Origin of the sequence: Lysinibacillus sp. NPDC092081, from assembly GCF_044755845.1 — a bacterium.
Classification (GTDB): Bacteria; Bacillota; Bacilli; order Bacillales_A; family Planococcaceae; genus Lysinibacillus.
Genome location: NZ_JBIVRU010000004.1, coordinates 115,343 through 173,013, shown reverse-complemented (window position 1 = coordinate 173,013; position 57,671 = coordinate 115,343). Strand labels below are relative to the sequence as shown.

Genomic DNA, 57,671 nt, shown 5'->3' with positions numbered 1-57,671 from the left:
CCTGGAAATTTCTCAGCACAATTTGCTTCATTACAAACACCTTCTCCTGAAAATCCAAAGATGCTCATTTATATAAATCAAGGAGCAAATACAACAGTATCAACAATGCTAACATCTGCTTTAGATAACATTGTCAAACAACTGAATTCAGTAATGAGTACACAACTGCTTCAAAATATGGAGCAAGCAAAAGTACCAATTCAAGCAAGTCAAGTCACTACATTAGTTACGCCAATACAAGCTGAAACGATTTATGTAAACGCCGTAGGGGATTTAGGGTCGGCTCCAACAGCATTCTTCCAACCACTTTGGTTTGCAAGTATTATTGGAGCAGTTTTATTTTATTTTGCTAGTACAAAGACCATTTTTACTTCAAAGCAACAAAAACTAAAATTCCATGTATTGCAATCTCTTATTGCGATTATCTATGCGTTCTTTGCTGGATATTTTGTAACGTGGGCAACGACATGGATACTAGGTTTCTCATTTGAAAGTTTTAATACGGTTGCTTTATTTAGTTCACTTGCATGTATAGGTTTTATATTTTTAATACTTGCAACAATTACTTGGCTAAGTTTGCCTAGCTTAGTTGTCTTTGTTTTACTTATGTTCTTTGGTTTACCTTTAATTCAATTGGCACCAGAAATGTTACCAGCTTTTTATCAAGATTACATTTTGCCATGGTTACCGATGAAGTTTTTAATTAATGGTTTAAAAGATATTTTATACTTCGGGCAAGGAGTATTTAATGGAAATGGCGTGGTATTAATTTGGATTGCAGCAATTTCGTTTATTTTACTATGGGTGAAGCAACTTATTGAAAAGCCAAGACAAACAGAAGAAACAGATACGGAAGTTTTAGAATAACATACGATCCTAACAGGCTACTGCTGTATTAAATGCAGTGGCCTGTTTTTTGTTTACTTAATTAGAAGGGAGTATATCAAAAGCTTCTAACAGGTCCTTTAAAAATAATATCAGATATTCTTTGAGCTAATTGTTCGGGAGTTTGTTTCATATTTGATTGAAGCCAATATTGAATCACGCTAATAATTCAACGGGGTATAAAAAATGATGTTCAGTCACTTTAGATAGTGTGTTAAAAACCGTTGATACTCCGTTTATAGAAGGTGGTTAGTTGAAGAAGCATATGCATACAAAAAGGACAGTAGTTCGATACTGTCCTCTTCCTCCTAGTTACTTTTTTAAACCTGCAGCAAAGAAAGGACCATTTATAGTCATCGTGGATAAAATACGAGCCATTTCTTGCGGTGATTTCTCTCCATCACTGTTACTTCCAATTGTTAGACGATCATCTAACCTATTGGAGGTGTTTTTATTTTCAGTATCGACTCCATAAAATCGAAGTAATAGTATCAACTTATTAACTCTACTACAGGAAAGAAATCTGTTCGAAAATTTGCTATAGACCAAAGCATAAACTAGTTACAATGAAAGTATTCCTTTACAGAAATAAATTACTATTTAATAATAATTGCTTAACATAGATTTAACACACACCTATTTAAAATAATAAAAATGAGGTGATTACGATATGAGAATTCTTGTTGTTGACGATGAGTTAGATTTACAGGAAGCTATCGCTGTTATATATCGATTATATGATAAGACGCTAAATGATTCGCTAAAATTTCCCTTTATTTGATTTTAAGTGTACGTAGACATGAATCTACGGACACCCGAAAAGTCATTAAATAAGCAATTCTTTAGAATATGTTTGGACAAACTTGTCCATATTCAGAGACAAGAAAGTCCAGACAAACATGTTTTTTCAGATAAACCAAAAAGAAATAGTTGTTGATGGATAAGATCAATCTCAGTTGGAGAAAATATTTGTGAACTTAAAATCATGTTCAAATTTCAAGGATTGGGAGGACTTAATATGTCATCTGAAATGGGAGATATACATCGTACTGGTCAAGACATAAACGACGTAATAGTACATTTTGGTGGGCAAGCTGAGAGTGTTTTTAGTTCATTAGCTGAACAAGGTCGAGTTTCAATACAAAAGAAAGCAGACGAATTAGCTGCACAGTATCTTGAAAGTAATCCTAATCCAGACTATTATGATTGTGTTAACATTGTAGCAGAGGGAGTTTTTACAGCAGGGAGCGAAATAAAGGATAGCAGTGGTTCTTGGGGAGAATCAGTAGATGCAGCACTTGATGCTGGTGTTGGAATTCCAGCAGCAAAAATAGCTTGTAAAAGAATAACGATGCATTAATTTTTGAAAAAGCATAGGCGTAAATAGCTTATGCTTTTTGATATTTATTAATTTTTTTATCCTCTCCACAATAGTAATTTTACTTACATAATATAATTACCTTAGTCACAACTTTCTAATTATCGGATGGTACCTATAATTTATCGTTCATAAGGGGGTTATTCGTTTAAATAATGCTAATTATCGTTTAATGTAGATTTGTCCAATATTCATAAAAATTATTCATAAAAGTGAACAAACTTAGCTGGTTGTTACTATATCTTAACAAAGGATAAAAAGTCGATATGAAGTATTTCTCCTTATCAACTTTTTTATTAACATGAAATGATTTTGTGGATATTTTAATCAAATTAGTTGGTAACAACATCAAATAAATATGGAAATTAAAAAAACTCACTCAGGAATAATTAGCTGAAAAATGCTGACTGCAAACTTCGTATTTGACTGGGGTTGATAGAAGGGATAGGAAGATTACCTTTCAGACCTTAGAAAAGATTACTGAAGGCTTGGAAGAAGCACAAAGTCATATCTTTAAATTTGACACTCTATATTTCGATAATAAGTATTTTGAAAAAAAAAGTTGGTTATGATCTTGCAAAATCTAATAGAAGACTAAAGTGAAACCGAAATACGCTTAGTATTAAATATTGCTAATACGATATTTAATACATACAAATATTGAAGAAGTAAGGAAAAGCTGAAGTCTATAGTTGTAGAATTCCAAGGAGGCGTTCTACCTAAATTATGGCAAATCAGGAAACACGGAATGCTTTTATTGTGCGCTGTGAGAGCGATCGAGATGGGCTATGGTACGTGTTACTGAATTTCGATCGCTCTCACAGCGTTATTTTCATTGTGAAAATTAGTGAATTAAAAACATGGTGAGAATCATCAGCTATAAAGTAAGATTAACAATTTTAATTGAGGTCATTCTATTCCACAATCGGGATAGATTGTGGAAAAAAAGAGAAAAGGTATTCTACAGGTTAGCATGAGTAAGAGATTTTATTTATAATATTATTGAACATCTTATAAAAAGTTGGTGAATTGAGGAATGCGAGTTTTAATTGTTGATGATGAAGTAAAGATTACAAATGTATTGTCATCTTATTTTGAAAAAAACGGAGATTATACATATATCACGCATACTGGAGAATCCGCAATACAAATAGTAGACCAAGTACCTCTTGATATGATTATTTTAGATTTAATGTTACCAGATATGGCAGGGGAAGATATTTGCCAATATGTAAAATCAAATTATGATATTCCCGTGATTATGCTTACGGCAAAAATTTCTATTGATGATAAAATAAAAGGATTTGAAATGGGTGCAGACGATTATGTAGTTAAACCATTCCACCCTAAAGAAATATTAGTGAGAGCAGAAAGGCTATTACCAGATTCACACAAAAAGCAAATTATTACTTTAGAGCGATTAGAAATTTATAAAGATGAAAGAAAAGTATTAATAAATCATCAAAGCACTCAATTTACACCACACGAATTTAGCATTTTACTATTATTAGCTGAAAACCCTAAAAAGGTATTCAGTAGAGATGATATTATTCAAAAAATATTTGGATTTGATTCAGATATAAATCCACGTATTGTGGATCAACATATTAAAAATATTCGTAAAAAAATGAAGGAGGATTATATCCAAACTGTATTTGGATTGGGATACAAAATAAATGAGAAGGTTAAACAGGAATGAAGTTTAATACAAAAATCACCTTAATTATTGCCGTCTTTTCATCATGTATGCTCCTTTTTATAACAGCGATATTACTTTATAAAAGTCATGAGCATTTAATGATGCTTCATATTACAGACTCCAAGGAAGTCATTCACCATTATGACATGGCATTAAGAGAAACAGCATTGTGGTCATTAGGTTTATTACTTATTGTCTTATTGATCTCTAGTTTTTTTATTGCAAGAACAATAAGTAGACCAATTCAAGAATTAAACCACTTTGCGTTAAGACTTGTGCGTGGTGACCGCCACTTAAATATGAGCTATTCCATTAATGATCAAATTGGTCAATTAGGCCAGTCGTTGATAAGACTGGATGAAACATTAAGCGCCTATGAATTGCGGCGTAAAGAAATGACACAAGACCTCGCACATGAAATTCGTAATCCACTAGCCTCAATAAAAAGCTATTTAAGTGCATTTGAAGATGGCGTTTGGGCAGCAACCCCAGACCGTTTGCAATCATGTGTTGAAGAAATTGATCGGCTTATAATCCTTGTTGGCGAATTAGATACCTTAAATGATATTAATAACCCTACATTTAAGGTCATCATGAAAGAACAACCGATTGCTAATCTAATCGAGAAATCTGTTATTGGGCTTGCAAGTGAATTGCTTGAAAAAGAAATACAGGTAGACTTGGATTTAGACAAAGAAATCCATGCCAAGGTAGACGCCCTAAGATTGAATCAAATTCTACACAATATTATCAAAAATGCTATGTACCATGTTCAAAAAGAAGGTGCTATATTCATTAAATTATTAAAAAATAATAGCCACTTAATAATTATTGTACATGATAATGGAATAGGTATGGATGAAGAGACGAGTAAAAGAGTCTTTGAACGAAATTATCGGGAGAAAAATCAATATACTGGCAATGGAATCGGTATGACAATTACTAAAAAGCTAGTGGAGGCGCATGGAGGTAAAATTTCCGTCAATAGCGAAAAAAATATAGGGACAACATTTCGTATACAAATACCTCTTTCTACATAATTTCTACACAACTATTCTGTATGCTGTGGGTGAAAGGAATGGTTGATATTATGAAGAAAATCGCACTAGCAAGTATTATTGTGGGTCTAGGCATAATTGGAGCTTGTAGCCAAGAAAAAAGCAACGATATGAAAGGCATGGATCATGACAAGATGAAGGGACATGAGAGTCATGGCAATGTGGTAAGATTAAACGATTCTATAGGGGAAAATGAATTGAAAATTCCTGCTGTACTCGAACGTGATAATGAGAAGGGTATCGTATATACTGTTAAAGCGCAAAAAGGGAAAACGGAAATTTTCGATGGTATCGAAACAAAAACTTATGGATATAATGGATCGTTTTTAGGACCAATGCTTCGTTTTGAAAAAGGTGACAAAGTTAAAATTAGAACGATAAATGAACTGGATGAACCAACAACTTTTCACTGGCATGGGCTAGAAGTATCTTCGGACGTAGATGGGGGACCGTATGACATACTTAAACCTGGGGAAGAAAAAGTGATTGAATTTGAAGTGACACAAGAAGCGTCTACATTATGGTTCCATCCCCATCCTCATGGGATAACGTCAGAACAGGTATATAACGGGCTTGCAGGCTTAATTTATATCGAAGATAATCATTCAAAAGGTCTTGGATTGCCAAATGATTATGGGAAGAACGATTTCCCATTGGTATTTCAAGATAAAACCTTTGATGACAAGAAACAATTGAATTATAACGCTGTAAAGAATGAAGACGGAACAATCGGCAATACATTATTGATCAATGGAACACTTAATCCCAAATTGACTGTAAACAAAGAGAAAGTGCGTCTTCGTTTATTAAATGGATCTAATGCGAGGAATTACACCTTTAAATTGAATTCAGGGGATTCTTTTCTTCAAATTGCAACGGATGGTGGCTTTTTGAATGAACCAGTGACTTTGAAAGAAATTACTCTGACACCTTCCGAGAGAGCAGAAATCGTTGTTAATTTTTCGCAGATTAAAAAAGTCAATAACTTAGCGTTAATAAATGAGGATGGAACTGTTCTATTGCCATTTGAGGTTACTGATCAAAGTGGGGTGAACAGTAAGGTTCCGGAAAAATTAAATGATTTTTCATTGGCGGATAAAGAACTGAATTTGCCTGTCACAAAGAAAGTAGAACTCTTTGGGATGATGAACATGGTGACGATAAACGGAAAGAAATTTGATCCAGAACGAATTGATTTTACTCAAAAACAAGGAGTTACCGAGGTATGGGAAATTTATAATAAACCGGATATGATGGGCGGCATGATTCATCCGTTCCACATTCACGGAGCGCAATTTAAAATAATATCCCGAGATGGGAAAGAGCCCCCTGAAAATGAACAAGGATGGAAGGACAGTATCTCCATAAAACCAGATGAGAAAGTAAGAATAGTTGTACAATTTAAACATAAAGGTGTCTATATGATCCATTGTCATATATTAGAACATGAAGATAATGGAATGATGGCGCAAATTAAGGTTGATTAATGTATGATTGTGGATTGAAATGAAAATTTGATTAAAATCCTGTGGTATGTCAACATCCAGACAGAAGAGGGAGTGTTACGGTTAATATAAAAAAGCCCTTAATTATCCTACTCATTTCTCTCCACCTTAAATATCAATACATGTTTTTAGTTTGGCAAAAATGAAGAGAATTATTAATAAAAGGGTCTTCTTTAATATAAAGTTCATCAATAGATGGTGAACTTTATATTATGTGTTTTATAGGATAAGTGATTTTCTATATAGAAAAAACCGATTACCTGTATAGTATGGAAATCGGTTTTTTTGATTCAAATTATAAAACATAACTAAAATAGGTAAGCGAATTTTATTCGAGGATAGAAATCTCATGTGATAGCAAGCTGTATCATATCTAAGCTAGTTTCATATAACCAAATACGGTAACGTATTGGGCTATTTCCCACTATGTTTTTTCAAGAAGGCAAGTGTTTTCCCAAGTGTTTGTTCAGCGTGTGTAGTAGTAAAATCAAATTGATACTCATGAGCTAGGTCAGTATTTGTTCCGTCAAATAAAACACTTTCTACTTCTACACCATTCATTTTGAGAACATCTATAAGCTCTGTTGATTGTGGAGCTAGCGGATCAGCATCTCCAACTGTCAAAAAGGTAGGTGGGTAATTAGGTGTTATATGTTTAACTGTAGACATCTCATCTAGTCTAGAGAAGGACTTGAAATCTTTTTTTCCTGTATATGCCCAAAATACTGATTGGATACCTTTTTTTATTATTGGAGATGATTGAGCACCTACTTTATCCATGTTATAAACTCCACAGAATAAAAGAGCACCTTTTAACTGTTTTTTAACAACAGAAGGTTGAATATCCATTGATTTTGCTAGAGCTTCATTAGTTATTATCGCAATAGTTTGACTGGCGATTTGAGCCCCTGCTGAGTCGCCTCCAATAAATAATTGATTCATATCACCACCATATTTCGAGACATTTTCCTGTAAATATTTAAGAGCTTGGTTAGTTTGTATGATTGGTCCCGGATATTTTTGTCCCGGTGCAATAGCATAGTTTATATTTACTACAATATATCCTTCATTTGCTAATGCCATTCCATATTCTTGCGTTTGTTCTTTACTACCTGATACAAATGCACCACCATGTATCCACATGATAACAGGGAGTTCTTTTTTAATATTTTTCGGATAATAAATATCTAAAAGGCTATTCTCAATTCCATGTTTATCGTAAACAATATCTTTTTCAACATGGACTTGTCTTTTTATTTCTTTAATGTTCTTAGGGGATGCAAAAGAATCAGCTTCGAAAAGCTGCTTAATTATAAAGGTATTAACTACAGGTGTAAACTGTCCAATTAAAAATATAAGCAAAACAGGAATGACTATAATATAGACAGGAATCCTCCACCGTTTTTTCTGATAAAACTTTTTATTTGTTTTCAAATTGATTAACCTTACCTCATTATTTATTTATATAAAATTCGCTTGGGTATGCATCTTAAACTCCGGCAAAAGAAAGACAAGAGTGATTTTCTAACCTCTTCTTATTTTTTACCTCCTACCATAAGTTTTATCCAACCAGATCTATACAGTTAGAATAATTTAGACATTATCGAACCTCATATAAACCGTATTATATCAGAATTCGATCCTAAACAGCAGAGGAGAATATTGTATATGGTGGGACAGTAATGTTGTAAAAAACAATAGGCAACAATCTTTAGACGATTTCAAATCAATCGTTACACGCTAATAGAAAGAATTGAAAGGCTAATATTGAGAAATAGGGCTTTTTAAAGCGTTTTTCTTGAAATTATTATTCAGGTAAATAAAGAAGGGACTTTGAGATTTTTATGGAATAGGCAATATATTAAGGAAACAGGCACTTTTGTTTAACATAACTCATACTTTATTGGAGTGGAGGATGAAAATGAGATTATTACAGAAATCAAAAGATATGGCAGAAGTCTATATGCAAAACCCGAAAATTGAAGCTATAATCCTGGCTGGATCGGTTTCAAGAAACTTACAGGATGAAAATTCAGACATTGAATTGCATATTTTGTGGTCATCACCACCTGAAGATGAAGATCGAAAGACCCCCATTAAAAAGGTAGGTGGAACCATTTTAACGTATCATCCTTATGAAGGGGAAGAATGGTCTGAGTCCTATCTAACGGAAGATAAGATTAAATTTGAAATAAGCAACTTTTTATTTGTATCAGTTAAACGCTTTATTTCTAATGTGGTGGATAATTACGAAACTGACTATGATCAACAATGTATTGTTGCCTCAATTAATGATGGAGTGGATTTATATGGAAAGGGGAAAATAAGAACATTAAAAAATAGAGTTGTTGAATATCCCTTAGAACTTTCTAAACAGATGATTTCCGAAAATCTTTGGTTAGGAAACCGATGGAATAACCGAAAAGCTCTATTAAAACGAAAAGATTGGCTTATGCTTTATGATGTGATTTGTGAAGTACAAAAGAAGTTACTTGGTGTTTTGTTTGGTATGAACAAAATGTATGTGCATCATCCTGCATTTAAGTGGATGCAGTATAATATTGAACAAATGAGAATCAAACCTAAAAATCTCTATGATCGAATGACCAATATTTTGTTAAAAAATCCAGAACACAGTGTTTTTGAATTGGAAGTAGTAATTGAAGAGGTACTAATTCTTGTTGAGAAATACTTCCCAGAATTGAATATAAGTGAACAAAAGAAGCAAATTGGATTTGTAAAGTAAAGGGGCAGTATAAATAGAGGTGTTCAATTGAGCTAGAGTGACCCAAAGTCAATAAATTTTACAAGGTGTAAGCTAAGCTAAATTGCTTATCACTACAGAACTCTGTTGTAATAACAGGTTTTGATAGTGGATGACCTAGGAAATCGAATTTAAGGAACTATAACGAGGTGAGGTTCGTACAGTTTTATGGTAGTGTGTGAGAAAAATTTTCTGAACAATATGAAGATGTTAAAGGAATAGCACGTGCGATAACAGTTTGGGGCAATGCAAGATGTTGCTATCCCGAAATAAATATATGTAATTTGAATTGAAAACATTACAACGAAATAAAAGAGGTTCCTAAATAGGAAGTGACTAATAAAAGCCATATAAAAATTTATGTTTGTGCGATACACTCAATATTAATTTGTGCAAATTAAGATTACTTATACAAAAGAAGCAATAGCATCCGTTCGCTGGTCCTCATACGCTACAGTTCAGAATTGATTACTCTTTCATGGTTTGTTAGTAAAAGCAAAAGGGTCACTTGGGATAAAAGTGACCCTAAGCACCAAAGTGATATGCTCCCTATTAGGTGAGTACCTGAGCTTTTTGTGTTTATTCATCATACGGTATATATTTTTTATGAAACTCCTTAGCTGCTTCATCGATAGGATTCTTCTCAGAAACTTCTTCAGTATAAGCATTTACAGTTTTTTCTTTAACTTCTTTCTGCTCACTAGCTGGAGCTTGTTCTTTAGATGCAGCTTCCTCCTCACTACATGCAGTTAGTATTAATATCGACAATACCCCTATATAAAATATTTTCTTCATTGTACAACCTCACTTTAGTATTATCATGTGAATGTATAATATAGATAAAAAACAGACAAATGTAATTAGTTATCTGTTTTGCTATCCGTACTGGGTTGTTTATCTGTTTTAATTACTTCCTCAAAAGCTGCTTTAATTTCCTCAATTGTAAAGTAGAGGACAACTTTTAAAGAGTCCCGTACAGATTTATTACTCTTGTTGGAATAATTAGAGTAAATTAACCGCTATATATGCTCGGAATTATGTGAATCTAGTTTAGTCAATGAGCAATATATAGCGGTTGAAGAATCTTACAGTTTAAGTATGTTTATATCAAATTTAATTATACGTAAGGAGAAATATAATTGACTCATTTTGAATATATGGAGTAACTATTCTTTATGTAGTGATAATGTTCTAGTGCCATTCTACATTTGTTTAGAGTATCGAAATACACAAAAATACCCAAAAAATGTTCAGTATATTATTATGTCGATTTCCAATACTAAACCTGCATTAAAATAATATTTAATTAAGAAAGGAGGCTTTTATTAGTGAGATTTCTAACATGGGGTGTAATTGGAGCTGTTATTTTGGGAGTAGCTAGAGGATTTCAAAATGGTACTCTTCAACAGTTCACAAAAAATATTTCGAATAAATTAAATCTACAGAATGCTCAACAAATGATGCAGCCAATACAGCAAATGGCACAACCATTGCAGCAAATGTCTCAGCCTTTACAACAGATGAACCAAACTTCACAACAATCGAAGCAACCTCAACAAGAAACAAATCAATCTTCACAACAAATGAATCAGTCATTACAAAATACAGCCATTAATCGAACAACTGGTAGTTCATCAAAATAATAATGTATACAAATGAACAATTGCTATGAAATGAGAGGAGTCTGATGAAAAAAGTTTATTAATCATTCATAGCAATTGATTCTACATATTTTAGTATTCACTCAGGAGTTAATTTAGACAATAAGTATTTTAACTAGGAGAGGAGTGTGGACTGTGTAAGGTTGAAGTTACCCTGCAATGAAATAAACCCTGCATGAAATCTTGTATATACAATAACTGGTTATTTCGTAAAAAAGGCAGTAGCGACAAGTTTTTTTTTTTGTTACTACTGCCTTTTTCTAATGTTATGCCAACTCGAATTGTATAATTTATTGCATAGCAAAAGAAAAGTTAATTTCTTTCTAATGTTACCTAGTTAATCGACAGATATGCTAATTTACCTTTCTATTCAGTAGTGCTGTGAAATTTATCGGCAGATCTGTATATATACGCTCGGTAAAAGTTTCTTCAAAAGTTCTGTACGTAAATCCAGTTCGATCTACGTCTTGCTTTGCAACACCCTGGGCAACTATATCGTTTGAACATTGGCAACTACAAATGCAACAAGTATTAGGACTCTCAAGATCACTTATTTCAATCTGTAAGCCAGCTGGTATTAATAGGGTTACATTAAGATCTGGTTTAAATTTCACAGTGTAAAATCCTGGGAATCTAGGGTTTTTAATAACATCAAAGGCAAACGTCCCGTCTGGTAATGTTGTTCCTTGTAGGATCTCTCCGTCAGCCATAATAGTACCTGAAACAATGTCTGCAACAATATCGTCAGGATTTAATGATGATAAAAGACCTGGATTAGGTATTACCTCTACATTAGGTCTTTCATCCGGCATAATCATAGAGAAAGAGGGTTTAAATGTAACTTGATATGATCCTGTGGCAGATGAATGAGAAACATCAAAGTTTTCTCCCCCTGAAAAGATTGAGCCGTCACTTCGGATAACTCCTGCTATAGTTCGAGGTCTAGCAAATGGAGGGGTTGCTATCAATTCTAACCCAGTTACACTGATAGAAACCGCACGTTCCAGTACTTCACCGTCTCGAGAAATTACATAACTAAATCCTGATTCGTTAAACCCAAATATACGTACTTGAACAACACCACTACCTACACAGTAGTTGTTATTGCATTGGCACTGATGACATGAGGCACATTTGCTACGACTACATTGGCATTGCATATTATTATTCTGTTGACGACAGTTGTGTTTATTATTGTTATTCGGTGCCTGCATTTTCTTCACTCCTTATTTTAAGTTTTAACTCTAGTACCTATAAGTACTAGAGTTAATATATTTTATGCAAACAGAAAAGAAAGGTTTGAACAAATGACTTGATATAAATGTGGAATTTTATATATTGAGTTGCGATAGAGCGCTTTAAAATGAACCCATCAATATAGACCATTTTAAGTGGATGAAAATATATCTATTAGGAAAGTTTCGTTTTCTGTAATTATAAACAAGTTAATAAATAGGGCCACTTGGGATAAAGTGACCCTAGCACCAAAAATAGAAGAAAGGCTAGAAAGTTTCACACTTTTATGATTTGTTTGTTAATCATTAAGTTTGTGTAACTAATTCTACAGCTTCTACGACCAATGGAGTTCCTGCTGTGATTGTGCCAGTAACACCGTTAAACGTTAACTCTGTTGCAGAAACAGTATACGAATCGCCTGCCTGTAGTACACCATTTATATAAAAATTATAGTAACCATTTGTTACTACCGGAAAAGCAGTAGCAGCATTCCCGCTATCATCTAGAAAGGCAGTTGCAGGGACTGTAGTACCGTCAGCAACTGTTAAATTTGCTGCTAACACATCAAAAAATCTTGTGGAAGTACCATTAACGTTTACATGAATATTAATAATGGAAAGTGCCATTTTCTCACCTCCTTTCAAGGTAAAAGTTTAGAAGATTTTTATTTCACATTTGTTGGAAACCCAATGATTCTATAATGATTGGAGTTCCAGCAAAAACTGTTCCAGTAAATGGGTTAAGGATTAACGAATCTGGGGTTACTTTATATGCACCGCTCTCTTGCATCACAGCATTGATGTAAAGATTGACATATCCATTGGGATTAAAAAGTTTGAATTCTGTTACTGGATCGCCATTATCATCTGTAAATAAATTAGCTGGAATGGTTGTTCCGTTTGTTAAATCAATATCTTCTGTAACGATATAGAAATATCTATTTATCGTTGGAATAATTGTTCCGCCAGGAATTACGACTGAAGGAGGTTGAATAGAACAAATGTCAACAGCTTTTATACGGGGCCAAAGAACTCGGTTTTTTTCACAACAACTATCACAAATTAATTTTTGTGGGTCCATTTTTTTGTCACCTCCATTCCGTCATATGTTAGTAACCCCGAAAGTTATAGGCGCTTGTTTCTTATTTTAAGAAATCTGTTCATTCACTAATATTCTATGAATTAATGTTGGTAGGTTATTGGTAATATGTCTATTAAAAAGAAATAAATAATATTTTTTAATGAAGTTTAAATAGCTGATGTGAAATTAGATTTTAGTACCATCTTTATTGTTGTTCGCTTTATCAAATAAAGACAAATTAAGTATTGAGAAAGAACTTAAGGAAGGGGGGTTACAAGAATTAGAGATAGAAGTTTAGTAGTGGTAATAGAAAATAAAATGGTTGCACTTATTTGAAGGGATAGAGACGGTATGATTAATTATGTTTTACCTGGTGGTCTATCTTATAGGGTACATTTTAAATTTGGGCTTACCTTTTATTTTGAATTTAAAAATAATAGGTTAGAGTTTTTTTGTGACATTCGTGTAACAAACCAATATTACTCTAGTTATGGAGGTGTGTTACATGAAAAAAATTCTATCAATCATGTTAATTGCTGCAATATTGACAAGCGTTCTTACGGGATGTACGGAAGAAAAAACTAATAAAGGTAGAGAGGTTACGCCACAAATAAATAATTTAGACTTTAACTTTAGTGTGGATCCTGAGACACTTGCGCTTGAGGTCGAGTCCAATGGGATTACTGAGAAAGTATCGGAACCATTGGGGAAAATGAAAGTTTCAAATTTAAAAGACAGTGGAGATAACATTAGCTGGAACTATGCAGAACAGGGAATTAAGGTTGATATCGAAAAAAAAGATAAGTATGTTGATGTAACCATAAAATCCAGCAAGGATGAAGACAACATGTTTGCATGGCCAAAAGTGAAAGGTGATGGATATATGCTCCCATTAAATCAAGGGAAGTATATTCCAAGCAATGATTCAATTTGGAAAAATTACTTAAGTGAAGAAAAAATGAAGGTAATTGAGGCTTTATCTATGCAATTTTTTGCAGTTGATAAAAGTGGATATTCACTAGTATATATAATTAAAAACCCTTATAATAGTGAAATTGTTTATAATACAGAAAACGATATTGAGTTTACTTTTAATCATGAGTTTCCAACTATTAATAAAGAGAAGGAATATGGTTTCAGAATATATTTAACGAAGAAAAATCCAGTAGATGTTGCAAAGACCTATAAAAATTATTTGATTGAACAGGGGAACTTCAAAAGCTTGGCGGATAAGGCTAAAGAAAATAGTAATATTGAAAAGCTTTATGGAGCACCTCATGCTTATTTTTGGGACCGAACTGTGATTTCAGAAGAAAATATTAAATGGGCAAAACTGAGAGACCGTTTTCCCGAAAAACTGAGATTATGGATTCAGGGGCTATTAACTACTAATGTTGAAGATGGATCAGAGCTTTCATCAGCTTTTGAAGATTTAAAAAGCTTAGATTATGTAGATAAATACAATAAGAAAAGAATAATAAAAGCCTTAAGTGCCGTAATGCAACTAAAGGAATTCTATAATCCGGAAGTATTTACTGGAACAGATAAAGATACTCAGAGGCTGTTAAACAAAGGAATAGAAAAATTAAATCCCGTTGAATTAATTGACCTAAATAAGAGATTATTAAAAAGCATACTTGGAGATGTAGTTGACCCAATAAAGAAGTGGGCAGATGCTAATACTGTGGATGTGATAAAGGACATGAAGGATTCTGGGCTAGAAAATATGTGGATCGGCTTGGATGATTGGCAGGAAGGATTCATTAAACCAGAGTTAGTAAAAGAAGCAGAAGAATTCGGCTATCTATTTGGTACCTATGATTCATATCATTCAATCCATGAACCAGGTAAAGAGAAGTGGGAAACTGCTAAATTTAAGGATGCTTCACTTTACGAGAATGCAACTGTAACAAATAAAAATGGAGAAAAGATTGAAGGATTCCAAGGTGCAGGTAGAAAGTTGAATCCGACGCTTGCAATGCCTAGTGTAAAAGAAAGAGTAACTTCGATTTTAAATACTGGCTTAGCATTTAACTCATGGTTTTTAGACACAGATGGCACTGGAGAAATCTTTGATGACTATTCGCCAGAACATATTACTACTGAAAAGGAAGATATCCAGGCTAGGATTAAGAGAATGGAGTATCTGCAAAAAGAATGGGATCTGGTAGTAGGAACTGAGGGCGGAAATGATTTTGCTAACAAATCGATTGCCTTTGCACATGGAATAGAAACGCCATCATTTTCTTGGATGGACGAGGATATGGCAAAAAACAAACAAAGTGAGTATTACGTAGGGAGATACTATTCGAGTAATGGTGGAGTTCCCGAAATGTTTTCTAAACAAATACCACTAAAGGATAAGTACAAGAAGTTATTTTTGGATTCAAACTACACGATCCCATTGTATAAGTTGGTTTACAACGATTCAGTGATCACAACTCATTGGTGGGGATGGGGAACCTTAAAATTTAAAGATGAAATAACAAATAGAATGTTGTATGAGATACTTTATAATGTTCCTCCTTTATATCATATAGATAAACACGAGTGGGAAAAACATAAAGAAACAATTGTAAGGCATTCAAAAGTATGGTCAAATTTTAGCAAAAAAGCAATAACGAAAGAAATGACAGATTTTAAAATTATATCAGATGATAGACTCGTTCAAATGACTGAATATGGTGAAGCATTAAGAGTAGTCGCAAATTTTTCAGAAGATGAATTTAACTATCAAGGCGAGATATTACCAGGAAAATCAGTGTTAATTATTGATGGAAATAGTAATACTATCTATTCACCGGAAAAGTAAGCGTGAAATTCGCAATAGTTTAACTGCTAATTTTCCTTGAGACAATCTTCAGAGAGGCTAAATCTGAACGCTAAGGAATAGTTTACAAGAAGACATAGAAGTAGATTATCCATTGTGGGAGTTCATTGAAAAAAGGATTAAAAAAGTAATAATTACGTATGCTGCAGTTAGCCACGTACACTTATCCTGGAAATTCCATGAAGATACGTGGTAGGTATGGATTTTGAATTAGGAAGTCAATCAAAGAGGCATATTGGAAAGCTAAGGGAAATGGAGAACTACCGGATAGAAAAGATATAGAAGTAGATAATTCGATTCGGGATGCATTAAAAAAGGACTGAACAAATGATCAGTTGTTTTACACATTGTTCAGAATAAGAACATATTACCAGTAGTACAAACCATGGTTTGTACTACTTTTTTTATTATAGAAATGAGAGAAATGACAAAGTGTATTTCATCTAGCAAAACATAAAATAAAAAAATTATTAATTATTCTTTTGTCAAATGAATGTAACATTGTTTTTTTAAAATACAAGTAATAAATTCATTTGAAAAGAGGTTATATAATGAAAAGAATATGCAAATATAGAAAATACAAAGTGTCAATAATTCTACTAGTAGTCGGTTTAGTTTTACTTTCTGTTTTTTTAATAAGACCATTTATGAAAGAAAATAGAGAAATTCCATTTGTAGATGAAATTGCTCCAATAGCTGTGGAATTAAACCAACAAACAGGAGGAGTGCTACCGAGTATAACAATAGCGCAGGCTATATTAGAATCGAATTTTGGCGAAAGTGAATTGGCTGTAAAAGCAAATAATCTATTTGGGATAAAGGGAAGCTACAAAGGAAAGTCGGTAAAAATGCAAACTATTGAATATAAAAATAATAAAAGTTATACAATAGAAGCTGAATTCAGGGCTTATCCAGATTTAAAAAGTGCGTTAATTGACCATACTAAATTAATTTTAGAAGGAACGAGTTGGAATGAGCAACAATATTATGATGTTCTTGCTGCATCGAATTATCAGGAAGCAGCCTATGCTTTGAAAAAAAACCACTATTCCACAGATCCTATGTATCCTGAAAAATTAATTGCTATTATAGAACAGTATAATTTAGGGAAATATGACAATTAGGAGATAAATATAATGAATGTACTTATCGCTGATGATGAACTAGATATGTTAAAGATTTTACAAAGTTATTTCAAAAAGGAAGGATTTACGGTATTTACGGCTACAAATGGTTCAGAGGCACTTGATATTTTCTATAATCAAAAAATTGATTTGGCCATTTTGGATTGGATGATGCCAGAAAAAGATGGGATCACAGTTTGCCGTGAAATGAAGAAGACTCAAAAAATTAAAGTATTAATACTAACAGCTAGAGATACAGGAGAAGATGAATTTCTTGCATTATCTGATGGTGCTGATGATTATGTAAATAAACCATTTTATCCAAAAGTTTTATTAATGAGGGCGAAAAAATTGTTGCAAATGGAATCCATTCAACGCATAAACGATGTTTCATTTGATATTTCAAGCAAACGAGTATGGAGATTTGGAAAAGAATTGATTTTAACAAAGACTGAATTCGAGCTTTTACGTATATTTAGCCAAAATAGAAGACAAATATTAACGCGAGATCAGTTGCTTGATTTAATATGGGGGATCGACTATATGGGCGATCCACGGACGGTAGATACACATATTCGGCGTCTACGTGAAAAAATTGGAGAGGATATTATCCAAACTCATCGAGGCGTTGGATACAGTACAAGAGAATGAAACAAAAAATCGGAACAAAATTAACGATTTATATAACTCTTATTGTTATCATCACATTTAGCATCTCACTTGCGGTGAGCCAATTTTTTCTACCAAAATATTATCTTCATCAATTGAACCAAAAGGTAACTGATGCTTTTTCAGCTTATCAGGAATTTGGTGATGAGAGTTTGGTGGAGGATCGATTTGATGTAACTATTCTTTCGGTATCGTTAGATGATGATATTGATGACCTGAATGAAAATTTAAAACAGCAACTTGCGAGGAAACATATTGCGCTTAATAAATTTTGGGTTAGCGAAGAAGTATTACAAAAAGTAGCTGAGGATAAAATTGTGGGCAAACTTTATAATCAAGGAAAACAAAAGTCCAGTTTTATCGCACATTATACAAAAGAAGATAATCGGCTAATTATGATTGGAGCTTCTATGGCTAATTTTATTGATATAGCTTATTTTATTAATCGTTTTAACATATTCTTTTTGATAGTCAGTATCTTAGTGATTATCATAATTACTTCTTTTTTATCTCGAAAACTAACAAGACCGTTAAATGAACTTAAAAAAGTTGCAAAAGAAATTGGCGAGTTGGATTTTAAACAGGCTGAAATTCGGACAGGAGATGAAATCGAGGATCTTGCAAGTAGTATTAACAAAATGAGTAAGGCACTTGAAACTGCACAACAGGCTTTATCTAAACGGAACATTGACTTAAAGCAATTTATGATAGGTTTAACCCATGAGCTTAAAACTCCTTTAGCTTTAGTTAGAGTCTATTCAAGTGGAATTGAAGATGGTATGGATGATGGAACTTATCTTACAACCATTAACAAGCAAGTTGATAGAATGGAAAAAATAATTACAGATATGCTTTATTTCGCCAAAACAGAAGAAAACGATTCCAATAAAACAAACTTTGATTTAATAATGTTAATTAATGAGATACTGGATAACTATCGACATATACAAGGAGACAAACAAATTAATTTTAAACCTGAAGTTACTGAATTTATACTGACGACGGAACAAGATAAAGTACATTTCATATTTGAAAATATGATTAGCAATGCGGTCAAATACTCTTCTGGAGATGAAATTCAAATTTTCTTTCGCCAAGACGGTGTGTTTGAAATTAGTAATGATACCACACTTACAGACATTTTAAGAATATGGCAACCTTTTTATGTTGGAGAAAGCTCTCGTGACAAGAACTTTTCAGGTACTGGGCTTGGACTTGCTACAGTTAAAAGCCTTGCTGAACAATTAGGATATTCAGCTCAAGCAACGCTTTCTAATGGTAAAATCAATTTTAAAATCGATTTTGTAAATCATGATTGAGTTGATGTGTATTAAATCATACTGTTGCCAATTTAAAGAATAAATTTGATGAACCTAAAAATATTTCTAGAGATAATCCTACTAATAAACAAAATGATGAATTCAAATCAACTCACGATTTAATAATAGCGCAAAAATTAATTCAAAATAAAAAAAATTCTACGGTGGCTAACACTAATTCAGATAACGATGAAATTAGATGTTTAAACTTTGATAGCCAAGACAGAGGATAAATAACGAACTTTTTATACAAATACCCTTGAAAACATTCGTATTTTTGTCATATAAATGCTATTCACCTATCGGCTGGATACTTCATCAATGGAATAAAACACGAATATTATATACGGAAGTTATCAAATTAAGTAAAAATGCTATTTTCTCAAATTATTTGTGCTGTAGCACTACTTGGACGGCTAATGGAGGCTATTGTTGAATATTAGATTAAGGAAATACTCAAATCAAAGCAGTGGTGATTCCATATATTTTTATAGAATAATCACTGTTTGCAAAAGTATGCCGTAAGTGATTAGCGTGAAGCGGGTAGGTGGGAGCCTGCCTTTTTCAACGCATCTTTAAAGATGACATGTAAACCGCGCGGATCTAAACCTTTACGATTTTTATTTAGGAAAACAGGTTCTGATGGATAAATTTGATATGATCTTAAAGAGGCTTTATAGGATGCCAGAAGCGGAACTAAGTGTGGATGAAGGAGCAATATACGTTCTTTTTATATTAAAATGCATAACAATTCATTAATCATTTTCTACTTTTAAATAGTTAAAAGTAGTCTTGAGATATTAAACATAATGATGTATAGGGACATTTCCAGCAATACAATTAGAAACCTTATGAAGTGCTTGATGAGAATGAGATCGGGAGGACGATTTTGAAAAGTTTCGCCAGTTTGTTGACGCACGATTTCGGAGAGTTGAACAAAACCAACAAACGTGTGGTACGTTTCATAAACATTGGATTTACGGAACGCTGGGATATCTGACGCCTGTTCAGTATCGCCAAGAAGCCCTTAAAAAAGCCTGTATGAAATTTACAGTTGAAAATCCAACATATATAATAATGGAGAACAGGGTATTTAAAGGGAGATGACGAATTGGTAACCAGTGTAATCAGCAAAGAGATATTTAAATTAAAGCGTAGAAGATTTTTTAAGAAACCTATCATTTTTATCGCCTACAATGACGGTTTCTATTTTCAAAATCCAAGTATTAGCGAAAAAGTAAACTTCGAGAATATAATTAATATTTTCATCGCAGAGCCTTACAGATTATGCGAAAAAAGCTTTGTCATATTATTTAAAAGTGCCAATGGAGAAGAATGGAGATTAGATTTAACGAAATCTTTATTAGGCAGGGGTGTAGAAAAGCTTGAAAAATTGTTTGAACAAGAATGGAGGCCACTATTAAGCAATAAAGAAACAAGTGAGACAATTAAATGGTTTAATGCGGCGTATGCTATATTTGCTGTAGCAACTTGGAGGGATTTAGGAGTGTTTGGCGGATTGGTTCCTACCGAAGGGGCTAAAGGAGAGGAATTTTCTATTTTAGCAGCAGATTGGGGAATTGAATCCAGAGAAGAAGCAGATGAAGTTATGGAATTATTATTTTCCGGCAAGACAAATGTACAGTACATAGAAGAATTAAAAAAATCCAAAGAAGTGGCAGACCCATTTAGATATGAATTGTGTCATGTGGAAATGTTTCGGAGTAACCAATGTCTTTAAGGCGTTGCTTCGAAGTGAATGCATATCTCAAAAATTATTATTAACATAATAAAATAGTCATCTTCTTAATTTTTATTAGAAGAAAAGAATTTTTACTAAAAGCAAAAGAATTATTAGCTGGTTAAAGGATGGTTTTATTACCAACTTTAAATTCATTTTTATCACCACCTTTTTATTCAATTATTCGGTGTGATGAGGGTAAATTATATTCCCATTATGAAAGTTGTGGGGGAGGAAAAGTTAGTATTATCCTAATAATTATGAGCATTAGAGGCGGTATTGGATTTTATGTATTCAAAAAGATTCTTTTGTTAGCGCTCGGTACACCGGGAAGAGTTTCAAAGTAACCAATATAAAAACAAATGGTTTATAAATTCAGAGACGACAATTGAATCAATTCTGTATATTTCTAAAGCAATCAGTGGTAGAAAGCTTTAAATTAATCAAACACTAAAAATACATGTAGCTTTTGACCATCTAACAAAAAAGACAAGGACTCACTTTAAAAGTGAATCCAATAAGTTAGACATTTTATCTAGTAAAACATTTAATAGGATCGGGTTCGAAATTGTATCGGACTTAATTCTTTTAATTTTATTAATACGTTGTTAAAATTCGAATTTTATTGTTTTGGTGTTAGATTACAATATTGTTCCATTAAGCCAGCGGCACCTATGATATTGTTAAAATATATTTTTTGTGCAATTTTATTTATACATCTATCAGAAAAACGATGATGATTAATAAATTGATGATTACTTTAGATGGATTTTTTCTTTTCCATTTTTTTAAAGAGGTTCTATAAATCAATGTTTGCAGCATGCTTTTAATCAACCTTTATTTTAAACCAACACCAAAATGGCACGATTACACGCTCATAAATGGCAAGTGTAGTGGCTCATTGGATCAAAGAAAGTTAAACATTTTTTATTGCGTACAAGTAATTAAGAAAGGTGCCCGTTTGTGGAAGAAACATATTTCTTTTTTCCTTATATAACATAAGTGAGATTATAAGATGTAAATCCAAATACAAAGCGGACTATAAAAGCCAGCTTTGTACACCAGTTACTTAAGATTTTTAATTATTTTTGCTTTAGTAGTTGATCGACAAGTAGTTGAGATTTTAAACCTTCTAATCCATCAACAAGAGGTTGCTCATCATTTTGAATACAATAAATGAAATGCTGTACAGCATCTTCAAAGCCTCGTTGTTTTAAAGTTGTTTCCCAGGAAGAAGAAAAAGTTGTAGATATTGCATTTTCTTCTTCGATTTCTGTTGTATTCATGTTTTTCACACGGATAATTGCTCCGTCTGTTATCAATTCTATTTGTTCTAAATTCGTTCCTGCTTTTCTATGCATAGATGTGGTGAAAGATATATTTTGAGAGGATTCATACGTATGCTGCGCAAATAAAAGTTGATTTTCATCGTTTGTATGAATAGTTCCATACAGCACACTAAGATCTTCATCGCCCAACCAACGTACCGTATCCACTAGGTGAAGATAATCATCTAACATTGTGAACTCATAAGAATAAGGACCCACGCTATCCATTCTATGCTTTTCAACACGTACCCAAGCTATATTATTCGCTTTTTCCTTTGCTTTCACATACATTGGAGCAAAACGACGATTAAATCCAACCATAAGCTTTCGTCCCAATTTTTCACTTAATTCGACTAATTTTTCTGCTTCTGAAATAGATGCTGCCAATGGTTTATCGACATATACATCTATCCCTTTGTTAAGCAGTTCTGAAACCACCTCATAATGTGATTCAGTAGAGCTGTGTACAAACATAGCATCACACTCTTGAGCCAATACTGGTAAGCTATGAAAATCTTGTATACGGTATTGATTACAGATTGCCTTTCTCTTCTCTCTACTAGGTGAAAATGCACCCGCAAATGTCCAATCTGTTTCTTTTGAAAGAATAGGTAAATATGCTTTCTGAGCGATACCACCCAGTCCTACCATTCCGATTCTAGGCTTTATCAAATTGATCATCCTTTATCATTTATAGATTTGGTACCATAGCTATTTTACAACTAACTTTTAGTATACAATAATTAAGAGATAAATAGTTTTAAACCTTAAACCGTCTATGACGGTTTTATTGTATAAAGAGAGTATCTAGCAAAGTCTAATATGAATTGGAGGAGATTTTGTGACAGATAATTCTTTTGATTTAAAAATTAAATTAATTCATGGATTTTCAAATAAGGTAAGACTTCAAATTTTAGAGTGTATTAAAGAGAAGGAACAAACAGTATCTCAGATTGTCGATGAACTTAAGGGCAATCAGTCTAACATTTCACAACACTTAGCCTGTTTAAAAGGTTGTGGCATTATTGTTGGTCGTAATGAAGGGAAATATTGCTATTATAGTCTGAGAATTGAGCGTATTCGAGAACTTCTTGAAATGTTTGATACTGTTTTAGAAGATGTTCACTCTGATGTTGCATGTTGTGCAAATCATATAGATTAGAGGGATTGAAATGGCAGATAAATGTTGTAGTTCAAATAGTCATGATGATAAAGATGAACAGGTAAGTAAGAGCTGCTGCGGTTCAGACCATCATAAATAGCGTAAAACAGCTTCTAATTTTTCCTCAGCAGTAAATTTCCCCATAAAAAAACTGCACCTCCAATTGTTAGATGTGTCTAACAATTGGGGTGCAGTTCAATTCTGGGGAACGGTTTGTCGGATAAATCATTTACTTTTATTAAGACGTAATAGTTTAGTCCGTATGCAATGTAGAAAGGAGGGTTAATTCAACCACCAGTGTTATAAGGTATCGGGCAAAAATATGGATGGTGTGATGTGACAGTATTTCTTAATAACGTACAGAAACACAAGGAAGGTGAGCATGCGGAGTAAACCAAACGGAGTTGATGAACAATATTACGGTACAGCAGCACCTAATACGAGCTTAAATAAATAATATAGAAGAGAGTATATTTAATTTTACATTTAAAGGAATGACAAACTGTGTAAACTTAGCGTCCCAGTTTTAAAATACGAAAAAATTGTAACTGTGCGTACTTTGTGTCCATAAGTGAAACATCTTAGTATCTTTGTACACATTAATTTCGAAAGTAATAAGGCAAAGATTATAGTGGAACCAGGGATTTTCCTAATTTTAATAAAATTTCATTATAAGAATACACTTAAATTTATATGAGTGTCTGCAAGTTCTTGTCCAAATTGAAAATAAATTTAGATTTAAGAGGGAGTGTATGGAAGTTCTTGTCCATATACAGATATTATGGGTAGTTGACGTATCTAAGCCCTCCTCCTCGCCAAATAAATTTAGTTTACATAATATAAATACCTTGGTCACAACTTTCTATTTATCGGATGGTTCCTATAAATTATCGTTCAAAAGGGGATTATTCGTTTAAATAATGTTAATTATCGTTTAATGTAGATTTGTCCAATATTCATATGAGTGAACAAACTTAGCTGGTTGTTACAGAATCAAGATACATGTTGGTTGAAGAATAAATACATATATTATTGATTTTAGAACGGGAATACCTGAAGAGTCGAACGTGCAAATTTGTATGTTTGACTCTTCTTAATTGAGTTACATAATATATAGAACAATTGATAAATCTGTTTTAAAATATTGGTGAAGCATTTAGATTTAAACGGGGTCCCTTTAGAAAAATGTGGATTTACAACGTTAAGGCAAATATGAATAAACAAGAGCAAGCACAACCTTATTAGGTTTTGTGTTTGCTCTTGTTTCAAATAGCGATAGATTGTGGCTTTGTAGCCAGACCTAGATTAAAATAGAATAATAAAAATATTTTAATTTTATACAACTAATTACTATTCAGAATGCTCTAACGGTATGTAAGAAAAGAAGAGGTGTTATAGATGGAATCTGAATCTCTAGTATAAAAATCGCATTTTGATAAAGATTTAGATTCGGCGTTAGATGTAAATGAAAAACTGTTACATTTTCCACGAATAAATTTCGTTACATCTGAATTAAGCCCAATCCGTAAAATAAATAATTCATCCCAATCAATTATTCCTATCCCATTAGAGATATTTAATGTATTATATCCTTTGTTCATTTTTATACATTAAATTGATAACACGCTGAAGTATGAACTCTCTCACAGCAAGAGCTTCGTTGGCTAATCGATTTGACGAATGTTAATCCGAAGTAAGAAGAGGTGGAGTCAGATTTATGCGGATACAACGATAAGGACAAACACACCCAAATCACGCTTTTTGGTGCATTTTTACTTCAACTTACGTGGCAGAATAATGAAAAATCAGTTAATATTAAAAACAAACATTTTTGTAAAGAAAAGGGGAGAAATTTATGTTTTCTAATGAAGAAAGAGAGTCTATTTATAAAGTTATTTATAATAGGAGAGATATTCGAAGTTTTTTATCAACTCCTATCCCTGAAAACATTATACATAGAATATTAAATGCAGCTCATCATGCACCTTCAGTAGGATTTATGCAACCTTGGAACTTTATTTTGGTTTCCACTGACGAAATTAAAGAAAAATTGGCTTGGGCAGCAGAAAAAGAAAGCCAAGCATTAGCTATTCATTATGATGGGGGGAAAAAAATGAAATTCCTTGATTTAAAAATTGAGGGTTTAAAAGAAGCTCCTATAACTATTTGTGTTACATGTGATCCTACAAGAGGAGGTTCCCATGTATTAGGACGAAATTCAATTCCTGAAACAGATATTTTATCAACAGCCTGTGCTATTCAAAATATGTGGTTAGCAGCTTGTGCTGAAGGACTTGCGATGGGGTGGGTAAGTTTTTATAAAAAGAATGATATTAGAGACATTTTAGAAATACCACCACACATCGATCCCATTGCTCTTATATCAATCGGTTATACTGAAAATTACCCAGAAAAGCCCATTTTAGAGTTAGCTAATTGGGAAAAAAGACGTTCTTTAGAACATCTTATTTTCGAAAATAAATGGGGACAAAACTAAAGACTTATTAATCTATCAGGGTGCGTTAATTGAATAATGTTGAATTGCATAGGCAACTCTTCTCACGCCAAATAATTTTAGTTTACATAATATAAATACCTTGGTCACTACTTTCTAATTATCGGATGGTTCCTATAATTTATCGTTCAAAAGGGGATTATTCGTTTAAATAATGCAAATTATCGTTTTAATGTAGATTTCTCCAATATTCATGAAAATTATTCATAAGAGTGTACAAACTTAGCTGGTTGATACTATATCTTAACAAAGGGTAAAAAATTGATATGGAGTATTTCTCCTTATCAACTTTTTTATTATCATGAAATGATTTTGTGGATAGTTTAGTCAAATTAGTTGGTAGCAACATCAAAGAAAAAGATTTTGGGAGGTAAATTTTTTGTTTGCTCGATCACTTCAATGCTTGGATTACCAAAAGCGTAATATCCATCTTCTTTATAGTCATTTTCCCAAAACGGTTACATAAGTATAACCTCTTTTCTTAATTAACTGTAAACTCACTTAGCAAAGAAATCATAACATGGTAAAATATAGATTGGTATATATATGATAAATGACGTAATGAACTATATTCAAAAATCTAATATTAGGAGCGAAAATACATATGGCGAGGAAGAGAAAAACGTTACCGAAAAATTTTAATGTACTAATTGAAGCAGGTGATATTGCGGCATTACAAGAGGTATTTACAAAGTGCGAGCTAGATGCATATGGTGGTTATAGTAAAACAACAGCCTTAAGCTTTTTCAATGTACCGGATGAATTGGTTCGCTGGCTCGTGGAACAGGGGGCAAATATAAATGCGAGAGACAATTACAAAAGTACGGCTTTACATAATCAGGCAATAAGTTGGCGGGGGAATATTGAATTGCTTCTTGAGTTAGGTGCAGATATAGAAGCCTTGGATTATCAAAACGAAACACCTTTATTTGCTGCGGCTGCTTTTTTTAAACCAAATGCAGTGCGCACATTGATCTCTAAAGGCGCAAATATTAGTGCGGTAAATTTGATGAATGAGACGCCTTTGGACAAAGCTTTAGCAGTATGTAGAAATATAAATATTGTTGATCTAGTGGAAGTTTCTGAGATTTTTCTGAGCGCCAGTATAGCTGTAACGCCGGAAATGAAAAATTCTATTAAGCGAATTGGAAAAGACTTTGAATTTCATAGAGAAGGTTTTAATAAAGAATATTTGAACGAAACGGATGAGGCACTTTCCCGTCTTTATGAGCTATTTGATGTTCCACCAGTAGAGAAGCGGAAAACGCATGATGGTACGTCTCCAATAACAGTATGTACAAAGGGCTGGCAGGCTCAACATAATGAACTTTGGGATTTACTAATTCCTTCGCAAGGTCATGCGCAAACTGTACAAGGAGAGGTTATTCGTATTACTGGTAAAGTCTCATACGAAATTTTAGATAACGGCGGCATCAACTGGGATAATGATTTTCGTAAAATGCTCAAAAGTTTGAACCGTTACATTAGCTTAGGTACGCCATTACATCCCGCTGCACTTCAGGAGTCTATCACTTTAGCGAAAGAACTTCACAATGGCGATGGAGATGAGGAACCTGCAAGACTATGCGAGTTGGCAGTGCAATGGGTACTTAGCAATCCGAATCCGATTATTTTAGAACAGCCCGAATATAAGCGCTAACATATTTAACGAATCTAATATGCATTTTTATAAACAATACTATCCCCTTTTCTAAGCACTTAACGGTTAAGAAAAGGGGATAGTATGCCGTAAGTGATGCAACGTGAAGAGGGTAGGTGGGAGGCCTACCTTTTTAGATACTATATCTTAACAAAAGATAAAAAGATGATATGGAGTATTTCTCCTTATCAATTTTTTTATTAGCATGAAATGATTTTGTGGATAGTTTAGTCAAATTAGTTGGTAGCAACATCAAATTTAAATTTCGATAATAAGTTGAGTATGATCTTGCAAAATCAAATAGAAGACAAAGAGAAGCCGAAATACGGATAGTATTATATATTGCTTATGAGTTATTTAATACATACAAATATTGTAGGAATAAGGAAAAGCTGTAGTCTATAGTTGTAGAAAATCAATGAGGGGTTCATCCTGGATTATGTAAAATAAGGAAACGCGAAATACTTTTATTGTGCTCTGTGAGAGCGATCGAGATGGGCAACGGTACGTGTTACTGAATCTCGATACGTTTCATAGCGTTAAAAAACAGTAAAGTAAAGAACCTGTTAAGGATTTGGAAATAGCTGAGAAAGAATCTCCTAGAGTAGATAATCAATGAGAGATTGAAACAAGTGATGGTATGCTAGCTATTGGTGATTCTTTAATGATAGATATTACTTCAAGCTTACAAGAAATAGATCCTAACATTACAATTGATGCAAAAATTGAGCGCTGTAATGATATTAGATGAAGGCACTACTGAATTAACGTGTTCAGTAGGTTTACCGAAGAATGTAAAAATTGATGATACTTTGATTCAACATATAGTTGATGATTCTATTAGGAATGTTTCTGAATCAGTTCAGTTTGTAGCTGTAGAAAATTCATTGAAAGCTTTGGAAAAAACCGATGCAGTAATTACGATAACGCCTTCGCAAAAACCACTGATTTTTAAGGAGCGGATTAAGCCAGGCATACATTTCAACTGTGTGGGGGCCGACATGACTGGAAAACAGGAAATAGTTGAAAAGATCTTTGAGGTAGCTTCTGTATATGTAGATGATATTACACAAGCATCGACAGTCGGAGAAACACAAAGTGCTATAAGGGCTGGTATATTAGGCAAAAACAATTTGACTGAAATCGGACAATTCATACTTGGAAATGCGAAAGGACGTACAAGTGATGAAGAAATTACAATTTTTGATAGTACTGGCATAGCATTGCAGGATCTTGCAGTTTCAAAATATATTGTATCAAAAGCAGAAAAAATGAATGTTGGGACAATCGTGCAAATATAAAATCGATATACAATTTGGAGGGATCATATTATGAAATTAAAAGTTTATACATTAAATTCATTTGCAAAATCCATTGAGGGAGGGAACCCTGCTGGAGTGGTACTTAGCGCTGATTTTCTATCAGATGAGGACATGAAAAAAATAGCAGGTATCATCGGTTTTAGTGAGACTGCTTTTGTCATGAAATCAGACATTGCTGACTTCAAGGTTAGATTCTTTACACCTAATGAAGAGGTTGATCTTTGTGGCCATGCAACGATAGCAGCGTTCTATACACTTTCAAGCCAAGGATATATTAAACTAGGAAAATATTCTCAAGAAACAAAGGCTGGAATTTTAAATGTAGAAGTAATGGAAGACCTATCAATTATGATGGATCAAAATGCTCCAAGCTATTATGAAATAATAGACAAGGAGGAAATTGCAGATTCCTTAAATATTACTATAGATGAAATGTTGGGGGATCTACCAGTGCAAATTGTATCTACTGGCCTTAGGGATATACTTGTACCGATTAAAAACTTAGATATATTAAATTCTATAAAGCCAGATTTTGAAAAAGTAACAAATATCAGCAATAAATATAATACCATTGGTTATCATATTTTTACCCTTGAATCACTAAAGGGTTCGAATGCTCACTGTAGAAATTTGGCACCTTTATATGGAATTCCCGAAGAATCTGCAACTGGTACATCCAATGGTGCCCTTTCATGTTATCTATATAAATATGGTAAAATCAAACCTGAACAGGGTATTAATATATCTGTTGAGCAAGGTTACTCTATGAAAAAACCTTCAGAAATAGTTATAGCGTTAACCACTCAAGGGAAAGAAATTATTGAGGTAAAGGTGGGCGGAAAAGCATTGAATTTGTCTGAAACAGAGGTTGAAATATAATTGTAGAATATATATTTCTAATAAATTGAAATAATAAGATAGCCGGATTAGGTGTTATGTTACATCTAGTATGGCTGTTTTTTTCTTAATTATTAAATATCCTTGGTAATATGTTGGCTATTATTATAGCCAATTTTATTTTTAGGCATAAATTAGGCTAAATACAAAGGCAACCCCCTATATCAAAGAGGGGCATCTCGGTACAAATTGATATAACTGGTAAGTGCTTGATCCGTTCGTAAAGCCTCCCTCCTGCAATTGATCGACCGCTTTATGAATCAACTTAGTCCTTTGATATGAATTTGTATTCTGGATGTATCTCTGGTGCTATTTCGATTGAGCGCGAAAAAACAATGGTTTTAATGTTAAATGAGAATGACCGAATGAGTGATATTCAAATGCGGAATTTAGTAGATCGCATTATGGAAAGTGACGACACAGAAAAAAGTTCAACTAATTCGGGAGCATTTTCTTTCACTTCATGATTATCTAGATTTACTAAATTCAGGATGTCTTTTTGATGCCGAATATGATGCACTTTTTAATACTTTCGGGGATGTCGAATTAGCTATTTTAGCCAAGATCGTATTTTACGAGAAATTACGAGGAGGTATGCGAGATTTCTCAGACAGTGTTGCTGACGGTGTTGAAACAGAGAACGAGTGGAAAACGCATTATATTGGGGTTATGAAGCAGTTGGACGATGAGCGCATCGGAGCTGTCGGGCGCCTTATCTATGATATTGATTATGACGATATATCGGTTTATTGAGTAAAACTTATAAAAAATGACGATTATTGCTTAAAATCAACTTAGTTTGTGGTAGAGCGGTTTGATATTAAAGAATAGGGGGAAGTATGATTAAAAAGATTTTAGTTTTAATTAATAGCATTCTCTGTATTTTACTAATCATGTCTACAGATAAAGTTTCGGCGACGATAAGTGATAGGGATAAGAAAATAAAACAGATTGAAGTTGAAATTGAGAACAACATGAAAACACATGATATTCCGGGAATGGCCTTTGCACTCGTTGATTCTAATGGGATTATTTATTCTAAAGGTTTTGGAACTTTAGATATCCGAGAAGATACACAGCAGATTGACGAAAATACAAACTTTAACTTAGGATCGCTTTCTAAAGTATTTACCACATTAGCTATTATGCAGCTTCAGCAGAAAGGCCTTTTACGTATAGAAGATCCTGTTATTGATCATCTTCCTTGGTTTACAACAAAAGATGCTTTAATGTCAAATCAAATTACTATTAAACATTTACTTAATCATTCGAGTGGTTTGCCTAGTCGCCTCAATGTTCATGATGTTAAAAGTGTAGATCGATGGGAAATTATAAATCAAATTAGTGATAAACTACGTAATGTTATATTAGTTTCGAAACCCGGTGAAACTTTTGAATACACCAATATGAATACAGATTTGTTGCAAATAATTATAGAGGAAGTTTCACATGTTCCTTTTACAAAGTATATGGATGAAAATATTTTTAAACCTCTCGGAATGAACAGAACAGGGTATTTTACATTTGATGATCATCACCTTTCCAATACAGCAATGGGACATCGTTATCAGTGGGGTAAAATTAAACCTTATGAGGAAAAGTTAGTCTATGCTACATCTAGCTCAGCAGGGTTATCCTCAAATGCCACAGATTTAGCAAAGTTTATGATGTGTTTATTAAATGAGGGAGTAACTCCTATGGGTACTCTGATTCGTTCAAATAGTATTAAAAAAGTATTCCAAGCTAATAAATATGGTATAGGGTACAATTGGTATATATATCCCCAAAATATGTATATGGAGGGTGGATTACCTGGCTTCACTTCAACGATGGTTCTTTCTTCTGATAAATCCTTTGGACTTGTTCTCCTATCAAATTCAAAACAAGATATAACATTCCATTCTGGGTTTAATTTATTTAGAATAGTGGAAGGAGGAACCCCTAAACCTTTATTAGGTAAGGATTATCCAAAGGTGAAATCTGAGGCTAAAATAATTCTTAGTATCACAATCCTTATTTGTATTACTTTAATCTATGTAGTTGGAACAACATTCTATAATTTAGCAAGAAGAAGACATACAGTAACTTTAGTGAAACCAAGTTTCAGTAAAGTTTGTAGGATCATTTTATTGCTAGCATTGTACTTTGGAGTAATGTATTACATCTACGTTTTATTTCCTTATTATGTGGGAGTTCCTTCGTTATTCGACTTTAATAAAGAACCAGATGTCACAACAGGACTGATTATATTAAGTATAGTATCTACATCATTCTCTTTAGTTTTATTCTTGAAAATCCTAATAATTCAAAAGGTTAAAATGAATTTATAAAAATGAAAATAATCTCGTTAAACCATCTGATTACTATTTTTTAATAACATCAACAAACGTTCGCGATTGTTTAATAAGCGTTGCTGTTCTTCTTCAACTAACCAGCGCTTTACTTTAAGATGGGATTACACAGAGATCCCATCTTTTTTCTTCTTCATCAAACGGAGCAGGATAGTTGAAGATTAGATTAGACTTTTGAAAAATCGGGATACAACAAGAAGGATTTACAACGCCCTCAACAAATATGAATTATCCATATCAGCCGCAGTCGATGACTAATCATTATCAACCTACCATTTAAACGGTTACGAAATATTTAATAAAAGATAACTACCCAATTACGGGTAGTTTCTTTCCTAGGAAGGGATCAAAAAATTCGAAAAGAATCAATTGCTTTCTTTTTCTGCTCAAACTCAACATGGATATAGACTTGAGTTGATGTAATACTTTCATAGCCGAGTAGTACTTGAAGAGTCCGTAAATCAACGTTTTCTTTATTTTGCTGTAACATCAATGTTGCAAAAGTATGCCGTAAGTGATGTAGTGTGAAGCGGGTAGGCGGGAGGCCTGCCTTTTTCAACATATCTTTAAAAATGACATGTAAACCCCGCGGATCTAATGCTTTACGATTTTTATTTAGAAAAACAGGTTCTGTAGGATAAATTTGGTATGATCTTAAAGGAACTTTTTAAGATGCCAGAAGCGGTATTAAGTGTGGATGAAGGGGCAATATACGTTCTTTTTTCCCTTTTCCATCAATTCGAATCGTTTCATTTACCAAATCAACTTGTTCCCATGTTAATGAAACAAGTGTTAATGAAACAAGTTCAGAACGTCTTAGACCTGTTGTTGCTAATAATTTAAACATTAGCTCATTCCGCATCGAAAAACGTGATTGGGCACGTTCTAAGTAGTCAAATAGCTGCTTTAGAGATGTTAATGTCATATAGACAGGAAGTTTATCATCGGTCTTTGGCGATTCAATCCCGCGCGTAAAATCATTAGCAAGGTATCGTTCAAATAAACAATATTTGGCGAACGATTTTAAGGAAGAGATTTTCGGTTCAACGAACGAGGTTTTTGTTTTAATGATCCTAATAAATATTGGATAAAGCGACGTACTTGGGTTTTGGTGATCTCGTTTAAACAGGTTGAACAGCCATGATCCGATAAAAAGGTTAAGAAGAGTTGTAAATCGTATTCGTAACTAGTAACTGTATTAACTGAGTAATTTTTTTCAAACTCGATATACAAAACAAATTCATCAATGGCTGCATGTAGTTGCAAGTATAAAACCTCTAGATATCGTATTAAACAATAATTATTATCTGTACAAAATCATCCCATTATCGTAAAAAAGGAGAGTTATCGTTCACATGATAATTATAAGGAACTTCAAAATTGTAAGTCGAAAAGTACAGATATTATGGGTAGTTGACGTATCAAAGCCCTCCTCCACGCCAAATAATTTTAGTTTACATAATATAAATACCTTGGTCACTACTTCCTAATTATCGAAAGCTTCCTATAAATTATCGTTCAAAAGGGAATTATTCGTTTAAATAATACTAATTATCGTTTAATCTAGATTCTCCTTAAGATGAAGAAAATATTCAGCCAAAAATCTAACCTAATCGGATCAATTCTTATTAGGCCCGCCGAATTTTATAGCCACCATTTCAGCTTCGAACAGGTTAATGCCTCTTTGAACAAATGACCCCCGAGTGTATCTAGTTTAGAAATTTAGCACCATCGTTATGATTAGCAATTTAGTCTCTAAACGAAGAAAAAAGCCATCTCCATAAGAAAAGATGACTATTTGTTAGTATAGTTGGTGAGATGAATGCGGGTTTAAGATACTTTTCAGTTGGTGTCCAAATACCTTTGAAATAGAGGAACTCAATTCAAGAACGCCACGTCCTGTGGTAATTTATCTATGCGAAAGCGAAGCGACAGCAACACGGTTTTATCTGTTCGATATTTGCCACTGACGCTACGCTTTCGCGCAGAAAACATTTGCAGGCCTAAGCATAAAGCCGATTCCAGACGTAATTATGCCGAGGCATCATTGATTTTCTATTTGCAAGATGGTTTCTAAACAACAACATTTGGTGATGTAGCAAGGTAAATCTGCGGTTTCTACATTACTCATATTAATAAGCGTTTGCTTTTGCAACAGATGGAGCTGAACGGGCAGTGAAGTCGAGTTGTTAGCGACAGTGTTGTTTCATGAAATGCTCCATTGCACGGATTGAGTCCGAACTAATAACATGTTCAATCAGGCAAGCTTCCTGATTGGCAACATCCTTATCGATTTGGAGAACATCAATAAAAAATTGTTTGATGACTTTATGCTTGTGAAATATCCCATCTGCGTACGCTTGGCCCTTAGGATTGAGATGAATTTCTTTGTAACGTTCATTAACAACAAGTCCAAACTGAGAGAGCGTAGCTATCGCTCGGTTTGCGGTCGCCTTGGTTACCCCGACTTTTTCAGCAATGTCCGAGAGGCGCGCGCCTACTCCTTCTTCGGACAAAAGGAAAATGACTTCCAAATAATTCTCTAAAATGGGACTGAGCTTCATATAAATTCACCTTCCTGAGTATGTGGATATTTTTCCTTGCGCCAGTTTCCGATATTCGCTCGGGAGTAGTCCTGTATGCGTACGGAAGTAGTCAGAAAAGCTGCGCGTTTTTTTGTAACCTAGTTTCTTGGCAATTTCTCCAATGTTGATTTGTGAATGTTCAAGTGCATGCTTGGCTTCTTGAATTCTTTTCCTGCAAATGTATTCGGAAATCGTGCAATTGTACGCGTTTTTAAAGGTGTATTTTAACTTGGTTGGAGACATGCAGGCCAATTTTGCCAACTGCTCAATCGAGATACTGAAATCACCGTAATGGCTATCAAGACAAGTTAGGACAGCGGATATCCCGTTGCGATCCTGTTCTGAGAGTAGACATTTCTGTGTCTTTTGATTATGACTGTGGTTTACGATTAGAGCCAACATTTCGGCTACCTTGCTTTCGTAATATATTTTGGCTGCTGCACTATTCCCAGTAAAATTCATGATTTGTTTGAGAAGCAGAACAAGTTCAGGAAGGTGAAGCAACCCGTGCTGTTGCTCAAGTGCGGTCAGCAATTCATTGTATTCATCCGGATAGGTTTTGCTCAAATAGTGTTCATAATAAGCCGGAGCAAGTACAATGCAAATATTGCGTACAGCTTCCCTTTTTGGAATTAAGCATTTGAAAACTTGCGTACGGCTTCTATAACCCAATAGATATGGAGAGTAGAAGACCGCATGCTTATCCGCATAGAGCGACGATTCATAATACCCAAAACTGATAAAGTCAAATTGTGGGTATTCGAACGGAACTTCCTCGTAAAAGTAAAAATCCATGGCTTGAATAAAAAAATGACCTGTCTTGGCGTAAACCCATACCGTTCCTTCTCCCACGGATGGATCAAGGGAAAAGAGAGCACCAGGTTTTGTAGGGAAATGATGATCAACAGAAAATCCAAGCATTTCTAGATAAGGCTTATATTCACTTTCGATTGTAAACGACTGTTCTTGTTGCACGATTACACGGCTCCTTTCTATTGTAAAGTGATGGGAAGGACAAATTGAGTGCCGCTTGAAGACAAAAGTGCTGGTAAACCATTGTTTGCTGTTTAATGAAACGTTAAAGTTAGAGTATTCTAACTTTTTAGATAGTATAACAAATGTCATTTGAAAAACAAAGAGAAATATTGAAAAGATGGAATAGTCTGAAAGGACAACGAGGTTAAGAGTGGAAGCGTTCGATTTAGGATATTTATTAGTGTTTTTGTGGCGATGGTAGGGTTGATGATTATTGCTCCGATCATGCCTCAACTCATACGCGAATTAGGTCTGAGCGAAACTTATTAAGGTTTGATTATTTCATTAAGTACCATGCCATGGCGCCGGTTTAGGGTAACTAAAGCGATGGGAAATGAAGGAAACCTGTTATTATGTTTGGTTTCTTGGGAATGTTGATGAGCTATGTCCTGTTTAATTCGACAATGTATATTTGCTTTACGCAACGTATTAGTGACGCTCTATTTGTCATCTGCTTATTGTAACCAGTACCTTAATAGCCCTGTTTATTCCAGCTATACGATCGGCTGCACAGGCGTATATGGTGAATGTCACTGATTAACAGGGACGTTCTGCAGGAATGGCCTAAATTGGTGCAGCTAATGGATTGGGATTACTTGGTCCTGCACGTGCTGGCTTTTTTACAATTATTGGTCTGGTTTGGCGCTTTATCAACTGAACAAACATCTTCCTTTTGCATTTGTCATTGTGTTTGTTTTACTGATGGCTATTACATTGCTCGATTTTATAAATAGTTAATAGAAGAGGTGGTATAAAACATTTGCCTTATGTGATGGTAATGATGTTAAAGAACGTAAAAGTGGAGTTGAACATAAAATGAAAAATTGGAGGAGGAATAATTATGCAAGTACAAAATCAATCCTTTAATAATAAATGGAGCACAAAAGATTATATCACACTTGCTATTTTCAATGTGGTGATGCTTGTAATACTTACAATGGTCACTACAGTTACTCATGCATTATCTTACCTAATCGGAGGGGGAGCAGCCGCGCTTTTCAACGGTCCCATTTATATGGTGATGTCAAATAAAATAAACAAACGTGGGATATTATTCTATACATCTATTATTATGGGGCTATTTTTTTTAATATTCGGTTTTATTCATTTCTTAATCACAATGGTTGCTGTGGGGATTCTTTGCGAGCTGGTCATGTGGGGAAACAATTCTTACAAGAACACTTTCCGTAATGGCATTGGCTATAGCATTTTTTATGTAGGTTTTTCCCTATGTGGTGTTGTTCCTCTAGTCTTCTTTAGGGAGCAGTATATGGCTACTTTGGCTAAAAGCTATTCACAAGAGCAATTGGATAACCTACTACTCTCTTATGGAACGCCTAGTATGGTTGTGATCATGTGTATTATCTCTATCGTAGGAGCGCTTACTGGTTGCTTAATGGGGGGGCAATTATTAAAGAAGCATGTGAAAAAGGCGAAGTTGGTATGATAAATCTAGATCCTAGAACACATTTTGTTACGTTAACTTTGGCAAGCATTTTGTCAGTGCTTGTAAATGACCAATTACAAGTACATTTGATGGTTGTAGCAAGTGCATTGTATTTGGTATGTCTTAAACTTACTAAGCAAATGGTTTATTTGGTTTTGTTGTATATTGTTTTTTTATCAACAGTATCCTTTTTACCTGATATTATGACATCTTTGATACTCATTTTCTATACCTTTGCTAGAATGATTCCGATGATCATGATCGGTACAGCGTTTGTCCATACACCTCCTAGTAGCATACTATGTGCCTTTGAAAGAACGTTTATTTTCAAACCAATAATAGTCATGATTTGTATTTTAATCCGTTTTTTCCCCGTAATTGTTCTTGAAATGAAGATTATTCGAGAAGGGATTTTAGCAAGAGGTATTTTCCCACGTTGGTATAGCTTCTTGAGGCACCCGACAATTCTCTATGAATGCTTTTTTTTGCCACTTATTGTCCGGTGTCTTAAATTATCTTCTGAGCTTGCCTCTTCAGCAGAGCTCCGGGGAATAGGGTGTAAACGAGGAAGAACTTCCATTAATTTCGTAGGAATGACAGCTGTAGACAGTGTAGTGATAGGTGGATATGTTTTGATTAGTTTAGCGATATATTGGGTAGGAGTTGTTGGATTATGATCAAAATGAATGATGTCACATTCAGTTATGGAAACGAGGACGTTAATTTTGGGAACGAAGTCGCCGTAAGTAATATCCAATTGACAGTAAAAACCGGACAGTGTGTTGTACTATGTGGTCGTTCAGGATCCGGTAAAAGTACCATCATGCGACTTTTATCTGGCCTTGCGCCAAGTTTTTATAATGGAAGTATTTCGGGAAAGATAACCGTTAATGGTTTAAATCCTTCTAATCTATTGCCTGAGGAACGTACTAGACTGTTGGGAGTTGTATTTCAAGATCCTCGAAGTCAATTTTTCATGGATAATGTCCTCGATGAAATAGCGTTTTCAGCAGAAAATATAGGGATTGCCCCAGATGAGATTATCCGTCGGGTTGAGATACAGGCGAAATTGCTTAATGTTGAACATCTTTTAGGGCGGTCTCTTAACATGTTGTCAAGCGGGCAGAAACAGCTTGTGGCCATTGCCGCCGCATCCATTCTTTCACCGCCAGTTTTACTCTTGGATGAACCTACCGCTAATTTGGATCAGAAAGCGATTCAAACCTTAATTGAAATGCTACACAAACTTAAGCAAAATGGCACAACATTGCTAATTGGCGAACACAGACTTCATCCATTACTAAGTATTGCAGATTCCTTTGTTTATATGGAGAAAGGCAAGATTGTTAAAACATGGACAAAGGAGCAATTTTCCCAGCTTACTTATGAAGAAGTGCGTCCGTATGGCTTGCGTCATCCAGATATGTTCAACATCAAATCAATGCGTAAATTGGACGAAATACCAACTACTGAGATTGCACTTGAGGGTCAAAAGCTTTCTTATCGTTATAGAAGAAATGATGTGGTAATTAAGGATCTGGATATCATACTTCCAAAGGGGAGTGTGACGGCATTAATGGGGGAAAATGGGGCTGGAAAGACTACGCTGTGTAAAATTCTATGCGGTCTTCTACAACAGCGTAAGGGAATAGTCTTTAGTAAGGGAATCCCTTCATCTGCTGGACAGAGGCGCACCTTCAGCTATTTTGTCATGCAGGATGCGGACTATCAGCTCTATGCGGACAGCGTAGGTAATGAAATTGTTTTGGGCAGACATCTGGATGACGAGCTCCGCTTAAGGGCCCGTGAAGCGATGGAGGCGTTTGGGCTTCTGAGGCTTCAGGAGAGGCATCCTGCCTCGCTATCGGGTGGGGAAAAGCAGCGGGTTACGATGGCTGCGGCTTCTTGTTCGGATGCTGAACTGATCGTGCTCGATGAGCCGACCAGTGGACTTGACGGTGATGGTGTTCTTAAGGTTGTCAAATGGGTAAAAAAACTTGCACATGCGGGTAAAACGGTCGTTATCATCACACATGATTGTATTCTCTCTGAGCTTGCAAGCGATCAAATAAAAGTACTTAAAAACTTTAATGAATGAGGGGAGATACATTGAGTAATAACGAAAAAACAGGTATAGTCAGGCTTTTGAAGATTGTAGGTGAAAAAAAGACACTTCTTGTATGGTCTGGAATATTGTCTACACTGAGTGTGCTATTCATGTTGGTACCATACTACTCCGTGTATGTGGTGATGGCTGAAATGTTGAAGCATGCATCGGATCTTTCGACTGTGGACGGTCCATTCGTCATCAGATGGGCTATTTGGGGCGCTATCGGGATGATACTCGGGTATTTCTTTCTCTATATCGGGGGAATGTGCTCGCACATTGCTGCGTTTCGTATTTTATATGGAATCAGGAAGAAGTTATCGAATCATATAGCAGCTCTCCCACTCGGCTACTTTAATAAAAATGCCACGGGAAAAATTAAAAAAATTGTAGAGCATGATGTGGAAAAAATTGAGCAGTTTATTGCGCACCAATTGCCTGATTTAATCAACACTATCGTCATGATTATAGTAATTACATCAGCTATGCTTTTCTTAGATGTTTGGCTTACACTTGCCTGTATCATCCCTATTCTAATAGGATTTGGCTTCCAATTCTCAATGATGGCTGGCAAAAAGGCGAAGGAAGGGATCAAAGAATATTTTAACGCTTTAGAAAATATAAATTCCTCATCCATCCAGTATATACGGGGCATGCCTTCTATTAAAATATTTGGTCAGACAGTCCACTCCTTTAGTGAATTTCATAAAGATATACTTAACTATCGTGATTTCAGTGTGAAGTATACCGACAATTTTCAAAACGGTTATGTCTCTTATAAAGTTATCTTGATTTCGCTGGCCACCTTTATCTTGCCTGTAGGATTATTTTTCATCAGTGGGGATCCAGACAATGTAGCATTTGCGGCAACAATGATGTTGTTTCTTGTGTTAGCACCGGGGATTTCTACACCAATTCTTAAATTCAACGATTTTGCATCTACCCTGAACGTCATTTTCGAGGGTGTCAGACGCATTGACGAGATATTCGATGAGCCAATTATACCAGAGCCAGAAACGAAATATCTCCCGTCTTCCTATGATGTACAGTTCCATAATGTTTCTTTTTCTTACAGTATCAAGGATATGGAAGTATTGAGAGAGATTAGTTTTACTGCGGCGCAAGGAGAAATTACCGCCTTGGTTGGACCATCTGGGTCTGGAAAATCTACCATTGCACAGTTGATACCTCGCTTTTGGGATATACAAAAAGGCAGTATCACCATAGGAGGACAGGACATCCGTGATATGAGAACGAACGACCTTATGGATGTTTTATCCTTCGTGTTTCAGGAAACTTTTCTGTTTTCGGATACCATATACAATAATATCGCTGTAGGTCGGCCGAATGCGACGAAAATGGAAGTTTATGCGGCAGCGAAGGCCGCGCAGTGTCATGCATTTATCGAAAATTTGCCGAAAAGCTATGATACACCGATAGGCGAAGGTGGAGTGTACCTTTCAGGGGGAGAGGAACAGAGGGTTTCAGTAGCACGAGCGATTCTTAAGAATGCTCCTATCCTGATACTAGATGAAGCAACAGCTTACGCCGATCCGGAAAATGAATATCATATGCAGCTTGCACTTCAGGAGCTTATCAAGGGCAAAACCGTTATCATAATAGCGCATCGCCTAGCTACCATCCGTGAGGCCAACCAAATTATTGTATTGAATGAAGGCCAAGTCAACGATAAAGGCACCCATAATGAGCTTCTATCCCATAATGGTATATACAAAAGCATGTGGGATGCCTACACGCGCTCCATGGAATGGAATATCGATCTTTTGCAGGAAAGGGACGTGTTTGAGAGATGATTAAACAAATGTACTATATTACGACGGGCAACCCGCAAAAGATGCTGAAGTCCATCCTCTGGACATTGTCGGCCAACGTAATTAATATGCTTCCCTTTGGCAGCCTACTCTTGGTGGTAAGTACCATCTACGCCTATTACAGCGGGGAGCAGGAGTCCCTAAATATTCAATATTTGTGGTATGCGTGGGGAAGTATGGTTTTCTTCCTTGCTCTCGTGTTTGTGTGCGAATTGATGGCTTACCGGTCCGTTTATCGTGGTGCATACGAGTCTTCTGCTGAAGGGCGGATAGAGTTGGCCGAACATATACGAAAACTGCCACTCGGATTTATTATGAGCAAGAGCTCTGGAGAACTGGGGCATACGATGATGAATGATTTTACTCAACTGGAAAATGCAATGACAAAAAATATTACACAGATTATAAGCGGTATAATGATATCAATCCTCACTTTTATAGGACTGATTTTTTTGGATTGGCGAATGGCTGTAGCCATGTTTGCAGGATTTCCTGTAACGGTTCTGATCCTGTGGGGGATATCTAGCTTGGAGCGCAAAATTGGTATTAGTCATGCCCGAGCCAAAATCATTCAGTCAAATGCCTTGCAAGAGTATCTTTACGGTTTAAAAGTTATCAAAGCTCATAGTTTAAGTGGTGAAAACTTTAAAAGTCTAAAACGTGCCTTTTATCGGTATATGAAAGAAAGTATTAAGCTGGAAGGTGTGCTTGGACCTTTCTTTTTGGTAGCCATAGCTTTCATGAAAATGGGATTGCCCCTTATGACGATTGTAGGCGTCTATTTCATTTTGGGCGGTGAGATAACAGTACCGTTATTTATGATGTTTTTGCTAATAGGCGCACGTGTTTTTGATCCGCTATCAGCTGCAATCATAAGTTTGCCTACGTTTAAATATGATGCCTTGGCAGGTGAAAGAATTGTAAATTTACTCGAACAGCCTGTCATGAAAGGAGATAAAGAACCTCCGAAAAACCATGATATTCGATTTGAAAATGTGACCTTCGCTTATAACAAAAACATCGTCTTGAACAATGTTTCTGTGAGGATGAATGAAGGGGAATTGACGGCTGTAGTAGGTCCTTCAGGAAGCGGGAAAAGCACGCTCCTACGATTGATTGCACGGTTTTATGACCCACAAAAAGGTCAAGTGCTTTTCGGTGGCGTAGATGAGCGTGGACTGAACCCGGAAAAACTAATGAAAAAAATCTCTGTGGTATTTCAAGATGTATACCTGTTCCAAGATACAATCGGTAACAATATCCGTTATGGGCGAGAAGAAGCTACTCAAGTGGAAGTTGAAGCGGTTGCTAAGGAAGCCTGTTGTCATGATTTTATTATGAAACTGCCGAAAGGCTATGACACATTGGTAGGGGAAGGAGGTTCCACTCTCTCTGGCGGGGAGCGTCAGCGTATTTCCATCGCCCGAGCCATGCTTAAAAACGCTCCGGTCGTTTTGCTTGACGAGGCTACTTCCTCTCTTGATCCAGAAAACGAGGTTGAAGTGCAAAAAGCGATCAATCGTCTGATTAAAGGACGTACAGTTATTATGATCGCTCACAGGCTGAAAACCGTTGTGAATGCAAATAACATCATCGTTTTGGACAAAGGCAAAGTTGTGGAACAGGGAAAACATGAAGAACTAATTGCAATGGGCGGTCTATACAATAAGCTTTGGGATTTGCAGAGCAGAACGATAGGGTGGAAAATAGCCACTAAACCATAATTAGTCTTCGTTTTACTTTCGGGACCAAAGAAAGCAAAAATGAGGCAAGGCATATATTATCCATTGACTTTATAACTTCTTTCAGCAATTATTTTCTGTAGACGGTAATCAAATTGCTCTTACTATTTATGATGTACATTTCAGGGAAAGGTTGCAAATGGATCAACATTCTTCAGGGATACAAAATAGTACAGGTTGTAAAACGTTTATAACCCGATGATTTATATAGAGGAACACAAATATAATCATCAAATTTCAAGTAAAGCTTTCTCAACTATCTAAAAAAATTATTAAACAAAAGTTAGTATCCTTAAAAAAAAGCAATGAATGTTCATAAATATTCCTGACAAATGAAAAATAACGAACTATATTGTATTAAACAAACCAAAATATTCATATTAAAGTGGTGGAAGTGCTATTCGTCCACCACCTGGACACTTTATAGATTGTGTAAAACACGAATATTATATTTAAAGTTATCTTTCACAAGTGTTTGCAGAATAAATTACTTTATTTTTTATCAAAGGACAGTAAAAACTAACAATCTATGATAAAATCGCCAGAATTCATAACGTATAATCCATATTTGTTATGATTACAACAATCTAATAGAAAAGGGAAAACCCCAAGTTATACAATGTTAACGTTACTACTAAATGTTAATTTGTATTTAACTTGGGGGTTTTTCATGTAATTTTAAGGAAAGAGGGATTTATTATGAATAACACGATTACTGACAAAAGCATATTTATATCTAGATCAAGAACTGGATACTCACAAAATTCCAAGAACGTTTATCGAAGAAATAATAAAAAGATTTCGGAACATTTGAAGGGCCATGGATTAGAACCTACAATCGAAAATGTAACAAGTCGCTACTACAAAAAATGGTTAAAAGATCATAAAGGGTTTTCTTTATTTTCTTGCAACATTCGTGTTGCAAAAGTATGCCGTAAGTGATGTAGCGAGAAGCGGGTAGGTGGAAGGCCTGCTTTTTTCAATACATCTTTAAAAATGACATGTAAACCCCGCGGATCTAATGCTTTACGATTTTTATTTAGAAAAACAGGTTCTGTTGGATAAATTTGATATGATCTTAAAGAGGCTTTATAGGATGCCAGAAGCGGAATTAAGTGTGGATGAAGGGGCAATATCCGTTCTTTTTTCCCTTTTCCATCAATTCGAATCGTTTCATTTACCAGATCAACTTGTTCCCATGTTAATGAAACAAGTTCAGAACGTCTTATACCTGTTGTTGCTAATAATTTAAACATGAGCTCATTCCGCATCGAAAAACGCGATTGGGCGCGTTCTAGATAGTCAAATAGCTGCTTTAGATCCGTTAATGTCATATAGACAGGTAGTTTATCATCGGCCTTTAGCGATTCAATCCCGTGCGTAAAATCATTAGCAAGGTATCGTTCAAATAAACAATATTTGGCGAACGATTTTAAGGAAGAGATTTTCGGTTCACCGAACGAGGTTTTTGTTTTAATGATCCTAATAAATATTGGATAAAGCGACGTACTTGGGTGTTTAAACAGGTTGAACAGCCATAATCCGATAAAAAGGTTAAGAAGAGTTGTAAATCGTATTCGTAACTAGTAACTGTATTAACTGAGTAATTTTTTTCAATCTCAATATACAATACAAATTCATCAATGGCTGCATGTAGTTGCAAGTATAAAACCTCCAGATATCGTATTAAATAATAATTATTATCTGTACAAAATCATCCCATTATCGAAAAAAAGGAGCGTTATCGTTCACATGATAATTATAAGGAACTTCAAAATTGTAAGTCGAAAAGTACAGATATTATGGGTAGATGACGTATCCAAGCCCTCCTCCACGCCAAATAATTTTAGTTTACATAATATAAATTATAGGAAGTTACGTATCAATGAAAAGTATACTAATAACATTGAGATGAAACAGCTGTTGTAAAAGGTCAAATAGTTTTAGACTACTTTTTTCAGTGACCAATAAAACGTTAAGTTTCTCTATGATATAACTCACATAAACACATATTTTCAAAAAAATAAAATGGTCAAGAATGTCCAAACACTTTTTTGAATTGTACTCTTTTGTCCTTTTTAAACGGATGATATTTCAAGAATTTAAAAAAACCATAAGAAAATGCCCTTAAATATTTTGAACTTTAGGGCATTTTTCTTTATTTAACTATTATATTTATATTTGATTATCATCGATACGTTTTAGCTTTTGAATTTTTGATTCCTCTATCCAACTTTAACCAGCTATTATCTATTTCTACCTGCACTTTTACCCACTTGTTTTGTCTTTCTTATACCTCAACTATAGTATTTTTAGAAATTTTAGTTCCATGATCAGGGATCAGGTCTTTATCGTCTGTTTCTTCCTGTTCTTATATAACTTTCCTTACATAACACACCTAAATCATAAGCCAAATAATTTAATTTAGATTTTCGATATTTTTTTGTATTTCTTGAATTGTGAAATGTTCAGTTATACTAGATTGAATCTTATTAATTGTCTTTGTACTATAGAAACATTGAAAAAACTGTATACTTCAATAGAATATTTAACACGAATTATACATATTTTGATTATAGTACTTCATTAAAACAGAAGTCCGTAATTATCCTAATGATGGAAATGGAATATAAGAGAATTCGTTTTTTATCGCAAAAATTACCTTTAAAGATTGGATGATGACAGTTATTGATAAATCGCTTCTTGCTATGGTTATTTTACGCGTATTGTCTGGAAGTATTGAAGTAAGTGCTGGATTGTTGATGCTAAAGTTGAATAGTTTAGAAAAAGCATTCTATATTAATACAATGCTTGCTTTAGTTGGTCCAACAGTTTTAATCGTAACGACGGCAATTGCATTATTCGGACTAGCTGATAAAATTTCTGTGCCGAGAATGATTTGCCTATTTACAGGAATTACGCTTATTTTTATTAGCGTAAATGTAAAGTGATAATAAAGTTGCTAAAAAAGCTTTTCATTTGGATAAAAAGTAATTTGAACTGATAAAAATAGAAAATCTCTCTTTGAGAATATGGTCAAATTGATTTTACGCTTTTCGTAACATTGGAATTTTCAAATAAAACAAATGATACTATGAAATGTTTTCTACTGTTTTCTCATTTGTAGTTTCATCATTTTTTCCAGTTACCTTCCTTGTAAACGCACTAACAATTAAACTTACTAAAATATTTACAGTCAATGCAAGGAAACCAATGTTGATATCTTGTATATAGGATGGCCAGCTTGGGAACAGCTTACTTAGGTGAGCTCCTGTAGCTGCTTGCCAACCTACAATCGTGACACCCACAATAATCCCAGCAAAAACACCTTGTACAGTTAATGGATTTTTCTTCAAAAAACTACATACAACCGCTGGTACAAATTGAGTAACTAATCCATACCCCATTAAGAATAATAACGTAATTGCTCCACCACCACTAAAAGTGAAGTAAAGTGCAACAAGTGCAATCACTGGAACTGAATAGCGAGCAATGATACCAATTTGTCGATCGGTAATTTGAGGTCGAATAGGTTTTACAACATTTTTTGCAAGTAATGTAGCTGCAGACATCAAAATCAATGAACCTGGTACAATTGCAGTTAATAATCCTGCTGCTCCAATAAAGCCAACGATGACTGGATTAAATGTTTGCGTAGAGGTTTTAAATAGAGCTAAATCCACAGCGCCTCCTTCTAGCTCAGGAACTTGTAAAATTGCAGCTGCTCCAACAAATAAGATAAATAATAAAAATAATGCGTAGATTGGAAGCATTATCGCATTATTTCTTAGTGCATTCCCACTTTTTGCTGAAAAAGTAGCAACGAATGTATGCGGCCACATATAAAACCCTAACGATGTTAACATGATCGTTGAAATATACCATGAGGCGCTAAAACCTGAGTCTGGAAGTGATAAGAAACCTGGTTTAACAGCTTCAATTGCTTCCCACATTGGCTGAATCCCGCCATAATAATGTATAGGTAAGTAGATACCAAGGAATAACACGACACCAAGAATAAGAAAATCTTTAATAACAGCTGTCCAAGCCGAGCCATGAATTCCTGAAACCATAACATAAGCAATCATTGCAATTGTACCTATCCAAATTGTTATTTTCGGATCAATTGCTCCATAAGAAGCTTCGGAAACGATAATGCCAAGACCTTTTAATTGAATGACTAAGTAAGGAATTAAAGCTGCTAACCCTACAATGGCTACAAGTGTGCCAAGAATTTTACTGTTATATGCCTTTTCGAAAAAATCAGATTGTGATAGTAAACTATGTTTCTTTCCGTAAGCCCATATTTTAGGTGTTATCCAGTAAGCAATTACATAGTTCAGCATCATGATATTGTAAAATGCTACGCCACCTTTTCCATACATCCAACCACTTACCCCTAAAAATGCATTAGTTGTATAAATTTCACCAGCCATTAATAAGAAGATGAAGATAGATCCAAATCCACGGCCTCCAACACTCCATTGTTCAAGGCTCATATCTTTCCCTCTACTTGCCATAATGCCTAAAAATAAAGCAATCACTAAGAAAATTGTAATGATTCCAACTGAAATGATCATATTATTCCGTCTCCTCTTTTGCATCAGGATTTATACGATGTACTAAAATCATTAAACCTGTTCCTAAAAAGATCCATAAAACCATCCAAAATAATAAAAATGGAAGACCTAAGACATATGATTCGGCACTTTTAATAAATGGAACTCCTAAAGGCATTCCAAAATAGGCAATGAACGTGAGTAAATAGCAGAGACTTTTTTTTGTCATTTTTTCTATCTCCTTTTTAATAAATAAATTTTATTCATTTATTAATTGCTGGAATCCATTATCAATAAATAGACTATTTATATCTCTTTTATCAGGAGTAAAATGAACTTGGTTTTCACAATCTAGAAAATCTATTGTGTATTGTACAGTAGCCGCCACTCCTAGTTTTAAAGCATCTTCATCTAAGTCAAAGTAAACATTATGGTGTTCGGCTCCAATCCCTTCTTCGAGGTTTTGTATGCCAATGAATGCAAACACACCTGGGAAGTATTTTTCATAAAACGCAAATGATTCTGATGCCATCCAAGCGGGAATTGAATGTAATGCATCAGTACCAATTGCATTTTTCACTGCATCGATCGCAATTTGTGCACATTCTTTTTGATTGTAGACAATTAAGTCCGATTCTTTAAGCTCTGTAATAAATTTATAAGTGCAATTATGCAGGTCACAGACTTTTTCTAGGATTCTCTTAAATTCTTTTGCAGCATGGGCACCTTGGTTATAATCTAAATATCTGGCTGTTCCTGAGAACTGTAAACTTTCAGGAATTATATTTGCTGCTGATCCTGAACTAATCGTTCCAATTGAATAGGTAATTGTTTTAAAAGGATCTAGATTATTTAATCTCATCGCTCTTAAATTATTATAAAAATCGGTAAAGCAATCTAATGGAGCAACTGACAAATCTGGTCTTGAACCATGTCCACTTTTTCCTTTTATTAAGACATCAAAAACAAAAGAAGCTGCCATTCTTGGGCCTGGATCAACAGATATTTTCCCAGTCGGAAGATCAGATTTTAAATGGATACCCCAAATTCCGTCTCCCCCGATTTCGTGTAATCGTTTTAAGAGATTATAAATCCCGCCACCCATTTCTTCCCCTTGTTCAAATGCGAGAAGCACTCTTCCTTTAATTTTGTCTTTGTGTTGATTCAAGATTTCCGCTACACCCATAAGCATTGCTGTATGTCCATCATGCCCACAAGTATGAGCAGCTTGGTCAGACTCAGAAAATACTACTTTTTTCTTTTTTAAATTATTTTCCTCTTCCTTCATCGGCAATGCATCTAGATCTGCCCTAAGAATTAAAGTTTTTCCCGATTGATTTCCTTGAATATAACCAATAATTCCGCCATCAGGGACAATTTCGTAATGAATACCCAATTTAGTTAACTCGTCTGTTACCACTCTCATTGTCCGTACTTCCTGTAATCCGATCTCAGGGTGTCTATGGAGATCTCTTCTAATCTCAATTACATAATCTTCTATTTCTTTTGCAGCTTTTAACACATCAAGCTTAAATTCGATCGTTTTCATTTTATATACTCTCTTTCTGATTGATTAGTGGATTCGATATCTTGGAATTCTAAAGCGATTCTTTCAAGTGCTTCTTTTATAAGTGGTCTTGGTGAAGGGATACAGATTCTTTGAAAGTCTTTACCTTCATTTCCAAACAAGTGACCATCTTCAAGTATGACATTGGCTTTGTTATAGATACGATCATGAATCTCTTGAGCTGAAAGGCCATATCCACTAAAGTCCATCCACATCACGTATGTTCCTTCAGGGATCCTAACTTTGACTGTTGGCATTTTTTCACCTAAGAAATTTTTCACATACTCTATTGTGTCGTCAATGTATTCTGTTATTTGCGCTAATCATTCTTCTCCTTCGTTATAGACAGCTATAAGAGCTGCAATTGTAAACGGTGATGGTAACTGCATTCCCATGGTGTCGCTAAAGATTTTTCTAATCTCAGGGTTTGAAATAATAACATTTGTACAGTGCAGACCTGCAACATTAAATGTTTTATTAATGGCCGTGCACGTGATGATATGATCTGAGCTGTTTGCAACTTTTGCTATTGGTATAAATTTTTGATTTTTTCTAATGAGATCACCATGAATTTCATCAGCCACAATAATTACACTATTTTTCGCACAGATATCTGAAAGCGTTTTTAATTCCTCATATGTTAAAACTCTACCAGTCGGATTATGTGGACTGCAGAGAATGAACATTGTAGTATTTTCTTCTTTTGCTTTGGCTTCAAAATCCTCAAAATCAATTGTGTAATACCCTTCAGCATCACATTTCAATGCATTATTTCGAACAACTCTTCCATTTCCTTCTATCGCAGCTGTGAACGGCGGATAAACAGGACGTTGAATAATGATACCTTCACCAGATTTAGTTAAAGCTTTCATAGCTATACTCAAGGCATGTATTGTTCCAGGGCTATATACAATCTCTTCTCTTTTGATTGTCCAATCATGTCTTTTTTTAAACCAATGCTGAATTGATTCAAAGTACGCATCTGGAAAAACAGAATATCCAAAAATACGATGATCAACTGTTTTATGTAATGCATCTATCAATGGTTGCGGTACAGGTAAATCCATATCTGCTGTAAATAGTGGAATGATCTCATAGTCATACCTTTCTGTATAACCCATTGTTTTGATTACATCTTTGCCATCCCACTTTAAGGAATAAGTATTTCTGCGATTAACTACTTCATCAAAATTATATTTCAATGCTTCTCCCCACCTCTTGTCGCATTCAACTTTCTACTTTATCGCAATTTTCGACACGTTTAGATTAAATTTTTCTCAGTTTAACACCTTAACCGTAAAATCGTCAATTAAAATTTCTGAATATTGTAAAAATTAATTAGATTCTAAACAAATGTTAAAATTAATTTGCTACCAATTATGGGGAGGGTGATGCATTGTGGAAAAAGAGAAGGTTTTTTATGAGCTAATGGAAACGATTTACGAGACATCTAGACTGATTAGTTCATATGAAAGTATCCCAAGAAAATATGGCACAGAAGATGAATTGTATATGATAGAAGTTCATACACTCAACTTAATTGGAGATCAAATAAAAACAACTACTACTGAAATTGCAGAAATTAAAAATTGCACAAAAAGTGCTGTTTCTCAAATGGTTGATAAACTAATTAAAAAAGGATTAGTCATTAAATATAGAAATGTAGACAATTATCGAGAATTGAATATTGAGTTAACACCCAAGGGCAAAATAGTTTATGAATATCATAAAAATCTAGATTTAGAGGAATATCGGAGTCATTTGAAGAACCTCGAGCAATTTACTGCTGAAGATTTTCAAAAGTATATTACTGTCTTAAACTTAATCAATCAAAGGACACAAAGCGTGCTTAATGACAAAAAATCTAAGACGTATTAATTATCTTTGCTCTATACAGAAAAGGAGTGTCTCAAAGTCTAAATTTGATCTTTGAGACACTCCTTTTTACGTTATACATTGCTGTTATTTTTTTAAAATCTCTACCTCTTGTTTAAACGAAGACTTCCCTCCTGGTGGCCGCTTCAAGTACAGTTAAGCTCCATTTCTTTAAATTAATTTAGTATATTAAAAATTTTCTGTTGAGCATCTTGGGCTTCAGGGATTGGCATAACAACAAACACATGATTCATTTTAGGATAAACAAAGGTATTGATTTCAATTGCTTGTTTTGTTAGTTTTTCATCCAGTCTTATTGCATCTGGATATAAACATTCATGTGTTCCAATAAAATGAGTTATCTTCCCAAGTCCTTGAAAGTCACCGTATATTGGACTAATCAATGCGTCTTTTAAATCTTTATCAGCTGCCCAAATCTTTGTAATGACTTCCATTCCTTCACTAGCTAACATCGGATCCTTTTCTTCATATTCAGCTATAAGAGGATTTTCAAAACTCAAATCTACACATGCTGATAATAAAATAATATCTTTCGGTTGAGGTAAATTGTTCATTTTTAACAGATGAGCTAGGCCAAGTGCTATATTACCGCCTGCCGAATCTCCCATAATCGTTAATTGATTCGAATGTTCAACAGTTGCAAGCATTTCTTTATAGAGGTTTAGCATTTTTGGATACGTATCTTTATAGTTAAAATGAGGTACTTTAGGATAGATAGGAGCAATTATTTTCGCATTCAATGATTGCGCCATTTTATCCAAGAACCACCAGTGAAAATTTAAAGGTTGATTCGTCCAAGCGCCACCATGTAGATAAAGAATAACTTTTTGTTTCGGAGATTCTTGGTCATTTAATGTGAAAACCTGTATGCCCTCGAATGCCTCATCCTTAACATCACTTAAAAATTGAACATCTTCCCCTATAACATATGCTTTACTATTTTCAGTTCCCATTAACTCAACAAACTGTTTAGTGTTTTCAATACTAGAAAAACTCTTTTTATTACTTTCGGAAGCTAACCATTTTTCAAATTGAACACTTTCTTCAGAACGTTCTCCGTTATAAATGTCTAGACTCATTTTTAATGTTCTCTCCTTTAAACATTTTTATTGTTCATCTTGTTCTTTCATAACACAGTATGATTTAAAATAGCCTTATATCGCTTTATCAAAAGTCTTTAACAAGTTGGATAGAATGTCTTCTTTGAACGTAGGCGTTAATACTGCATCTTTATTTACAGAATAATGGTTGAACGATGCTTCAAGGTCAAAATAAAAAACCTTTTCCATCTCATAAAAAAAGTGAACATGGGCTTCCATTTCAATTAATATAACAGATATTTTACCAAAATTTTCCTATTAAATACTTGATTGCTATGTTTCTTTTTATAGTAATTGCTCAAATTCTTTACGTTCCTGTATGTAATCGACTTACTTCCCCTTTAGCTCGAATTTTTATAAAGTTTAAGCAGAGAACATACGTTCCTCACCCGTGAAATTAGCATTTTTCTTGAAAACTTTTTAAAAAGACAACGAGCTAAGCAACCACGCTAAGTTACTTTTTGTGTAGAAAGTATGTGTGCACCCCCTTCATCATACCAAGATTCGTGTTCTTCAGGCCTGTGCTTTTCCTTTAGCTTCCTTCTGATTCCACGTACCACAGACGCCTTTGCTATCAGCTAACCAATGCTTCTGTCTCACCGCTTCTGAAGCTTCCACCCTATAGTTCCTACGTATGACGAGCGTACAATAAAAAAAGAGACGAATTTCTTCGCCTCTACAACGAATTTGTTGTTTCATTTATGCCCTAACATCTTATCTTCCGCTATAAACAAGCAGATTTATGAACTATTACAAAAATAACGTCAAAAAGTTTGCAACGTCTATCGTCTGTGATTACTCACTTCATGACGTTGCAAACTTAACGGATGACGGTCCTTGAACCAAATTTAAAACTTATAGCGTTATGCGTGTACCTGCTTTTCCATCTAATGCAGCTACTGCTTGATCGATTGAACAGATGATGGACTCTTTCCCTAATTTCGCAAATTCGATAGCTGCTTGCATTTTTGGTAACATACTACCTGCTGGGAATTGTCCTTCTGCAACATACTGTTCAGCTTCTGCAACTGTAATGTGGCTTAATTTCTGCTCATTTTCTTTCCCAAAATTAATATAGACATTTGGGACATCAGTTAACATCATGAAAACATCCGCATTCACTTGTTGCGCAAGTTTTAATCCTGAACGATCTTTATCAATGACTGCTTCAATCCCGTGTAATTGACCACTGTCTTCACGATATACAGGTATGCCGCCACCACCAGATGAAATAACAATCGTTTCATCAATTAACCGTTTAATTTCATCTATACCATGAATCACTTTTGGTTCTGGTGAAGGGACAACGCGTCTATATCCCCGACCTGCATCTTCTGCCATAGTAAAGCCTTGTTCTTCTAAACGTTGCGCTTCTTCTTCCGAGAAAAATACACCGATTGGTTTAGTCGGATTTTCAAAAGCTTGATCGCCCTTGTCCACTTCAACCATTGTTAGCAATGTCACCACATTTGTAGCAATGCCTCGTTCTTTCATATGGTTTTTTAAAGCTGTCTCCATCATATAACCAATGAAACCTTGTGATTCTGCGTTACAAACATGAATTGGTAGTGGTTCGATTACATTTTTTGCAGCTTCATTTTGGGCAATAATATTTCCTACTTGCGGACCATTGCCGTGTGTAATGACGATGTTATGACCCGCTTCTCGAATTGCCACCATATGGCCTGTTGCCGACACTACATTTTTTAATTGATTTTCATAAGTTGCTTCTTGTTTTGGCTGTAAAATGGCATTACCACCCAAAGCAATAACTACACTTTTCCCCATTTCTTTCACTCCTTAGTTAATGACATATAAATGCCATATAACGTATCCATCCCAGATGATGATCCTACTTCTATAAGCCTGTTCATGCTTTCTAAAGATGGATCATGCTGCAATGCTGTAATCTTCGAACTAAATACACCGTCTATAGCACAGGTTAAGAAACGCTTACTGACAATGGTTGTTAAAGGTTCCTTGATAAGAGCTTTTAGTGTTTCTAGATGTTTATGTTCGATAAAATTTTTAATAAAATGTCCGTACAATATGCCGACTAGTATATCATCACCTGTTGGTGTTAAACCTTGTCCACGTCCAATGAAGTAACGGAATGTCTCGTCAAGATGTTCGGCTGGATCTTGTAATCGATTGATCAAGGACAATACACGTGCTCGTTCAAAATCTGTTGATTCATAGGATGTAAATGAAATGTATTGAAAATTTTCTTTTAATTTATTTATATTTGCATGTTCAAAATCCATATATAACGGTAGTATTTTCACATTAAACACCATTTCGAAGCGGTTATGAAAAAGACGATTATTATGAAATATTAATGTATCGCCTACCTTAATATTGGTCTTTACTGTTTGTCTCGTTTGAGGATCAAGCAAGATCCCGAACGGAAATGTCCCATTTTCATCGGTACCAACAAATATCAATTCTCCATCTTGATCAACCATATTTAAACCTTTTTCAAACATACTGTGCACGGTAAAGGTTTTTTCTTCATTCAATAATTGAAGTGCGATTGAACCAACCGCACTTGCTTGTAAAATCATCCTTTAAAGCCTAGCTTTTCAGCATATGCTGTGATAGCTTTCTCAAAACATTCGATTGGCGGATGGACTGTACCGGCACCAATTTGTCCGTAACCCGCAATTTTGTGCGCAATACCTGTGTTAATGACTGGAGTGATCCCTGTTTCAACAACTTTCCGTGCATCAATGCCTAAACATGCGCCTTTAAAGTCCCAAGTTGGGATGACAAAGTTCGGGTTTTCGCTAATACAAATTTCTGTCATTTGATTACTTGTTTCAAGTGCATCATTAAAACCACCCGAACCAACAAAGCGTGTTACTGCAGGTGCTGCAATCATCGCCATACCACCAACACCGATTGTTTCTGTAATCGCTGAATCACCGATATCTGTGTTTGCATCTTCTGCTGAGTAACCAGTGAAATATAATCCTTGTGGGGTATTAACAGGACCAGTAAACCATTCGTCTCCCATGCCCGCAATACGGATACCAAAGTTTTCACCGTTTCGGCACATTGCGGTAACAACTGTACCGTGTTCGATTGTACGTGCTGCATCCATCATCGCTTTGCCAGTCGCCATAGCAATATTTAAGAAAAATTGGTCTGTGTCAGCTAAGAATTGGATTACTTCTGTACGTTGATCTTTTTCAACGTCTTCTAATGATGCAATGACTGGTGATAGTTCTTTTAAAAATGCAAGAGACGCTGCAATATTACGCTGGTGGAACTCATCACCCATTGCAATAGCTTTCGCAATCAATACGTTCACATTCAAGCCTTCATCAAATGTTTTTAATGCTTTACTTAAAACTGGACCTAATACATCTTTCATCCAATGTAAGCGATTGATTACTTGCTCATTGTAAGCGCCAAAGCGTAACACTGCTCCTATACCTTCGTTCATTTGACAGTACGCTTCGTTACCACTCTCCTTGTTAATAACAACAAGGACTGGCATGTTAGGTGACGTGATACCACCCATTGGTCCAACTGCATTCACATGGTGACATGGAATGAATGTAATCTTATCGTTTTCAAGTAATTCACGTGCATCCTTTTCGTTTTTCGTCCAACCTTCAAAAAGGATAGCGCCAACACAGGAGCCTTGCATAGGATCAGTCATGTTTTCATACTTAATTGGAGGTCCAGCATGTAATAACACGTACTCTTCTAATTCAGAAATCACAGACTTAGCAGGTACAACATCCGTTAAGAATGGTGTTGCAGCTACGATTTTTTGGATAACCGCGTCATTTGCTTCATTTATTGTTTGATAACTCATTAGATTGTACCTCCTTCATAATAGTTTAAGAATTGAAGTACTTTCATTAACTTCTCATCGCCGCCAGCAATGGGACGCCAGTTAAATTGAACACACTCCGAGCCACTGTTTTGAACAGCTTCCGTAAAGCTTTTTAGCCCAATATTGATTACACTTGGTTTCATATTGATGAAGGACATAATTTTCTCATCGACTGCCAAGTTTTCTTCTGTATAATCAAATTTTTGTACATCAACGCTTGGTTGATCCACTGTACCGCCTACAAGTTGGATAGCTGTGCGAACCATTTGATCGTTTGTCTTACAAATAATTGCACCACTCTCTTTTAAAATCTCAATTTGTTTATCGTAACCTTGGATGTCTTGAGCCGTACCTACAACCGTTGCAAGTACTGCAAGTTGACGACCATCTTGACGTGCACTGTCCAAAACACGTTTGATTGTTGGTGCTAGTTCACTAGCCATATCTTCATGACCGCCGTTACCAATCACGTTATCAATTATAATGACCGCTGTTTCAGGGTCGTTCATAGATGATTCAAGCATCTCGATACGTTTTTCAGGATCAATCATTGGGTGTGGTTTACCTTTTGTATAAACATCATCACCTAAATCAATGATTTCATGATTGTTTGTTTTCAAAACATAGCTATCGTTCTGTTCTTCCGTTATCGTATCTTTGAAAGCATCTCGCACTAGCATCGCTGCTTCAGATGCTAATGTACCGCCTGAATAATAGCCTTTAATACCAACTTGTGTGTCTTTTAATACAACGTTTACATCAGCCATTGACGGTTCAAAACTTGGTTTTTCCCCATTTGATAATTGAACTGCTGCAACTGCTGCTTCTTCAAGTGTATAAGCGTGATAGATACTCGCTTCTTGATAAGTTGGTTTATCACCTAAGAATAATGTAACAACTGGTTTGTCAATATTTCTTAATACATTTAATACTTTGCGTTTTACTTCCTCTGCAGGTGGTTTAGAGATTACTGTAATGACTTTTACTTTCGGATCTTGGTTTAACGCCTTGATGCTATCTAACATCGTGATCGCACCAACTTCAGTTGATAAATCACGACCACCTGTACCAAGAGCGTTCGTAACACCTTTACCATAACGGTCAATAATTGTTGTTACTTCTTGGATCCCTGTACCTGATGCACCAACAATACCAATATCGCCTTCGTTTACGTTATTTGTAAAGGCAAGAGGTACGCCATGAATAAGTGCAGTTCCACAGTCTGGCCCCATCACTAATAATCCTTTTTCATGCGCTTTTTGTTTCAGTTTCACTTCGTCTTCTTTCGAAACATTGTCACTGAACATGAACACATGTAAACCTTCGTTCAATGCGTTTTCCGCTTCCATTGCTGCATATTGACCAGGAATTGAAATTAACGCTAAATTTGGATTGTTCGCAAGCTCCATTGCACGTTTCCAGTTGTGAGCCTCTTGACCTTTAGACGAATCTTGTGAATCAGACTCACCTTTTAATGCTACCTCTACTTCTTCTTTCACTTCGTCTACTTTTTCTTCCTGATCAGTATCTACAACGATGACAATATCATTTGGCTTTGCTTTTTCTAATTCATCCGTGCCTAAGCCAGAAGATTTAAAAATGTCTTTGTTCGCTGGTGTTCCCATCATGATTGATACTTTGTTTACACCATCAATTGCAGACAATTTGTTAGATAAAAGCATTAACACGATGGAGTCTTTATAAGTGTTTTCTTTTATAATTGTATATAACATGATGATCCTCCAATTTATTATTCTGCAAATCTATTTT

Annotated in this window: 50 protein-coding genes and 1 pseudogene (2 of these 51 running past the window's edge); 26 read left to right on the top strand and 25 right to left on the bottom strand. The window is 34.7% G+C overall.

What is annotated here, in order from left to right:
* Positions 1-867 carry the 3' portion of a YhgE/Pip domain-containing protein gene (locus ACIQLB_RS09795; protein WP_400724446.1) on the top strand. The gene continues 279 nt to the left of window position 1, outside the view, so the window shows 867 of its 1,146 coding nt (coding positions 280-1,146); the start codon falls outside the window, past its left edge; its stop codon occupies positions 865-867.
* Between the two features lie 76 nt (positions 868-943).
* Here ACIQLB_RS09795 and ACIQLB_RS09790 read toward each other — a convergent pair whose 3' ends face one another.
* Both ACIQLB_RS09790 and ACIQLB_RS09785 read right to left on the bottom strand, forming a co-directional pair.
* Positions 944-1,045 (bottom strand): TetR-like C-terminal domain-containing protein, encoded by a 102-nt coding sequence (locus ACIQLB_RS09790; protein ID WP_400724443.1) that lies wholly within the window; start codon positions 1,043-1,045, stop codon positions 944-946.
* 152 nt (positions 1,046-1,197) lie between these two features.
* A complete protein-coding gene (locus tag ACIQLB_RS09785) occupies positions 1,198-1,380 on the bottom strand; it encodes a hypothetical protein (protein ID WP_400724441.1) in 183 nt (60 codons plus the stop codon).
* 523 nt (positions 1,381-1,903) lie between these two features.
* Here ACIQLB_RS09785 and ACIQLB_RS09780 point away from each other — a divergent pair.
* The 4 genes from ACIQLB_RS09780 to ACIQLB_RS09765 all read left to right on the top strand — a co-directional run bounded on the left by ACIQLB_RS09780 (position 1,904) and on the right by ACIQLB_RS09765 (position 6,507).
* Positions 1,904-2,245: a hypothetical protein gene (locus tag ACIQLB_RS09780; protein ID WP_400724438.1), complete on the top strand. Its 342-nt coding sequence runs from the start codon at positions 1,904-1,906 to the stop codon at positions 2,243-2,245.
* Between the two features lie 1,054 nt (positions 2,246-3,299).
* On the top strand, positions 3,300-3,962 hold the full coding sequence (locus ACIQLB_RS09775; RefSeq protein ID WP_400724435.1) for a response regulator transcription factor: 663 nt from the start codon (positions 3,300-3,302) through the stop codon (positions 3,960-3,962).
* Positions 3,959-5,002 (top strand): sensor histidine kinase, encoded by a 1,044-nt coding sequence (locus ACIQLB_RS09770; protein ID WP_400724432.1) that lies wholly within the window; start codon positions 3,959-3,961, stop codon positions 5,000-5,002. Before ACIQLB_RS09775 ends, ACIQLB_RS09770 begins: the two co-directional genes overlap by 4 nt.
* Positions 5,003-5,052: 50 nt before the next feature.
* Positions 5,053-6,507, top strand: coding sequence for a multicopper oxidase family protein (locus ACIQLB_RS09765; protein WP_483869705.1), 1,455 nt, complete (start codon positions 5,053-5,055; stop codon positions 6,505-6,507).
* Between the two features lie 432 nt (positions 6,508-6,939).
* Here ACIQLB_RS09765 and ACIQLB_RS09760 read toward each other — a convergent pair whose 3' ends face one another.
* Positions 6,940-7,959, bottom strand: a complete 1,020-nt coding sequence (locus ACIQLB_RS09760) for an alpha/beta hydrolase (RefSeq protein WP_400724426.1) — start codon at positions 7,957-7,959, stop codon at positions 6,940-6,942.
* Positions 7,960-8,446: 487 nt separating this feature from the next.
* Between ACIQLB_RS09760 and ACIQLB_RS09755 the strand changes: the two genes are divergently transcribed.
* Positions 8,447-9,271 carry a DUF4037 domain-containing protein gene (locus tag ACIQLB_RS09755; RefSeq protein WP_400724423.1) on the top strand — a complete coding sequence of 275 codons (825 nt, stop codon included), beginning with the start codon at positions 8,447-8,449 and terminating at the stop codon, positions 9,269-9,271.
* A 597-nt stretch (positions 9,272-9,868) separates the two neighbouring features.
* Here ACIQLB_RS09755 and ACIQLB_RS09750 read toward each other — a convergent pair.
* Positions 9,869-10,084, bottom strand: coding sequence for a hypothetical protein (locus ACIQLB_RS09750; RefSeq protein WP_400724420.1), 216 nt, complete (start codon positions 10,082-10,084; stop codon positions 9,869-9,871).
* A gap of 533 nt (positions 10,085-10,617) precedes the next feature.
* Here ACIQLB_RS09750 and ACIQLB_RS09745 point away from each other — a divergent pair.
* Entirely contained in the window at positions 10,618-10,932 is a 315-nt protein-coding gene (locus tag ACIQLB_RS09745; protein WP_400724418.1) for a hypothetical protein, read from the top strand.
* Between the two features lie 371 nt (positions 10,933-11,303).
* Here ACIQLB_RS09745 and ACIQLB_RS09740 read toward each other — a convergent pair whose 3' ends face one another.
* The 3 genes from ACIQLB_RS09740 to ACIQLB_RS09730 all read right to left on the bottom strand — a co-directional run bounded on the left by ACIQLB_RS09740 (position 11,304) and on the right by ACIQLB_RS09730 (position 13,266).
* Positions 11,304-12,164, bottom strand: a complete 861-nt coding sequence (locus ACIQLB_RS09740) for a hypothetical protein (protein ID WP_400724415.1) — start codon at positions 12,162-12,164, stop codon at positions 11,304-11,306.
* Positions 12,165-12,491: 327 nt separating this feature from the next.
* The gene (locus ACIQLB_RS09735) at positions 12,492-12,812 is read right to left on the bottom strand and encodes a DUF4183 domain-containing protein (protein ID WP_400724412.1); all 321 of its coding nucleotides are present in this window, start codon (positions 12,810-12,812) and stop codon (positions 12,492-12,494) included.
* Positions 12,813-12,855: 43 nt separating this feature from the next.
* Positions 12,856-13,266: a DUF4183 domain-containing protein gene (locus ACIQLB_RS09730; protein WP_400724409.1), complete on the bottom strand. Its 411-nt coding sequence runs from the start codon at positions 13,264-13,266 to the stop codon at positions 12,856-12,858.
* Between the two features lie 505 nt (positions 13,267-13,771).
* On the opposite strand from ACIQLB_RS09730, the gene ACIQLB_RS09725 reads away from it, so the two are divergent.
* From ACIQLB_RS09725 to ACIQLB_RS09705, 5 genes are all read left to right on the top strand, one after another.
* Complete coding sequence (locus ACIQLB_RS09725; RefSeq protein WP_400724406.1) at positions 13,772-16,078, top strand: glycoside hydrolase; 2,307 nt, start codon at positions 13,772-13,774, stop codon at positions 16,076-16,078.
* A 569-nt stretch (positions 16,079-16,647) separates the two neighbouring features.
* Positions 16,648-17,220 (top strand): glycoside hydrolase family 73 protein, encoded by a 573-nt coding sequence (locus ACIQLB_RS09720; protein WP_400724404.1) that lies wholly within the window; start codon positions 16,648-16,650, stop codon positions 17,218-17,220.
* A gap of 12 nt (positions 17,221-17,232) precedes the next feature.
* On the top strand, positions 17,233-17,871 hold the full coding sequence (locus ACIQLB_RS09715) for a response regulator transcription factor (RefSeq protein WP_400724401.1): 639 nt from the start codon (positions 17,233-17,235) through the stop codon (positions 17,869-17,871).
* Positions 17,868-19,208 (top strand): sensor histidine kinase, encoded by a 1,341-nt coding sequence (locus ACIQLB_RS09710; protein ID WP_400724398.1) that lies wholly within the window; start codon positions 17,868-17,870, stop codon positions 19,206-19,208. Before ACIQLB_RS09715 ends, ACIQLB_RS09710 begins: the two co-directional genes overlap by 4 nt.
* A 1,111-nt stretch (positions 19,209-20,319) precedes the next feature.
* On the top strand, positions 20,320-20,949 hold the full coding sequence (locus tag ACIQLB_RS09705; RefSeq protein ID WP_400724395.1) for a hypothetical protein: 630 nt from the start codon (positions 20,320-20,322) through the stop codon (positions 20,947-20,949).
* 1,082 nt (positions 20,950-22,031) lie between these two features.
* On the opposite strand, the gene ACIQLB_RS09700 is transcribed toward ACIQLB_RS09705, so the two are convergent.
* Positions 22,032-22,949, bottom strand: a complete 918-nt coding sequence (locus tag ACIQLB_RS09700; RefSeq protein WP_400724392.1) for a Gfo/Idh/MocA family protein — start codon at positions 22,947-22,949, stop codon at positions 22,032-22,034.
* 169 nt (positions 22,950-23,118) lie between these two features.
* Here ACIQLB_RS09700 and ACIQLB_RS09695 point away from each other — a divergent pair, with 169 nt between their 5' ends.
* The 7 genes from ACIQLB_RS09695 (at position 23,119) to ACIQLB_RS09665 (ending at position 32,163) form a co-directional block, all read left to right on the top strand.
* Positions 23,119-23,439, top strand: a complete 321-nt coding sequence (locus ACIQLB_RS09695; protein ID WP_400724389.1) for an ArsR/SmtB family transcription factor — start codon at positions 23,119-23,121, stop codon at positions 23,437-23,439.
* Between the two features lie 1,855 nt (positions 23,440-25,294).
* On the top strand, positions 25,295-25,936 hold the full coding sequence (gene bluB / locus ACIQLB_RS09690; RefSeq protein ID WP_268638855.1) for a 5,6-dimethylbenzimidazole synthase: 642 nt from the start codon (positions 25,295-25,297) through the stop codon (positions 25,934-25,936).
* Positions 25,937-26,558: 622 nt separating this feature from the next.
* Positions 26,559-27,614, top strand: coding sequence for an ankyrin repeat domain-containing protein (locus ACIQLB_RS09685; RefSeq protein ID WP_400724385.1), 1,056 nt, complete (start codon positions 26,559-26,561; stop codon positions 27,612-27,614).
* A 737-nt stretch (positions 27,615-28,351) separates the two neighbouring features.
* Entirely contained in the window at positions 28,352-28,915 is a 564-nt protein-coding gene (locus ACIQLB_RS09680; protein WP_400724382.1) for a hypothetical protein, read from the top strand.
* Between the two features lie 30 nt (positions 28,916-28,945).
* Positions 28,946-29,815, top strand: coding sequence for a PhzF family phenazine biosynthesis protein (locus tag ACIQLB_RS09675; RefSeq protein WP_400724379.1), 870 nt, complete (start codon positions 28,946-28,948; stop codon positions 29,813-29,815).
* Positions 29,816-30,244: 429 nt separating this feature from the next.
* Complete coding sequence (locus tag ACIQLB_RS09670; protein ID WP_400724376.1) at positions 30,245-30,586, top strand: hypothetical protein; 342 nt, start codon at positions 30,245-30,247, stop codon at positions 30,584-30,586.
* 86 nt (positions 30,587-30,672) lie between these two features.
* Positions 30,673-32,163, top strand: a complete 1,491-nt coding sequence (locus ACIQLB_RS09665) for a serine hydrolase domain-containing protein (RefSeq protein WP_400724374.1) — start codon at positions 30,673-30,675, stop codon at positions 32,161-32,163.
* A gap of 367 nt (positions 32,164-32,530) precedes the next feature.
* Here the strand turns inward: ACIQLB_RS09665 and ACIQLB_RS09660 are convergent.
* From ACIQLB_RS09660 to ACIQLB_RS09645, 4 genes and pseudogenes are all read right to left on the bottom strand, one after another.
* Positions 32,531-33,109: pseudogene (locus ACIQLB_RS09660) on the bottom strand (tyrosine-type recombinase/integrase).
* A 98-nt stretch (positions 33,110-33,207) separates the two neighbouring features.
* Positions 33,208-33,450, bottom strand: a complete 243-nt coding sequence (locus ACIQLB_RS09655) for a site-specific integrase (protein WP_400724371.1) — start codon at positions 33,448-33,450, stop codon at positions 33,208-33,210.
* Between the two features lie 923 nt (positions 33,451-34,373).
* Positions 34,374-34,748, bottom strand: coding sequence for a metal-dependent transcriptional regulator (locus ACIQLB_RS09650; RefSeq protein ID WP_400724368.1), 375 nt, complete (start codon positions 34,746-34,748; stop codon positions 34,374-34,376).
* Positions 34,749-34,754: 6 nt separating this feature from the next.
* On the bottom strand, positions 34,755-35,744 hold the full coding sequence (locus tag ACIQLB_RS09645) for a helix-turn-helix domain-containing protein (RefSeq protein WP_400724365.1): 990 nt from the start codon (positions 35,742-35,744) through the stop codon (positions 34,755-34,757).
* Between the two features lie 901 nt (positions 35,745-36,645).
* Between ACIQLB_RS09645 and ACIQLB_RS09640 the strand changes: the two genes are divergently transcribed.
* The 5 genes from ACIQLB_RS09640 to ACIQLB_RS09620 all read left to right on the top strand — a co-directional run bounded on the left by ACIQLB_RS09640 (position 36,646) and on the right by ACIQLB_RS09620 (position 42,914).
* Complete coding sequence (locus tag ACIQLB_RS09640) at positions 36,646-37,251, top strand: MptD family putative ECF transporter S component (protein ID WP_400724362.1); 606 nt, start codon at positions 36,646-36,648, stop codon at positions 37,249-37,251.
* Positions 37,194-37,928, top strand: coding sequence for an energy-coupling factor transporter transmembrane component T family protein (locus tag ACIQLB_RS09635; protein WP_400724360.1), 735 nt, complete (start codon positions 37,194-37,196; stop codon positions 37,926-37,928). Before ACIQLB_RS09640 ends, ACIQLB_RS09635 begins: the two co-directional genes overlap by 58 nt.
* The gene (locus ACIQLB_RS09630) at positions 37,925-39,349 is read left to right on the top strand and encodes an ABC transporter ATP-binding protein (RefSeq protein ID WP_400724357.1); all 1,425 of its coding nucleotides are present in this window, start codon (positions 37,925-37,927) and stop codon (positions 39,347-39,349) included. Before ACIQLB_RS09635 ends, ACIQLB_RS09630 begins: the two co-directional genes overlap by 4 nt.
* A 119-nt stretch (positions 39,350-39,468) precedes the next feature.
* Positions 39,469-41,172, top strand: coding sequence for an ABC transporter ATP-binding protein (locus tag ACIQLB_RS09625; RefSeq protein ID WP_400724685.1), 1,704 nt, complete (start codon positions 39,469-39,471; stop codon positions 41,170-41,172).
* A complete protein-coding gene (locus ACIQLB_RS09620; RefSeq protein ID WP_400724354.1) occupies positions 41,169-42,914 on the top strand; it encodes an ABC transporter ATP-binding protein in 1,746 nt (581 codons plus the stop codon). The genes ACIQLB_RS09625 and ACIQLB_RS09620 overlap by 4 nt, the downstream gene beginning before the upstream one ends.
* Positions 42,915-43,813: 899 nt before the next feature.
* Here ACIQLB_RS09620 and ACIQLB_RS09615 read toward each other — a convergent pair.
* The gene (locus ACIQLB_RS09615) at positions 43,814-44,266 is read right to left on the bottom strand and encodes a tyrosine-type recombinase/integrase (RefSeq protein WP_400724351.1); all 453 of its coding nucleotides are present in this window, start codon (positions 44,264-44,266) and stop codon (positions 43,814-43,816) included.
* A 98-nt stretch (positions 44,267-44,364) separates the two neighbouring features.
* The gene (locus ACIQLB_RS09610) at positions 44,365-44,595 is read right to left on the bottom strand and encodes a site-specific integrase (RefSeq protein WP_400724348.1); all 231 of its coding nucleotides are present in this window, start codon (positions 44,593-44,595) and stop codon (positions 44,365-44,367) included.
* Between the two features lie 1,012 nt (positions 44,596-45,607).
* Between ACIQLB_RS09610 and ACIQLB_RS09605 the strand changes: the two genes are divergently transcribed.
* Positions 45,608-45,883 carry a YqhV family protein gene (locus ACIQLB_RS09605; protein ID WP_400724345.1) on the top strand — a complete coding sequence of 92 codons (276 nt, stop codon included), beginning with the start codon at positions 45,608-45,610 and terminating at the stop codon, positions 45,881-45,883.
* 141 nt (positions 45,884-46,024) lie between these two features.
* Here ACIQLB_RS09605 and ACIQLB_RS09600 read toward each other — a convergent pair whose 3' ends face one another.
* The 5 genes from ACIQLB_RS09600 to ACIQLB_RS09580 all read right to left on the bottom strand — a co-directional run bounded on the left by ACIQLB_RS09600 (position 46,025) and on the right by ACIQLB_RS09580 (position 50,260).
* A complete protein-coding gene (locus tag ACIQLB_RS09600) occupies positions 46,025-47,512 on the bottom strand; it encodes a sodium:solute symporter family protein (RefSeq protein WP_400724342.1) in 1,488 nt (495 codons plus the stop codon).
* A 1-nt stretch (position 47,513) separates the two neighbouring features.
* Complete coding sequence (locus tag ACIQLB_RS09595; protein ID WP_400724338.1) at positions 47,514-47,720, bottom strand: DUF3311 domain-containing protein; 207 nt, start codon at positions 47,718-47,720, stop codon at positions 47,514-47,516.
* A 30-nt stretch (positions 47,721-47,750) separates the two neighbouring features.
* Positions 47,751-49,040 carry a M20 metallopeptidase family protein gene (locus ACIQLB_RS09590; RefSeq protein ID WP_400724335.1) on the bottom strand — a complete coding sequence of 430 codons (1,290 nt, stop codon included), beginning with the start codon at positions 49,038-49,040 and terminating at the stop codon, positions 47,751-47,753.
* Positions 49,037-49,315: a hypothetical protein gene (locus ACIQLB_RS09585; protein ID WP_400724332.1), complete on the bottom strand. Its 279-nt coding sequence runs from the start codon at positions 49,313-49,315 to the stop codon at positions 49,037-49,039. The genes ACIQLB_RS09590 and ACIQLB_RS09585 overlap by 4 nt, the downstream gene beginning before the upstream one ends.
* A gap of 66 nt (positions 49,316-49,381) precedes the next feature.
* The gene (locus ACIQLB_RS09580; protein ID WP_400724329.1) at positions 49,382-50,260 is read right to left on the bottom strand and encodes a MalY/PatB family protein; all 879 of its coding nucleotides are present in this window, start codon (positions 50,258-50,260) and stop codon (positions 49,382-49,384) included.
* Between the two features lie 196 nt (positions 50,261-50,456).
* On the opposite strand from ACIQLB_RS09580, the gene ACIQLB_RS09575 reads away from it, so the two are divergent.
* Complete coding sequence (locus ACIQLB_RS09575; protein ID WP_400724327.1) at positions 50,457-50,936, top strand: MarR family winged helix-turn-helix transcriptional regulator; 480 nt, start codon at positions 50,457-50,459, stop codon at positions 50,934-50,936.
* 173 nt (positions 50,937-51,109) lie between these two features.
* Here ACIQLB_RS09575 and ACIQLB_RS09570 read toward each other — a convergent pair whose 3' ends face one another.
* The 6 genes from ACIQLB_RS09570 to allD all read right to left on the bottom strand — a co-directional run.
* Positions 51,110-52,033 (bottom strand): alpha/beta hydrolase fold domain-containing protein, encoded by a 924-nt coding sequence (locus tag ACIQLB_RS09570; RefSeq protein ID WP_400724324.1) that lies wholly within the window; start codon positions 52,031-52,033, stop codon positions 51,110-51,112.
* 876 nt (positions 52,034-52,909) lie between these two features.
* On the bottom strand, positions 52,910-53,842 hold the full coding sequence (gene arcC / locus ACIQLB_RS09565) for a carbamate kinase (RefSeq protein WP_400724321.1): 933 nt from the start codon (positions 53,840-53,842) through the stop codon (positions 52,910-52,912).
* A gap of 5 nt (positions 53,843-53,847) precedes the next feature.
* A complete protein-coding gene (locus ACIQLB_RS09560) occupies positions 53,848-54,618 on the bottom strand; it encodes an oxamate carbamoyltransferase subunit AllH family protein (protein ID WP_400724318.1) in 771 nt (256 codons plus the stop codon).
* Positions 54,615-55,880 (bottom strand): YlbE family protein, encoded by a 1,266-nt coding sequence (locus tag ACIQLB_RS09555; RefSeq protein ID WP_400724315.1) that lies wholly within the window; start codon positions 55,878-55,880, stop codon positions 54,615-54,617. The genes ACIQLB_RS09560 and ACIQLB_RS09555 overlap by 4 nt, the downstream gene beginning before the upstream one ends.
* Positions 55,880-57,634, bottom strand: a complete 1,755-nt coding sequence (locus ACIQLB_RS09550; RefSeq protein WP_400724312.1) for an acyl-CoA synthetase FdrA — start codon at positions 57,632-57,634, stop codon at positions 55,880-55,882. Before ACIQLB_RS09550 ends, ACIQLB_RS09555 begins: the two co-directional genes overlap by 1 nt.
* 17 nt (positions 57,635-57,651) lie before the next feature.
* Positions 57,652-57,671: the 3' portion of an ureidoglycolate dehydrogenase gene (allD, locus tag ACIQLB_RS09545; RefSeq protein WP_400724309.1), read on the bottom strand. It continues 1,030 nt past the right edge of the window; 20 of the gene's 1,050 nt are visible here — the last part of the coding sequence; its start codon lies off the right edge, out of view — the gene reads right to left on this strand; it ends in the stop codon at positions 57,652-57,654.

Coding starts and splice junctions, on each gene's coding strand:
- ACIQLB_RS09780 (WP_400724438.1), top strand. CDS start 1,904: ATGTCATCTGAAATGGGAGATATACATCGTACTGGTCAAGACATAAAC.
- ACIQLB_RS09775 (WP_400724435.1), top strand. CDS start 3,300: ATGCGAGTTTTAATTGTTGATGATGAAGTAAAGATTACAAATGTATTG.
- ACIQLB_RS09770 (WP_400724432.1), top strand. CDS start 3,959: ATGAAGTTTAATACAAAAATCACCTTAATTATTGCCGTCTTTTCATCA.
- ACIQLB_RS09765 (WP_483869705.1), top strand. CDS start 5,053: ATGAAGAAAATCGCACTAGCAAGTATTATTGTGGGTCTAGGCATAATT.
- ACIQLB_RS09755 (WP_400724423.1), top strand. CDS start 8,447: ATGAGATTATTACAGAAATCAAAAGATATGGCAGAAGTCTATATGCAA.
- ACIQLB_RS09750 (WP_400724420.1), bottom strand. CDS start 10,084: ATGAAGAAAATATTTTATATAGGGGTATTGTCGATATTAATACTAACT.
- ACIQLB_RS09740 (WP_400724415.1), bottom strand. CDS start 12,164: ATGCAGGCACCGAATAACAATAATAAACACAACTGTCGTCAACAGAAT.
- ACIQLB_RS09735 (WP_400724412.1), bottom strand. CDS start 12,812: ATGGCACTTTCCATTATTAATATTCATGTAAACGTTAATGGTACTTCC.
- ACIQLB_RS09730 (WP_400724409.1), bottom strand. CDS start 13,266: ATGGACCCACAAAAATTAATTTGTGATAGTTGTTGTGAAAAAAACCGA.
- ACIQLB_RS09725 (WP_400724406.1), top strand. CDS start 13,772: ATGAAAAAAATTCTATCAATCATGTTAATTGCTGCAATATTGACAAGC.
- ACIQLB_RS09720 (WP_400724404.1), top strand. CDS start 16,648: ATGAAAAGAATATGCAAATATAGAAAATACAAAGTGTCAATAATTCTA.
- ACIQLB_RS09715 (WP_400724401.1), top strand. CDS start 17,233: ATGAATGTACTTATCGCTGATGATGAACTAGATATGTTAAAGATTTTA.
- ACIQLB_RS09710 (WP_400724398.1), top strand. CDS start 17,868: ATGAAACAAAAAATCGGAACAAAATTAACGATTTATATAACTCTTATT.
- bluB (WP_268638855.1), top strand. CDS start 25,295: ATGTTTTCTAATGAAGAAAGAGAGTCTATTTATAAAGTTATTTATAAT.
- ACIQLB_RS09685 (WP_400724385.1), top strand. CDS start 26,559: ATGGCGAGGAAGAGAAAAACGTTACCGAAAAATTTTAATGTACTAATT.
- ACIQLB_RS09680 (WP_400724382.1), top strand. CDS start 28,352: ATGATATTAGATGAAGGCACTACTGAATTAACGTGTTCAGTAGGTTTA.
- ACIQLB_RS09675 (WP_400724379.1), top strand. CDS start 28,946: ATGAAATTAAAAGTTTATACATTAAATTCATTTGCAAAATCCATTGAG.
- ACIQLB_RS09665 (WP_400724374.1), top strand. CDS start 30,673: ATGATTAAAAAGATTTTAGTTTTAATTAATAGCATTCTCTGTATTTTA.
- ACIQLB_RS09650 (WP_400724368.1), bottom strand. CDS start 34,748: ATGAAGCTCAGTCCCATTTTAGAGAATTATTTGGAAGTCATTTTCCTT.
- ACIQLB_RS09640 (WP_400724362.1), top strand. CDS start 36,646: ATGCAAGTACAAAATCAATCCTTTAATAATAAATGGAGCACAAAAGAT.
- ACIQLB_RS09630 (WP_400724357.1), top strand. CDS start 37,925: ATGATCAAAATGAATGATGTCACATTCAGTTATGGAAACGAGGACGTT.
- ACIQLB_RS09625 (WP_400724685.1), top strand. CDS start 39,469: ATGTTGGTACCATACTACTCCGTGTATGTGGTGATGGCTGAAATGTTG.
- ACIQLB_RS09620 (WP_400724354.1), top strand. CDS start 41,169: ATGATTAAACAAATGTACTATATTACGACGGGCAACCCGCAAAAGATG.
- ACIQLB_RS09615 (WP_400724351.1), bottom strand. CDS start 44,266: ATGACATTAACGGATCTAAAGCAGCTATTTGACTATCTAGAACGCGCC.
- ACIQLB_RS09605 (WP_400724345.1), top strand. CDS start 45,608: ATGATGACAGTTATTGATAAATCGCTTCTTGCTATGGTTATTTTACGC.
- ACIQLB_RS09600 (WP_400724342.1), bottom strand. CDS start 47,512: ATGATCATTTCAGTTGGAATCATTACAATTTTCTTAGTGATTGCTTTA.
- ACIQLB_RS09595 (WP_400724338.1), bottom strand. CDS start 47,720: ATGACAAAAAAAAGTCTCTGCTATTTACTCACGTTCATTGCCTATTTT.
- ACIQLB_RS09590 (WP_400724335.1), bottom strand. CDS start 49,040: ATGAAAACGATCGAATTTAAGCTTGATGTGTTAAAAGCTGCAAAAGAA.
- ACIQLB_RS09585 (WP_400724332.1), bottom strand. CDS start 49,315: ATGCCAACAGTCAAAGTTAGGATCCCTGAAGGAACATACGTGATGTGG.
- ACIQLB_RS09570 (WP_400724324.1), bottom strand. CDS start 52,033: ATGAGTCTAGACATTTATAACGGAGAACGTTCTGAAGAAAGTGTTCAA.
- arcC (WP_400724321.1), bottom strand. CDS start 53,842: ATGGGGAAAAGTGTAGTTATTGCTTTGGGTGGTAATGCCATTTTACAG.
- ACIQLB_RS09560 (WP_400724318.1), bottom strand. CDS start 54,618: ATGATTTTACAAGCAAGTGCGGTTGGTTCAATCGCACTTCAATTATTG.
- ACIQLB_RS09555 (WP_400724315.1), bottom strand. CDS start 55,880: ATGAGTTATCAAACAATAAATGAAGCAAATGACGCGGTTATCCAAAAA.
- ACIQLB_RS09550 (WP_400724312.1), bottom strand. CDS start 57,634: ATGTTATATACAATTATAAAAGAAAACACTTATAAAGACTCCATCGTG.